Source organism: Mammaliicoccus sp. H-M34 (assembly GCF_022386495.1).
In the GTDB taxonomy this organism is placed as follows: Bacteria; Bacillota; Bacilli; order Staphylococcales; family Staphylococcaceae; genus Mammaliicoccus; species Mammaliicoccus fleurettii.
This window is the reverse complement of record NZ_JAJNIK010000004.1, coordinates 173,014-230,684: the sequence shown is the minus strand read 5'-3', so window position 1 is coordinate 230,684 and position 57,671 is coordinate 173,014. Positions and strand designations below refer to the sequence as shown.

Below are 57,671 nucleotides of genomic sequence, written 5' to 3'. Positions count from 1 at the left end.
TGCAAAACAATTTAAAACTGAAAATGTTGTCTATATCGGGTCATCATTTGTAAACAATGACTTACTTCGAAATATAGTCGTAGATTATACAATTTTACGTGGTTTAAATCCTTACTTCATTGATAACGGAGAATTCTCTGGAGCATTAGGTTCTATATATTGCTAAATAATAAGGAGGATCACTCATGAAAATGATCGAACCAAAATTACAGAAAGAATTTGAGTTTACAGAAGATCAAGAATATACATTATTACAATCTTCTTACGATTTATACTTTAATAAAACAACAATTCATTTTGATGACGAAACAAGTCAAATAGATACAATTTATTTCAACCAATGCACATTTGAATCAGTTGATTTCACAAAAATTCATGCACTAGATATTGTATTTAAAGGATGCGATTTATCAAATTGTGTCTTTAATGATGCGTCTATAAATAGAGTTCAATTTTTAGACTGCCGTATGATTGGTGCCACCTTTTCAGACCTTAAACTGAAGCATGTACAATTTTCAAACTGCCAATTGAAAATGAGTCAATTTTTAAACTGTAACTTGGACCATGTATTATTCAATGATAATCAAATGGCAGAAACGTATATTTCATTTTGTAAGCAAAAATCAATAGAAATCGTGCGATGTTCCCTTGATTCGCTAGAAGTTGTAGAAACATCATTTAACAACGTTGATTTATCTACGAATGAAATAGAACAGCTTATTATACAGCCAACTGATTTAAAAGGCGCAACCGTTTCTGAATTTCAGGCATATGATATACTTCCGTTATTCGGAGTTAGTGTAACATCAAACTAGAAGGTGATTATGATGAATCAAATGATAACGATATTAAAGCGTTTTGGATTAAGTGAATATGGATCTAAAGCATACATTTCATTAGTACAAAACCCTGGAATAACAGCTTATAAATTAAGTGAAATATCCAATGTTCCAAGATCAAAAATTTATGAAGCGCTTAATAAACTCGAAGAACAAGGATTAGCATACTTTAACTTAAAAGATCAAAAAAAATATTACTATGCATTATCGCCCGAACAAACAATTCAATTATTTGAAAGAAAACAAAACGAAGAGCTCATTCAGCTTGAAACAGAAATCAATAAATTAAATACAGTAACAGAAAATGCACAAATCCAAATAGAAGTACTTACGAATAAATCAACGATAATTGACAATGTTGAATACGCTATCCAAAAAGCTGAAAAACAAATGACCGTTTCAATATGGCCAGACATATATGAAATCATAACTAAAAATATCAATGAAAATATACATGTACAAGGCATTACCTTCCAAGTCGATCAACCAAAGTACGATTTAATCAATCATCGATATACAAATTACGTAAAAAGTTCATTAACACTAAAACCATTCGTCGTAATTGTAGATAATGAATATATGATATATGGACAAACCGATGAAACAGATATGCGTGCATATATAAGTCGGGACCGCACCCAGATAAAAATGATGAAAGACTATATTTGGCATGACGTATTAGTAAATAAATATATAAGTAAATTTGAAGAAGATATAGAAGACGAAATAACCCTTAAGAGAAAAGCCTTTTTCTCTTAAGGGTTATTTTATGGGATAAATAATTTTACTACGTTGGGATGTAGTAACTACTTTAGTAGTCACTAATAATGTATCAAACTATTTTACCACCGTCAACTTTTATTGGAAAATATAATTTTTTTAATTTATGGCCATTGCGATCAAGGTAAGAAAGTTCTAAATCATTGTCTCCATCAGGATCTAATGGCATATACCTAAATGTTACGCGTCCCTCATAAACATTATGCTTATCAAAATAAGATCGATCCGGCATTAGCCTTTTGCCATTTTTCAATTTAAATTCATCGGATTGTTGCAATATTTCATTATTAACACGTAAAAATAAGTTTGCATCAATATTATTATAATATTGATCTGGATAGTCTTTCTTTTTAACTATTTTGATATCTGCACTTACCAATATTTCTTTTTCTTTAATCTTATAACTTAAATTACTAAATTGCATCGTTCCGACAGATATATCATGCGATTGATTGAGTTTAATTTTCACTTCCTTAAGTTCATAATCTTGAAATTCTGCGTTTACTTTATGATACTGGATGCATCCTAGTATAACGAGAACTACAAATACGATAATAACAGATAATAGGATTACTTTATTCTTCATTCTAATGCACCTGCTTCTATATGGACCACCTCATCAACAACTCTTTCTATATCTTCAAATTGATGTGAAGCTATCAATATTGTACATCCTTGCTGTTTTAATATTTCAAGGATTTCAACAAGTTTCTCAATACTCTTTTTATCCAAAGCATTGGTAGGTTCATCTAATACAATTAACTCTGGGTCTCCCATTAACGTTTGAGCGATACCCACTTTCTGTTTCATACCTAATGAATATTTCCTTACTTTCCTTTTATCTTTATAATCAAGTCCAAGTTCTACTAAATATTTAGTCATTACATTGATATCTGTTATGCCTTTTAATGCAGCTACTAATTTAAGATTTTTTAAAGCTGTAAATTCAGGTATGATGCTAGGTTTCTCAATAAACACGCCAACTTCAAGTGGATATTTTCCTCCAAATTTAAGCGGTTCATTATTAATAATGACTTGCCCATCAACTTTAATTAATCCTAAAATTGCTCTTAAAAGCATCGTCTTTCCAGACCCATTACGCCCTTTAAATCCATAGACTTTTCCACATTCAATTTCTAAATTTATATTATTCAACAATTGATTGCCTTGGTGTTCTTTTGAAACATTTACTAATTTAATCATTCTTCATCATCACCTCTTTGAAATTTCATGTGATGATCACGTCCTAATTCAATAAACAACAACATATTCACCACAACAATAGATAGTGCACAATAGAATAAATTCGTGTAAGATATACCCTGTATTCTTGAAAGCAAAGATTCATTTAATATATTAATATCCAAATCAAACCTTGTTGTAGCAATTACCCACAATAACGATATCATAAAGCTTATATAAAATTTATAAGCTATGTAAGTCCAAATAAATACAATCATTAAGAAATAAATACTCACTATTAAATACGATAAATGTATAGCGTTAATCCTAAATTCGCAATCAATAAGAGAAATGATCAACCATATACTTGTAATATAAATTACACTTAAAATAAACGGTATTATTAGAAGAATCATCCATTTTCCAGTAACATTTATTAGCATTTGCCACTCTACAATGTAATATTGATAAATAACATGTATAAATCGATAAATGAAAATCATGCCAAGTAACATAATCAATATATATAAACCAGGTATTCTATATAAATGCATACTCAATTCATTGTCATTATTACCTTGAAAGATAAACTCCCATAAACTAACTCTTATATATGGTCTAAATAACATTAATACCAAAAGAAAAATTCCATTTATAATTATGAATATTTTCCATAAACTTTGAATGATGCCACCTGTAAATTTTAAAATATTCATGTCCTTATTTCCTTTTTATTAATAATCCACTCTACAACTAAATATAGAAATATTATGAGGAGCAATTGGTACATAGTCCATGACCAAGAAAGTGAAAATAACCTCTTTGAATCAATAATCAAATAGTTCCACTTTCCACCTTGCATTAATACAAAATCTATAAATACCATTAAATTTACAAACACTAATGAAATAGCACGATTCAAAAAACTTATATACAGAGTAAGAGCTATTAATGATATCGTAAAATTACCTGCTATCAACATACAAGCTGTTACAAGAAATATCATATTGAATCGAACTTGAAAATTCAGCGCTATCATACTAGCAATCAACATTTCAATACTAACAAGTAATGAGATGACAACTGCATATAATAGGACCTCTATCTTTAAACACTTTCTAAATTCAATAAATACTTTATGAACAAACTCATCACGATAAAATACAATCGTCATAGTTGTTAAAATAGGTAATACAACATAAGTAAGCGTAAATTTGCTTAATAATAAATTTGTGAATTGAAAGTCATCAGAAGAAAAGTAACCAACACTTCCCTTCTGATATAAAATCATTAAAACAAAGAACACAATATTCCACAGTAGAAATTTTGTATTTATTAAGGAAATTAATCTGTATTTAATTAAGTTCATTTTTGTACATACCTCTTACATAGAAATATATTGAAAGGCCGATGAATAGTCCCAAAGTTAATAGAATCGGCAAAACTTCAAAATACATAAATTCTGTTCTTCCCATTAAGAAATATATTGGTGGTACGATAAAAGGTTCATAAGTCAAATTTGATAATATAATTAATAAAATTTGAAAGATAAATGGACCAATCATAGCTAAAATTCTTTTATTCGTATATAGAGAAAGTGTTATCGCAAACACATTCATAATAGCACCCCAAATACCCGTCAATGAAATATACAACAATATATATAGTAACGGCATTGTATAATATAAATGAACACTTAAAGTGTTCCAGCTAAATATACCAATTGGGTTAATAGTCATTCTTTCTGGCAAAATATCAGGTAGTATTAAAAATTCACCAACAAAATTTATTAATAGTGGAATTATTACTAGTAGTAAAGCAACAATACTTGAGTATAAAATCACTTGAATGTCTACGGACTTATTCTCATGAGACATATAGGCATGATGTAATAAATGTTGTTTACGATCTTGTATAAAAATATCACTCACACCAATAGATACAGCTAGAGGCATCATTAATAGAAATACGGTTTGAAAGCCACTATACCCATCAAATAATAAAGATTGAGTATATGGTGTATTTTCTAACAACTTATTAATACCATAAGTTTGATAAGCGTCAAATAAATGTAATACTGCAATAATTATTAAAATGCTAAAAACTATATATAATTGAAACCTCATTATACGTAGTTTCATATAATTTAAAATTGTTACCACCTACTTTTAAAGCTATATTATGGAGCAAATTGTTAACTATCAGGACTCCATACACCGTCTAGAAAACCGTTTGAATATGATTTAGCGTCAATTCTAACAGCAACACCTGGTCCATATCTCTCAACTGCTAGATTATATAGTTTTGTTATTTGACCTCGAGTAACCCAATATCTATGACCATTTGATACATCACGACCATCATATAAAGACGCCCAAATATACATTCCAGTTACTCTTCTAGAACGCTCTGTGACTCTGCCATAATTTCTATTATAGTATGCAGACTTGTTCAATTTTTTCCTAGCTGGCGTATGATCATATGGACTCCACATTCTAAACTCGTTATGCCAATATGTGTCTCCAGTATTTCCAGCTCCATCTGCAAATTTTTGACTCGATAATAAAAGCAAACATACTACTATAAAAATCCCCCGTTTCAACTCCACCACTTCCTGTTCCATTATTTTACATTTCTAAATGTTAGATATATTTTATATTAATGTAAACGCTTTTACAATGACGTTTAAATATATTTATTTTAAATTTTCACAACTTATTCAAGACATAAAAAAAGACTTTTGCTATTTAGCAAAAGTCTTTATAAATTACTATTTACTTGTTTGTTTATCTAACAAGGCATTGCTTTTAATACTGCTTTTGGATCTGTAATTGTACCGATCATACCTGACTTTAAGTTAATACCTAAAGCAATATTTTCTTGTTTTAAGTCTTCTAACCATTCTTCAAAGACACCTGTTTCTACTTCTATAACATCGTATTCTTCAAAATCATCACGACGTACTTTTTCAGCAAGTTTACGTGTGCTCCAAACTGTCATCATATTTGGTAAACTAGCGTCTTCTTCTTCTGAAACGATGATAAATTGTTTTTGTCCTTTAACTGTTAACCCGTATACATAAGTCTCATTACAAATATCTTCTGCAAATTCTTCAATTCGGATATCATCTAGTTCACTCATAATTTCTTCAATAAATGATATTGCTTCTAATTCTATTCCCTTGTTATTTTCGTACTTATCTATGATGAACTTGTCCCCTTCATCAAGAATGTCATCCATTTCATATGTTACAAATCTATCTAAATCTAAGTCCATTATTTTATCATATAGAGTAATATTATTCTCTTCTAAATATGATTCAGCAAATTCTTTTTTTGACCAGATTAAACGAATATCTGATGCTTCATCTCTTAGAATTTTGCGATCAATTAAAACAACGTAAAATTTTTCCTTAGCTAATATTTGTTTGAACATAGACATATCCTGGATAGCCATTGTCATACCACCCTTTTCATTATATTTAATCCCAATAAAATATAGTATAGTTAAAAGGTATAAGTCAATAAAAATTACATTAAATGAAGAAAATTTTTTATTTGTTGGTGCTACTCAATTCTTCAAGAAATGATTGTTCTTGTTCTAAAGCTTTAGATTCAGTTTCTGCATGCCATATTCCTGCAAATCTCGATTTCACTGCATCTTTACCAAAATAGTCTCCATCATAGTAAGAAAGTGGATATAAGTATCCAGCTACAATGTATTTTTTGATAGTTTGTATGAAATGCGTGTTATCGCCTTTTGAGTGATAACTCAAAAACTTTTGATAAGCGTCATTCATTCGGTCTTTAAGTAATAGCATACTTGTCGATCCATTTTGTCTAAAGTTTAAATCAATCGCAAATACTTGCCCATCTTTATCGATTAATAAATCAAAACCTGATACACCTTTATACCCATATTCTACACCTTTTTTCATTATTTCATACCCTGCATCAATTACCTTTTGAGGTACTTCTGTAGAATTAGTATTACCATTGTAAAATCCATATTCATCTGTAAGTTGTTTCACAGCGCCAATATATTGTATACCCGTTTTCTCACTATATACATATTGCACACAATAATTATCAACTTCTTCAATAAATTGCTCAATGATAATGCTTTTCGTATCACTAGCTTCTTTAATACGTGCTATTGCCTTATTTAAATCATCTTCATTGTAACATATCATCACACCGTATCCACCAGCAGTAGGCAACTCATCTCCTGGCTTAATCACAAGTGGCAGTTTCCAATGTTTTATTTTTTCGTCAAATTCATTACGCTTTACTATTTCACGCTTTGGTAAATATTTTCCACTTGTCCATTGCGCTATTTTAGCTTTGTTATTTAAATCGATAAATCTTGGTTTATACACTGCATAATCTTCATCTTTACATAACTGTTCACCATGTATGTATTGGAAGAAGATTTTCTTATTATCATGAGTTATTTGGTTAATTAAATGTTCGTAACTTTCTCTATCATTGAATGTATATAAATTTTCTGGAATTTCAACATTAACTAATTTTAGCAAATCTTGAACATTGTTGGTTAAACAAGCTTCATGTACAATCATAGGCATCTTACTAATAATCATTTCTCTTGCTGTTAAAAAATTAGATTGATCTTCTTCAGCTTTTAACCAAGGATTATCCTCATATGATGGTCTTGAATTGTATACTATATAGTCTTCATATAAATCTTGAAGTGTTAATGTTAGTGGTTTCCTGTACTCATTTTTCATAATAAGTTCTCCCTTAATGTTTGATGATGCTCGATAATTTCATTTCTAAGGGACACGTTCTCTATAAGTTCTAAACCCATTGAGGCTAATATTTTCGCACCACTTATCAATGCTTTATCACCTTTAGTACTTGCAGCTGCTTGGCAAAATTCTTTTGTATGACCGACTAAATTAGATGGTCCAATCTTTATATGTGGATGTATAGTCGGTACGATATGACTTACATTCCCCGTATCTGTAGAACCAAAACCAAAATCGTCATCAATAACTTCTTCACCAATTTCTTCGGCATGTCTTCTAAACAATTCATCTAGTGGATTGTTTATAACAAATTCATTCACACCATTTTGTATTGGTCGTAGCTCGTATGTTCCACCTGTTTGTATAGCTGCACCTTCAGCTATTTTACGCACTTTATCTGTAAGTTCATCTAAATGTTTACGAGATGTTGCGCGTGTATAGAAACGTGCATGTGTAAAGTCTGGAATAATATTCGCTGCTTCTCCACCATTTAAAATCACACCATGCACTTTGTCAGTTTTCTTAATTTGCTGTCTTAACATACTTACTCCATTAAAAAATGACAGCATAGCATCAAGCGCATTTACAGCTTCATAAGCATTTTCTGATGCGTGCGCGCTTTTACCGTAGAACTTAACATCAAATACATCAACAGCTAAAGAAGGAACCGTCACGTAAGTTTCATGTCCTGGATGTACCATTAAAGCAACATCTATATTATCTATAATTCCCGCTTTTACATAACTTGCCTTAGCACTTCCATTAATGCCACCTTCTTCTGCAGGACAACCTAATACTACGACTTTTCCGCCAACTTGATCTACCACTTTTGACAAGCTGATACCTGCTAACACACTAGAAGTCCCAATAATATTATGTCCACATGCATGACCAAGTCCAGGTAATGCGTCATACTCAGCTAAATAAGCAATCGTCGGTCCTTCCTTTTTAGAATCATATGTAGCAATGAAACCAGTTGGATGATTCGCAATATTCTTCTCTATTGTAAAGTGATGACTTTTCAATTGATCACTTAATAATCTAGACGCAAATATTTCTTCATTTCCTAATTCAGGACGCTCATGAATTTGATGACTCATTGATAAATATAAGTGCTTATTCTGTTCTATATAGTTTATAATATTTTGTGATAAATTACTCATTAACCATTCACCTTTCCAATATAAAGGCGCACTTCTTTATAAGGAGTGCGCCAATCGATCATTTATCTTCCAGTAAAAACTGTAGGAATTGGCACCTTTCCATAATGGGAGGTTGCTGGACTTCATCGGGCCCATCCCTCAGTCACTCTTGATAATTCGTATGAAATTTGACTTTAATTCTAACTTTATCACTCGGATATGTCAATGATTTGTAGCAATATCATTTGCTTTTACATACCACTTCTCCGCTTTTTTCTCGAACTCTTTAATCATACTATCTTTACCTTTATAGTATTGTTCACTATCTGCAGGATAATCGACGACTAAATCATGTTTTAAACGGCTATATCTTTCTCTTTCTCCATTAAAAGTTCTTAAGTAATCTCTGAAGGATAATAGTCTTAAAATATGCGGACTTCCTTCATCATATATATGTAAATGGTGCGAAACTGCTCCAAAATCATCATATTTTTTAAAGTATCTATTGCCTATGACTCCACGTTCACCTTTAGACTCATATCCTAAAGCTGATAATTCATGTGTAAAAGAATCGATTGTGTTGCTATCTTTCACTACGATTAATATATCTATAATCGGCTTTGCAGATAATCCAGGAATAGCAGTTGATCCAATATGTTCTATGCTTATACTATGTTCTTTCAATAACGACTGTAAGTACTTTTTCTCTTCAAGAAAAAGATGTTGCCATATACTGTCGTAAGGGACTACTTCTAACCTCTTCATTTCATCACCTAATTTCAGAATAATTTATTATATTATCTTATAAAGTAACATATAAAGAAAGTAAAAGAAATCTGAATTGATTGTTTTTTCAAAATTTACTTGATATAATTATGCCGAAATCAAAGGAGGAATCTTCATGACAAAAATGAATGTCGAAAGTTTTAATTTAGATCATACAAAAGTAGATGCACCTTTTGTTAGACTTGCTGGAATTAAAGAAGGACAAAAAGGTGACGTTATTCATAAATATGATATTCGTTTCAAACAACCAAACAAAGAACATATGGAAATGCCTGCATTGCACTCATTAGAACATTTAATGGCTGAAAATATTAGAAACCATACTGATAAAGTGGTTGATGTAAGTCCAATGGGTTGCCAAACAGGTTTTTATGCTTCATTTATTAACCATGATGATTATGATGATGTATTATCTATCCTAGAAGCGACTTTAAAAGATGTTGAAAAAGCAACAGAAGTACCAGCATGTAATGAAGTACAATGTGGTTGGGCAGCAAGCCATTCATTAGAAGGCGCTCAACAATTAGCAACTGAATTTTTAGCTGAAAGAGAAAGCTGGAAAAATATCTTTAAAGAAGATTAATATATAAATTATAGAGGCTGAGACAAATTAATTGTCTCAGCCTCTATTTTGTAATCAAGTCTAGTTTTACTGTACTTTATATCAGCAATTTTGCTTAGAAGTGCTTTTAACACACGTCTTATCAGCAATTTTGCATGGAACTGCTTTTAACGTACCTCTTATCAGCAATTTTGCTTAGAATTGCTTTTAACGCACCTCTTATCAGCAATTTTGCATGGAATTGCTTTTAACGTACCTCTTATCAGCAATTTTGCATGGAACTGCTTTTACTGTTCCTCTTATTAGTATAATCTCAGTAAGAATGTGTATAAAAATGAAAATTACAACGATTTTGTAAGTGCGAACGCCTGAGGGAATAGTATGTGTGAGAGACTATAGGCTCGAGCCATACCCCTAGGCAAGCATGCACGTACAAAATCGTAAGATTTTATATAAATAGATATTGTTAACGATTTTGTAAAGTGCGGACGCCTGAGGGAATAGTATGCGTGAGAGACTACAGGCTCGAGCCATACCCCTAGGCAAGCATGCACGTACAAAATCGTAAGATTGTATAAATGGCAGACAAGCATGAACTTTACAAAATCGTAAGATAAAAAATAAGCATATCACTGTAAACTTTAAAAAATCAGTTTAGTGATATGCTTATTTATTTCGAGTTAGAATATATGCTCCAAGCTCCATTTTATAATAAAATCTACTTTTAATATTACATTTTTCTTACTAATTTAATTAATACATATTGTAAAGGTAATCTGCCCCACAATGCCCATTTTGGTAATGTCTTACCGTTTAATGGAATATTTTTTTGTGCCATATAAACATTTGCTGGGAATACTGCTACTAAAAACCATTCGATTAGTTTTTTAGTAAGTTCACTTGGCTTTTTCAATATTAATTGTAACCCAAATACTATTTCTATTACGCCTGACACCCAAACAATCAATCTTTTTAATGGCAAGAAATTAGGTACAATTGCTTCAAAACCTTTTGATCTTACAAAGTGCATAACACCAGCAAAAGTAAATACTACCCCAAATAATCGTCTAAACAAGGACATTATTCAATACCCATCTCTTTTAAATAACTTTTGCCAAATTTAGGTAAAGTTACTTTAAAGTTATCAGCAATTGTTGCTCCGATTGAACTGAATGTTGTGTCTCCTGATAATTCACGATAATCGTTTATACTTGGGCTAAACATTAATAATGGAACATATTCACGTGTATGATCTGTACCAGGTGCAGTTGGATCATTACCATGGTCTGCAGTGATGATTACTAAATCATCTTCATTTAATACAGATTGTAATTCTTCAAGTCGGTTATCAAAATCTTTAATTGCTTGAGCATAACCTTCTTTATTTCTTCTATGACCATATAATGCATCAAAATCAACTAAGTTTAAGAAACTGATTCCAGTGAAATCACTTTTAACTACTTCAATTAATTTATCCATGCCATCCATGTTATCTTTTGTTCTAATAGCTTTAGTAACACCTTCACCATCATATATATCATTGATTTTACCAATAGCTATAACATCATAATTAGCATCTTTTAAAGTGTTCATAACTGTTTCTCCGAATGGTTTCAATGCATAGTCATGTCTATTAGATGTTCTTGTGAAATTACCTGGCTCTCCTACATATGGTCGAGCTATAATTCTACCTATTAAATATTTAGGATCTTTTGTTAATTCTCTAACTTTTTCACAAATATCGTATAACTCTTCTAATGGAATAATATCTTCATGAGCTGCAATTTGTAATACTGGGTCTGCTGAAGTATAAACAATTAAGTCTCCTGTTTCCATTTGATGTTTACCATATTCATCAATAATTTCTGTACCTGATGCAGGTTTATTAGCAACAACTTTTCTACCTGTCATTGATTCAATTTCTTTTACTAATTCTTCTGGAAAACCTTCTGGATAAACTTTAAATGGTTTATCGATATTTAGCCCCATGATTTCCCAATGTCCTGTCATTGTGTCTTTACCAACAGAAGCTTCACTTAATTTAGTATAAAAAGCCTCTGGATGATCTACTTTATTAACAACTGGTAATTTAGCGATATTACCTAGTCCTAATTTTTCTAAGTTTGGTAAAGTTTCATTAAAACCTTCTAGTGTATGTTTTAATGTATGTGAACCTTCATCACCAAATGCTTTAGCATCTGGTGCTTCACCTATTCCTACTGAATCCATTACAATTAAATGAATACGTTTAAAACGGTTTGTCATTTGACTCACTCCTAGTCTGTAATCACTTTATGGATTAAAGTTGGTTGAACTTGTTCATCAGAAATTGTGATGTTTTCTAAAATTTTAGACTCTACAGCTTTAACATCTTTATTATTTGCATAAATAGTTACTAATGATTCACCTTTTTCAACTTTATCTCCAACTTTTTTATTTAATACTAAACCGACTGCCAAGTCAATTATATCATCCTTTGTTGCTCTTCCTGCACCTAAAAGCATTGAAGCAACTCCAATTTCATCAGCTACAATATGAGATACATAACCCGCTTCTTTAGCTTCAACTTCAAATTTGTATTGAGCTTGTGGTAATTTAGTTAAGTCATCAACAACTGAACCGTCTCCACCTTGGTTTTCAAGGAATACTTTAAACTTCTCTAAAGCTTTACCATTTTTAATTACTTCTAAAAGCTTTTCTCTCGCTTCTTCTAAAGTTTCTGCTTTATTACCTAATACAACCATTTGTGAACCTAAAGTTAATACAAGTTCAGTTAAGTCTTCTGGACCTTCGCCTTTTAATGTTTCAATTGCTTCTTTCACTTCTAATCCATTACCAATTGCTCTTCCTAACGGTTGACTCATATCTGAAATAATTGCCATTGTATTTCTGCCTACGTTATTTCCGATTTTGACCATTGCATGCGCAAGTAATTCTGAATCTTCAATTGTCTTCATAAAAGCACCAGCACCAGTTTTAACATCTAGTACAATAGCATCTGCTCCTGCAGCAATTTTTTTACTCATTATTGATGAAGCGATTAGTGGAATAGAGTTAACTGTTCCAGTTACGTCTCTTAATCCGTAAAGTTTTTTATCTGCTGGTGTTAAATTACCTGATTGTCCGATAACTGCAACTTTATCTTTATTTACTAAATTGATAAACTCTTGTTCAGTTATTTCTACATGGAAACCTTCAACAGCTTCTAACTTATCGATTGTACCACCAGTGTGTCCTAAACCGCGTCCACTCATTTTAGCTACTGGTACATCAAGTGCTGCTACTAATGGTGCTAACACAAGTGTAGTTGTATCACCTACACCGCCTGTAGAATGCTTATCAACTTTGATACCTTCAATTTCTGATAAATCAATTTGATCGCCTGATTCAACCATTTCCATCGTTAAATTAGCACGTTCATCATCTGTCATATCTTGAAAATAAATTGCCATTGCTAAACTTGATGCTTGATAATCAGGTATTTCTCCCGAAGTATACCCTTTAATAAAAAACTTGATTTCTTCTTTAGATAATTCTTTCCCGTCACGTTTCTTTGCAATTATGTCTACCATTCTCATAGTTATTACCCTCCTGTTTATAAATGAATACGCTTACGTATGTTTCAAAATATAAAAGGTACTATATAGTACCCTTTATATTAATAGTCTGAATCTGATGTTTCACCTTTTAAAATTTTCACACCAGCTGAAGCGCCTATACGTGTTGCACCATTATCAATCATAGTTTTCACATCTTCGTATGAACGGATACCACCTGAAGCTTTAACACCTAAATCTGGACCTACTGTTTCTCTCATCAATTTAATATCTTCTGCAGTTGCACCGCCAGTAGAGAAACCAGTTGATGTTTTTACAAAGTCAGCACCTGCTGCTACTGCTAATTCACAAGCTCTAACTTTTTCTGCGTCTGTTAATAAAGACGTTTCAATAATAACTTTAGTTGTTACACCATTAGCTGCTGAAACTACACTTTCAATATCTTTTTTAACATCTTCATCTCTGCCATCTTTCAATGCACCAATGTTAATAACCATATCTACTTCGTTAGCACCTTTTTTAATTGCATCTTCTGTTTCGAAAGCTTTCACTTCACTAGTAGTAGCACCAAGTGGGAATCCAATTACTGTACAAACGAGTACATCTGAACCTTCTAGTACTTCTTTGGCATGTGCAACATGAGTTGGATTAACACATACTGATTTGAAACCATGTTCCTTTGCTTCTTCTAATAAAGCATCAATTTGTTCCATAGTTGTATCTGGTTTTAAAGCTGTGTGATCGATATATTTAGCTAATGACATATTAAGTCCTCCTAATATTTTTATATTAATTTCATTATAAATGACATGTGAACATTTGTAAAACGATAAGAGAAAATTTGTTCATCAATCTATTAATGCTTGTGCCGTGTATTGATCAGTAATCAAAATATTGCTTAATTGACCTTCAAGTGCACCTCTAATTGATTCTATTTTATGCTCACCTCCAGCAACCAATACAGTATTTTCAATTTCTTTCAATGCATCTAGACCTATACCAATTGTTCTATTGTTAATTGCTTCATCAGCAACTTCACCTGTGTTGTTATAAAACCTTGAGCATATATCTCCTACTGCTGACTTCTTGAGTCTTGTTTTCTCTTCTTCATTTAAAAATCCAAGTTTAAATAATAGGGATGAATCTCTCACAGTTCCAACTGTGAAAATAGCTATATCAACTTGTCTACCTTGTTCTAAAATTGATTTGATGTGTCTATCTTTTTCAACCATATCTTTCACTTCTTTGACATCAAATATTACAGGTAATGGTAAATCTCGTGGAGTCGCATTATAAGCTTGTGCAAATCTTTCAAGTATTTGATGACTTCGCGTATCTACGTGTGAAAAGCTGATTCCCCCTTTCAACTGTATGATGCCTATATCTTTCAAATGACTTTGTTCTAAATATTGAGATACTTGATACATCGTTTTACCCCAACTAATGCCAATTTTATCTCCACTTTTCACAATTTGAGTTAAATATTCTGCAGTTCTTTTACCAATTGCACTTTGTATATTTAAATAATCATTGTATGATGCATGTTGAACGATACAATCCTTTAAATTATATTTTGACTTTATGAGTGAGGCTAAACTTTCAGCATCTTCATATGGGTCATCTATCTTAACCGTTACAAATCCATGATCTTTCGCATGATTTAATAATCTTGATACTGTAGGTCTTGAAATATTCATCTTTTTAGCTATTGCTTCTTGACTCATTCCTTCTTGATAATAGAGCTTTGCAATTTTGATACTATCTTTATTCTTTTGTAAATCCATCCCTATTCACCACTTTCTTTCACTCTTATCGTACAAAAATTCGCAAAAAATTGAAACAAATGTTATCTTTAAAATGAAAAAACTTTTATATTTGAAGGAGAAGATAGTTATGACTCAAGGGACACCACATATTCAACCAAATGGTGCGAAAATTGCAAAAACAGTACTAATGCCAGGGGATCCATTACGTGCTAAATTTATCGCTGAAAATTTCTTAGAAAATGTTGAACAATTTAATGATGTAAGAAACATGTTAGGTTACACAGGAACTTATAAAGGAAAAGAAGTATCTGTAATGGGTTCAGGTATGGGAATTGCTTCAATTGGTATTTATTCATACGAACTATATAATTTCTTTGATGTAGATACAATTATTAGAATAGGTTCATGTGGTGCGATGCAAGAAGATATCAACTTATATGATATTATTATTGCTCAAGGCGCTTCTACTAATTCACACTATGTTGATCAATTCAACATTCCTGGTTATTTCGCTCCAATTGCAGATTTCGGATTAGTTGCAAATGCTAAAAACAAAGCAGACGAAATCGGTGCAACAACTCATGTTGGAAATATTTTATCAAGTGACATATTCTACAATGCTGATACAGAAGTAACGAGCAAATGGTCTAGATTAGGTATCCTAGGTGTAGAAATGGAATCTGCTGGATTATATGTAAACGCAGCAGCAGCAGGTAAAAAAGCTTTAGGTATCTTTACAGTAAGTGATCATTTACTAAGAGACGAAGCTACAACTGCAGAAGAAAGACAAAACTCTTTCACACAAATGATGGAAGTTGCTTTAGAAATAGCTGAATAATAAATAAAAGTGGCTAGACAAATTAATTGTCTCAGCCACTTTTATTTTATGCCGCATGCTTCTGCTACGACTTCTACGATATGTTTTACTTTAATTTTTTCTTCTAATCCTTCATTTTTTACACCTAACAACATTTGTAAGTGACATCCTGGATTAGATGTAATAATTAATTGCGGTTCTACTTCTGTAACATGCGTCATTTTTCTATTTAATATTTCCATTGATGCTTTATAATTTACAATATTATATATACCTGCAGAGCCACAACAAATATCTTTTTCTGGTAAAACTTTATATTCTAGTCCTTTAATTTGCTGAATAATTTTCTCTGGTTCATTAAATACATGTTGAACGTTTTGTAAGTGACATGATGGTTGATAAGTTGCTCTAGTATGGATTGGTACATCTAAATTCAACTCAATATCATCTAAAATGACAGATATATCTCTTACTTTATTAACAAATTCTTCTGCTCTATCTTTCCACTTTTCATCATTTCTCAATAAATGATCATATTCTATTAAGGAAGCCCCACAACCTCCAATAGCATTTACATAATAGTCTACATCATATTTTTCCAGTGCTTCTATATTTAGTTTAGCTAATTTTTTTGATTTTTCCATTTCACCTGCATGATGTTGAAGTGCGCCACAGCATGTTTGCTGTTTAATTTCTACAACTTGAATATCATGTGCTTCTAATATTTTTATGGCTAAATCATTAATATTTGAGAAAAATGCATCCATCATACAACCTCTAAAGAATCCAACTGTCGTTTTCTTAGTTCTAAATGGATTTTGTATATTAGTCTTTTCTTTTTTGACGGGTGGTAATATCGATGCCATTTTCCCTAGTCTTTCAGGCAATACATCCAATGCTTTTGTCTTACTTATAATTGTAGATATTAATGGTGAATGATACAATTTCAAACCTTTATACATGGCGTCTAACATATAATTACGTTCTAAAAATATAGACATTAATTGAGTGTCTAATTTTTTATTTCTGTTTTCTCTTAATACTTCAACCGCAGATTCATAAATATCACCATACTGTACATTAGTTGGACAAACCGTTTCACATTGTCTACATCCTAAACATAAATCTATAGCTTCTTCTAAATCTTTTAACTCTGCTTTTCCTTCTACAGCATACTTAACTAAATTAATTCTGCCGCGTGGCGAATGTTTTTCTTCTTTCATCGTTAAATATGTAGGACAAGATGGTAAACAAAATCCACACTGAACACAATCAAAAGTCGCATCATATTCCAATTTATCAATTAAATTAATCGTCATGGACTAACACAAACCTTTCATTCTCGTCTGGGAATATTTTACCTGGGTTCAAACGATTATTTGGATCTAAAGCTTCTTTTACATCTTTCATAAATTTCATACCCGCTTCATCAAATTCATTGTACATAAACGGTTTTTTAAATAATCCAATGCCATGTTCTCCACTTAATGTGCCACCTAATTTTAATGCAGCTTTAAATATTTCAGCAACTGCTTCTTCAGCACGCTTCATTTCTTCAGGTTTGCGTTTATCAGTAATAATATTTGGGTGTAAGTTACCATCACCGGCATGACCAAATACTACTAAATTCAAATCATAAGTTTGTCTTATTCTTTCTATTTCTTCAAAAAATGCAGGTATTTGGCTAACTGGTACGCTCGTATCTTCGCTAATTTTAGTAGGACCAAATTTTACAATCGCAGGTGATACAAGCTTTCTCACTTCCCATAATTCTGATGCTTGTTTCTCATTTTGCGCAATGAGCACCTTACATCCTGGTAATTCTGCACACGTTTCTTCAATTATTCTCATCTCTGCTTCTAAAGCTAAAGGATGTCCATCCAATTCTACTAATAATACTGATTCAGAATCAGCAGTTACATTCTCAATTGGATGTGTTGATAAAACTGCATCAACACAATATTTGTCCATTATCTCAATTTTAGAAGGTAATATACCAGACCTTAAAATTTTAGAAACAGCTTTTCCAGATGTAATAAAATCATCAAACTGCAACATAGCTGTTTTAGTATCTATCGGTTTAGGAATTAGTTGTAAAGTAGCTTTAGTAATAATACCTAGTGTTCCTTCTGAACCTACAATTAATTTAGTCATATCATAGCCTGTTACATTTTTTACAGTACGACCCCCACAATGAATCACATCTCCATTTGCAGTTACGACTTCTAATCCTACAACATAATCTTTCGTTACACCGTATTTTAAACATCTCGGTCCACCAGCATTTTCAGCTAAATTTCCACCGATTGTAGATACTCTAGAACTTGAAGGATCAGGTGGATACATTAGCCCATACGATTCAGCTACTTTATGAATCTTTTCAGTTATAACACCTGGTGAAACTTCCATCATTAAGTCATTCTCATAAACCGTTATTTCATTGTCCCATCTTGAGAAATCGAGCACAATACCACCATATACAGCAAGCGGACCCCCACTCAAGCTCGTACCACTTCCTCTTGGATAAATTGGGACATCATATCGATTACACAGTTTAACAATATGAACAACTTCCTCCGTAGACATAGGCTGACAAATAATATCAGGCATAAACTCTCCGAAAGAAGCATCAAAACTATAACTTGAAAGATCAGCAACTTTTTTAGAAACACGACCATCATCCATATGTTTCTTTAAAGCTTCATAGAGCTCCTCCATGTTATCCCCCCCTGTGTAATAAGTTATTATTCTATTAATGATATCACTGTTTTTTATAATTTTCATTTCAAGTGAATGCGGTTACAAAATATGTAATGAAAAAGAGTGGACCAAGAATGTCTTATATAAGACATTCACATTTCTTTCGACTTGTGTGAATATGGATAGCCATGCTTACACTTCTTCCGGCTTTTGTGAATATATATGATCTAAAAAAAGCTGAGACAATTAATTTGTCTCAGCTTTTTGAATACACTCTTTAAACTAATATACGATTTTATTTATGATTAACCTAAGAATGATTTTAACATCCAGTTATGTTTTTCAAGACTTGTTACCATAGCTAATAACATATCACCTGTCATGTCATCGTCTAATTTTTCTGCTAATTGGATGCCTTCTTCTAGTTGTGAAATTACGGTTGTAAAGTCTTTAGATAATTGTTCAACCATTTGATTAGCTGTTAAGTTTTTCTCAGCTTCTTCAATTACTGACCATTCTAATGCTTCTTTCAATGTTGCTATTGGGTTACCTTCTATTGCTAATATACGCTCAGCTAAGTCGTCTATATATACACTTGCTTCATTATATAATTCTTCAAATTTTGCATGTAGTGAGAAGAAGTTTGGTCCTTTAACATACCAATGATAATTGTGGAGTTTAGTATATAATACTGTCCACTCTGCTACTTGTTTGTTTAATACTTCGATTACTTCTTTATTGTTTGTCATTAATTTCCACTCCTCTAAAATTAATATCCTTGATTACAATAATTATTATATTATAATCATTCTAATCTGTCAACGCTTTATACCTAGTTATTTATAATTATTATAAATAAGGAAAAGAGAGAGAAAAAAGAAGGTATAACCTTTATTAGGCTAATACCTTCTTTCCAAATGGATAAACATTTATTTAGCTTTTTCAAGTGTAAGTGGTACTTTAATTTCTTTGTCGACTTTCTTACCATCCATCAGTTTGATGATAGAGTCTACAGAAGCTTTACCCATTTTATCTGGTTGTTGTGCGACTGTAGCATCAAGTTTACCACTTTTAATTGATTTCATTGCATCTTCATTACCATCAAATCCAACGACAATGATATCTTTATCTCCAATAGCTTCTATTGCACCAAGCGCCATTTCATCATTATGTGAGAAAATTGCTTCTACATCTGGATGTGCTTGTAAAATATTTTGAGTTACATTCAATCCTTCTGCACGATCAAATTTAGCACTTTGCTTAGCAATAACATCAAGTGATTTGTCTGCTACATCATGGAAACCTTTACCTCTTTCTCTTGTTGCACTAGCTCCTGGTACACCTTCTAATTCAGCTACTTTAGCCTTTTTACCAAGTTCATCTAGAATAAATTGACCACCCATTTTACCACCTTCTACATTATCAGAAGCGATAAATGTAGCGACATCTCCTTTATCAACAGATCTGTCTAAAGTAATTACTGGAATACCTTCATTGTTAGCTGATTGCACTGAACTTGAAATGGCACTTGAATCAGTTGGATTTACAACTAAATAGTCAACTTGTTGCTGAACTAAATCTTCTATATCATTAGTTTGCTTAGCAGAATCATCTCTAGCATCTACTACTTTAACTTTCATACCTTGTTTCTTCGCTTCCTTTTCAATACCATCTTTAATAGAAACAAAGAATGGATTATTCAATGTTGAAACACTTACCCCAATTGTAACTTCTGATTTCTTTTTATTTGTCTTTCCTTGATTATCTTTTTTCAATGGTGATTCAAGTGAACATGCTGATAAAAATAACATGGTAGTCATTAACAGGATTAAAATTTTCTTCATTTGTTTCTCCTCACTTTAATTGATTATTTTTTTCTATCGATTAAGACTGCTATTAAAATAACAATACCTTTTACAACTTGTTGATAGAACGATGATACGCCTAGTAAATTTAATCCATTATTAAGTACACCAATAATAAGCACACCAATTAGTGTTCCTACGATACGACCTTTACCTCCAGTTAAAGAAGTTCCGCCTAATACCACTGCAGCAATAGCATCTAATTCGTATGATGTACCTGCAGTTGGTTGAGCTGAATTTAAACGTGAAGTTAAAATTGCACCAGCTAATGCTGACATTAAACCTGAAATACCATAGATTAAAATTTTCACTCTATTTACTTTAATTCCAGAAATTTTTGAAGCTACTTCATTTCCCCCGATAGCATATGTATGTCTACCGAATGTTGTCTTTTGTAAAATAATTGCTAATACAATAAATACAATGATCATTGTGACTGCTGGTACGGGAATTCCGAAAAAGTAACCTTTACCAAACAGTTGGAACATATAACTGTCGCCTAAATTTGTTATTGGATTACCATCTGTTACAACGAGCGTTAAGCCTCTAAATATAGTCATAGTAGCAAGTGTTGCAATAAATGGTGCCATGCTACCGAATGTTACTAAGATTCCATTAAATACACCTAATAAGAATCCACCTAGTACACCAACTATGAGTGCAACTATTGGATCTAAACCGCTCGTAATTAAAATGGCTGTGAAAGCACTTGATAAAGCAAGTATAGAACCGACAGATAAGTCAATACCACCAGTTAGAATAACAAATGTCATACCAAATGCTATTAACCCGTTAATAGAAACTTGTCGTAATAAGTTCAATAGGTTAGATAAATCTAAAAATGCTGAGTTCATAATACTAATTACTACTATTAATAAGATAAGTCCTATAAATGGAATGATTTTTTCGACAAAAGATGTCTTAGCTGTGATTTGTTGCATGTAATTCCCCTCCTGTAGCTAACGTCATAATATTTTCTTCTGTAATATATTCGTGTTCAACTTCACCTTTGATGCTACCCTCTTGAACAACAATCACGCGATCACTCATACCGATTACTTCAGGAAGTTCTGAAGATATCATAATAATTGAAACACCACGTTCAGTTAATTCATTCATCAGTTGATAAATTTCTCTTTTCGCACCAACATCAATACCTCTAGTCGGTTCATCTAAAATCAATATTTGAGCTCCTGTGCCAATCCATTTCGCTAACACGACTTTTTGTTGATTACCACCTGACAGTGATGAAACAAGTGCTTTGCGATCAGTCTTAATATTTAGTCTTTTACTAATTTGGTCTGCAAATACATGTGTTGATTGCTCTTTAATAAATCCTTTATTTGAAAAACTTTTCAGTGACGGTAATACCATATTATGTTCAATTGAGAAATCTAGAATTAATCCTTCGTCTTTTCTATTTTCTGTAATTAAACCTAAACCGTGTTTCATTGCATCTTCCGGTGTTTTTATGGAAACGGATTTGCCTTTAATTTCAATATCTTTATGGCCTTTATCTATTCCGAATAGACTTCTCATAATTTCTGTTCTTCCAGCACCCATTAAACCACTAAACCCAAGTATTTCACCTTGTTTCAATGAAAATGATATATCTTTAATACCTTGTACATCATTACTGAGTGACTTCACTTCCATAACAGTTTCACCTGGTGTCACAGTTCTTTTTGGAAATTGTTCAGTTAAATCTCTGCCCACCATTGACTTAACAATTTCATCATAATTTGTATCTTTAGTCTCTTTATACAATACGGTTTTACCATCTCTCATCACTGTTATTTCATCTGAAATCTCAAATATTTCTGCCATTCTATGAGAAATATATACAAATGAAACACCTTGCTTTTGTAATGTCTTAATGAGTTTAAATAATTGTGTGATTTCTTTATCCGTCAAGGCGGCTGTTGGTTCATCCATGATAATTATTTTTGCATTTGTCATTAAAGCTTTAGCAATTTCAATCATTTGTTGTTCACCAATAGAACATTTGCCAGCAACTTTCTTTAATGAAATGTTGAAATTCAATTTTTCAAATACTTTTAAAGCTTCTTTTTTCATCTTTTTCTCATTTAAAATGCCAAACTTATTTTTCATTTCCTTACCGATAAATAAGTTTTCAAGTACAGTTAATTCTGGCCAAATATTTAACTCTTGGTGAATAAATGTAATGCCTGCATCTTCTGACATTTGCGCATCTTTATATTCTACGTTCTTATTTTGAAATTTAATTTCACCTTTATCTTTTGCATGAATACCTACAAGAATTTTCATCAATGTAGATTTTCCAGCACCATTTTCTCCCATAAGTGCATGGACAGAAGCTTCTTTAAGATTAAAGTCTACACCAGTTAATACTTTATTTTGGCCAAACGCTTTATGTATTCCAGCCATTTCTAACATAGAACCCCTCCTTTAAAATAAAACATCACTTTCTAAAATGACATTTGCAAATGGTGTTGCTTCTCCTGTTCGAATAATAGCAACTGTATTTCGTGTCATTTCTTTAAACTTCTCATGTGATATATATTCTTTTTCTACATCACTTTGATTAACTTTTTTAAAAAGCTCTGGATTATCAGATTTAATTTCTTCTGCAAAAATCATTTTTTGTACTGCCATATGTTCTAATACCAGTTCGTAAACGCTTTCAAAACTTGGTACACCAAAAGACAGTGCTAAATCTATTTTACGTACGCCTTTTGGTATAGGTAATCCACAATCTGCTATTACAATTCGATCAGTATGTCCAAGATCACTTAATACTTTTGATATTTCGCTGTTTAATATCCCTGTTTTATACATTCCATTCTCCTTTAATATCTTCTAACGTTGGCATTCCACCTTGAGCACCCATTCCCGTAACTGAATAACTTGCTGCTAAATTAGCAAATGCTAAAGCTTTTTCTAAGTTGTATGCTTTCTGTAATGCAACAGCAAACGCACCGTTAAATGTATCACCAGCACCTGTTGTATCTTTTACATCACGTTTAAATCCATCTACTTGAACTTTTTCTTTACCATTATGATAAACTGCACCTTTATCACCTAAAGTTACAATCAATTTCATAGGATAAGCTGAAAGTGCATCATCTAAATCACCTTTGAACATTTCATCACTTTCTGTTTCATTTGGAGTTAAATAATCAACTTTTTCGATAATTGATTTATTGATTTCTCTATAAGGGGCTGGATTTAATATTGAAACTAAACCATTTTCTGAACAAAACTCTACGACATATTCAACCGTTTCACTCGGTATCTCTTGTTGTAGCAATACAATATCTCCTTCAGATAAAGCTTCTAAATGTTTCTTCACAAAATCAGGCGTTACTTCATTATTTGCTGAAGGAACAACTATAATACTATTGTCTTGCTCTGATAAAGTGATATGTGCAGTACCAGACGGAATATGTGTAACGGGTTCCACACCATCCACAATAACATGATTATTTTTTAAATTTTCATATATTTCTTTACCAAAATCATCTTCACCAATTCTACCTACCATTTGTACTTTTTCACCTAATCTTGCTGCTGCAACGGCTTGATTAGCGCCTTTTCCTCCTGGTGTTGTAAAGAAATCGTCTCCTAAGATTGTTTCACCTTTACCTGGTCTTTTAGAAGCTGAAACGACTAAATCTATAGACATACTACCAATTACTGTTATCTTCTTCATATTAATCTCTCCTTGTTGATTGTCTTTCTACTAAAGTTACATCTAATACTTGATGATGTTCTCTTTTTTTACCTTCTAATTGCTTTATCAATTGCTGACATGCCTTTTTACCAATTAAATATGCAGGTTGATGTATCGTAGTTAAACTTGGCGAATACGTAATTGATAAAGGTATATCGTCATAACCTACAACTTGTATATCATTTGGTACATTGTAATTATAGTTATACAGTATGCTCATTACTTTAAATGCACCAACATCATTACTACAAATTATACTATCTATACTATATTCTTTAATCATATTAATTAATTCATCCTCAGATAGTTCTAGCTCATTTGCAGATATGTAATTTACTTTAGCATGATCCAATACTGATTTAGCTCCATTAAATCTTTCTCTAAATGATTTATAATTTAAATTTTGTTCTAAAATGAGAACTGATTTAGCTTTTCCTTTAATTATCACTTCAGCCTGAAGCTGTCCGCCTTTAAGATGGTTCGTTTCTACAAATTCGTGATCTTCATATACACGATCCAATAATACAAATGGCATATTATAAGATTTAAAAGAATCAAATGTTTCCTTGCTTGAAAGTTGTGATGCTATAATGCCACTACAATTATGCACATTAAAAGTGTTTAAGTACGCAAGCTCTTTCTCATCATTACTATCACCATTGCCTAAAATAATGTGATAGCCCTTAGCCATTGCTTCGTCTTCAACACCTCTTGCAACTACTGTAAAAAATGGATTACTAATATCAGGAAGTAATAAACCAATCATTTTAGACTTGCGCTTGTATAATGTCCTTGCTGTTTCATTTGGACTATAATTTAAATCTTGAATTGCTTTATCAATTTTATCTTGAGTTTCTTTTTTAACATAACCACTTTTGTTTAATGCTCTAGATACAGTTGCAACCGATACTCCTGCATATTGAGCAACTTGTTTAATTGTTGCCATACTTCAACTTCCTTTTGTGTAACCGTTTACACAAAAGGATACCACGCTCTAATTATTTATGCAATATCAATCTAAAAAATATTTTCTTTCTTCAATTGTTGGCAACTTACATTCATTTTTAAATTGTAAACTATGTCGAATTTTAGCAAATAAGTCATACCCTGCATTTCTAATAAATCTCGGAACAAATTTTAACGACCATCCAAGTAATTGATAATTTTTAATATTTTTTAATAAATGTATAACTGCATCTGATTTAATATATACAACTTTACCATCAACAACTACAATAGAATCTATATTTTTCAAATCTGGTCTTACATTAGCTAAATTCTTTCCATATTCTCCTTCTAATTGAGCAAACTGAAATCTAGAAGAAATCCTATGACCAATTAACCACATAACCGCTCTGTTACAATATCCACAATCACCATCATAATAAACAATAGCCATTTCATTCACTCCTATATCTATTTCTTTAAAAGTAACACTTCATTATTACAAATAAAACCGAGACGAATTGTATCGTCTCGGTTTCTATTTATGCAGCTTTACTAAATTCTTTATATTCTTCTTCGTTAATAGAAATAACCTTAAATCCTATGTATCCAAATATTATCGATATAACTGGAACTGTATAATTGAACACTGCATACAAACCATATTCTAATACATTTACATTCAATGTTTGTGCGATAAATACACCACATGTATTCCATAAGAAGAATACCGAAGTAACAGTACCACCATCTTCTAATGCTCTAGATAAGTTTTTAGGATGTAATCTTCTATCTAAGAATGTTTTGATATACATTCTTGATGGAACTACAATCGATATGTATTGTTCTGAACATGAAGCATTTGTTCCTATACACGAAACAATAACTGATGCAATAAGACCGCCAGTTCCTTTGGCTACTTTCAATATTTGCGTGATAATCGATTTCAACATACCTGAATATTCAAGAATGCCTCCGAATGTCATTGCAACAATCGTCATCGAAATGGTATAGAACATGGATTCTAATCCACCTCTATTAAATAATTCTTTTACTAAATCATTTTTAGAATCGAGTACATACCCTGTCTGTAGTGTTTGAACACTATCATGAAGACTTCCACCTTGTATAAAGATTTGTGATAAGAAACCTAATATAATACCTACTACAAGTGCAGGAATTGCGGGTACTTTTAATGCAACTAAAATTATAACGATAACTGGCACTATTAATAGCCAAGGTGAAATCGTGAAGTTGTCTAACATTTCAGAGTTAATACCATCAATTTTTCCTTGATCCATATTAGAAACTGAAAATTGTTGTCCTAAAATAAAAAATACAATTAATGAAATGATTACTGCAGGTACGGTTGTATAAAACATATGTTTTATATGCTCAAATAAATCTGTACCCGTTAAACCAGCTGCTAAGTTTGTAGTATCTGATAGAGGACTCATTTTATCGCCAAAGTAAGACCCTGAAATAATTGCACCAGCTATCATGCCAGCAGGTATATCCATACTCAAACCTATACCCATTCCAGCTACACCTACTGTTGCCATTGTTGACCAACTACTACCTATTGCTAATGAAACAATTGCACATATAACAGTTATCGTTACTAAAAATAAAGAAGGTGTTATTAATTTTAAGCCATAATAAATCATTGTGGCTACTATACCCCCGCCTATCCATGCTCCGATAATTAATCCTACTAAAATTATAATGACAATAGCAGGTAAAGCTAATCTTATGCCTTTATACATCATTTCTTCTATTTCTTTCCAACTATAGCCATGATAAAAAGCTACGATTGCTGCTATTGCAGTACCTATCATAAGTGGAATATGTGGTGCTTGTTCTAATACAACTACTGTAAACAACATACTAATAATCATAAATAAAAAAGGAACAACTGCCCAAATGAAACTTATATTATTCTTAGATAAAGACTCATTTTTCATCGAGAAACCTCCTTGATAATTAAAGCGCTTACATTCACAATTGTATTATTTTATTTCTATTTATTCAACACTATATTTACATGGACCTACAATAAATTTATAGGTCCATGTAAGTACATCATTATTAATCTTCTTTAAGCATTAACAATACTTCTTTCATTATTATATTAAACTCTTCTTTATATTCATCATTAAAACGTATTATAACGGCTCTTTCATCAGATTTTAATCGATTTTTTAATATATATTTTTTCTCAAATAGTCTCTTTATAGCACGAGCCGATTTATTTTGTTTTATATAACCTTTTTCGATTGCATCTTTAAGATGTACCTCTTCCACTTCATTCAACTTCATTAAGAAGAAAAATTCGTGTTTCTTTAGACCATACTTCTGTTCAATAACTAAAAAGATATTATCAATTTTATTTTGGTAGTCAAAGAATTCGGAACATGCTGTGATTGCCTCTGAATAAGATTGAGTCTTCATAGTCTGGACCTCCTAATTAATAGTTAATTAAATTATCTTAAAATAATTTTAACACAAAATTAAATAACATCAATATGGAATTTAATAAAATATTTGACATTTTATGTATTTTTTAGTGGTCAATTTGCCAACCGTTATGAGTTACTCACAAATTCTATATATGAACGTTTATTTTTAAAATAAAAAAAGATTATAACACTTTTGGTTATAATCTTTTTACTGTATTAAATTAAATGAATCATACTATTTACCTTTTTTATCTTTCAAATAAAATTCCTTACCTGTAAAGAATTCTTTAGTTAACTCTTTAACTTTAGGAGCTAATATGACAACTGCAATTATATTTGGAATTAGTATACATGCTAAAGCAATATCTAATAAGTTCCATAATTGTGTACCCGCACCAAATGCCCCAAGTGCAATTGATAATACATAAATGATTTTCATTATGAATCCAGCTGTTAGTCCAAATAAGTATTCTGCCATTCTAGATCCATAATATATAACAACTATTATTGTTGAGAAGACGAAGAATACCATTGAAATAGAAACTATCCAACTTCCAAAAGTACCAAAAGCATTATTAAACGCTCTTGCAGTTAACGCAGCAGATTGTTCTTTCGCATCATTATCTTTCCATACGTCTGTAACAAGTACAACAAATGCAGTTGTACTACAAATAATTAAAGTATCTACAACGATCTCACTTACACTCCAGAACGCTTGTCTTACAGGATGGTCTGTTTTTGCAGCTGCATGTGCAATTGGTGAAGTACCTAAACCTGCTTCATTAGAGTAAATACCTCTAGCAAAGCCCCAACGAACAGTAGTTGCAAGTGCTGCACCAAAACTACCACCTAAAGCAGCATCAGGATTAAATGCTTTTTCAACTACTAAAGCGATAACGCTCGGTACATGTTGAATATTAATGATAATGATAATGAAGCCCATAATACAATATAAGCCAACCATTAAAGGTACTATCATTTCTGTAAATGTTGCAATACGCTTAATACCTCCGAATACAACCATTGCTGCTACTACAGCTAAAAATATACCAGTAATACCCATATCAATATTGAATGTATCTTCAACCGCACTTGCTGCTGAATTCCCTTGTACCATAATACTTGGAATAAGTTCGATCATTAAAGCAAATGCGAATACGAAAGAGAATATGAGTCCAACTTTTTTATTTTTGAAACCTTTTTTCATGTAATGAGTTGGTCCACCAACATATTCTCCCTTATCATTCTTTTCACGATAATGAATACCTAATACGTTTTCACTATATTTTAAAGCCATACCTAAAAATGCAATAACCATCATCCAAAATACAGCACCAGGACCACCCATCATAATAGCAGTAGGAACACCGACAATATTCGCTGCACCAACCGTAGAAGACAATGCAGATGTTAAAGCTTGTCTTGGTGTGATTGTTCCCTCACCCTTTGGCTCTTTGTTAATACTTCCAAACGTTTGTTTCATCATATATCCGAAATGTCTAAATTGAATAAAGCCTAAATATAACGTTAAAAATAAACTAGATAATAATAAAAGTGTTACGATTGGATAACCCCATAACCAATCAGAAAATGCTACGATTTTCTCCATAAAATGACCCCTTCGCTATTTTATTGATAAAAATTTACGTAATCATATTCTTATCTTACAGAATATTCGGTAAATAATAAACCCAAATTGATAAATATTAAATAAATGGAGTGGTATAGTATCAGCAGATTTCAGCAAAAGTGCTGATAAGAGGTGCGTTATAAGCAGATTCTACCAAATTTGCTGATAAGAGATACAGTATCAGCAGATTTCAGCAAAAGTGCTAATAAGGAGTGCTTTATTTTTTGAATAAAAATGGATATTTCAACGATTTTGTAAGTGCGGACGCCTGAGGGAATAGTATGTGTGAGAGACTACAGGCTCGAACCATACCCTAGGCAAGCATGCACATACAAAATCGTATGATTGTATTAAAATAGATATTTCCAACGATTTTGTAGTGCGGACGCCTGAGGGAATAGTATGCGTGAGAGACTTCAGACTCGAGCCTTACCCTAGGCAAGCATGCATGTACAAAATCGCAAGATTATATAAAAAATAGATATTTCAACGATTTTGTAGTGCTGACGCCTGAGGGAATAGTATGTGTGAGAGACTACAGGCTCGAACCATACCCTAGGCAAGCATGCATGTACAAAATCGCAAGATTATATAAAAAATAGATATTTCAACGATTTTGTAGTGCTAACGCCTGAGGGAATAGTATGTGTGAGAGACTACAAGCTCGAACCATACTCCTAGGCAAGCATGCACATACAAAATCGTAAGGTTTTAAAAAATAAGCATATCACTGTAAACTTTAAAAAATCAGTTTAGTGATATGCTTATTTATTTTAAGTTAGGATTTATATCCATAGCTCTTCATACTTATTAACCTACATGTAATACTCTACAATGTTTTAAAAATTGATGTGAATATTGTTCTTTAATATCTTCTATTGAACCGTAGCACAATCCAATCATTCGCCACTTTGGATTATGATGGTAGAATGAATCTTTTTCTAAACTCCATTTCACCATTTTTCCTTCGTGATTATATCTAGGTATTGTCATTTCATTACCATCTAATACATTTAAGAATAATTGGAATATTTCTGGATCTATTCTTTCAAACTGGTCAATAACGAGCCATTCTCTTTCAGAACTTGTAATATGACCTGTGATGAATCCTTCTCTGTAATACAATGCACCACTTTCGTTTGGCAAGTACCTTCCATATAACATTTCTTCTGTAAAATCTGGGTGTCCTACAGTATAAATACCTTTAGCAAGTTCACGCTCAACATAATGCTTAGCTTTTTTCAAACCATCTTCTTTATTATCACAAAGCATAAGAATAATAGGCTTATCTTTTTTATGTTCATTTTCTTGCTCACGTGGTACTGACATTTCGTACTGTTGATTTGAACTTTGTTCATACGTCCCATTGCTCATATCTATCATTGCATCATATTGTGCTTTAGTTAAATTCGCAATTGATTGTTTGGAATTTTCTTGTAAGAAGTATAATTTTTTTAAGGCTTGATGTTTATTTAAATCTCCAACACTTACAGGGTTAATATCTTTATGATACTTAACTGTAATACAAGTAGAATCTGTTCTACCTGGCTGTGGTGGTAATTTATGTATACTATCAGATACTTCACCTATTCCAATTATTGAGTGATTAGCATTTCTATTTAAGAATACAATCTGATCACCTATTTCTAGCTGAGTGTAATAGATGTAGCCATTTCTTTTAATTCCATTTACAGTATGCGTAAATATTGTATAAGTTTCGTTTTCTTCAAATTGGATTTCTTCAGATAATAGGAAATATCTAGGAATCTTAATAGCACCTTGTCCTAGACCAATAATTAGTTCGAACTCTTCTTTAGAAATACGATTAAACAATTGATCTGTAATTTGTTTAATTCTTAGTTCTAATTGTTCACTTCTCTTTAAATATTCAATAGATAACATCGTTAAAGATTGTTCAAATTTAAAGTGGATGCTAACCTTTTGATTGCCACCTGATTGAACATGAACAATTTCTCCAAATCCTAACAATCCTACTTGATTTTGAACTTGATAGTAAATTACTTTATCTCCAGGTTTTGCAGTTTTAAAAGCATGATATCCTTGATTAGGATTAAAGCTTGCTCCTGATTCAAATACTGCTATTTGACCTTCTAATGGTTCTGTATGATTCCATCTATTATATCCACAATTTAACCAAAAGTAGTTTCTTTCTTCAGACATATGTATACTCCTTAATATCAATAATTATCGATTGTCATAATCAAAATTGTTATGATGTCATGATTTTATTTTCTATGAAAAAACGCACTTTGTATTTACTTTTTTAACAACATATTAATATTAACATTGTATAAGACATTCACACTCATGTCTATGTTTACACAAATAAAAACTGAGACATCAAAGTGTCCCAGTTTTGAGTATTTAATGTATAAAATTATAGTTAGATACTTGTGAAGCAGGTATTGTTCTATAAGTTGTTATACCTGGTGATGATGCAAAGTTCATTTCTGAAACTTGAATGCTACCATTTGAATTTAAACGCTCAACAAATGATACATGACCGTAATATCCAGCAGATGATTGTAAGATTGATCCTACAGCAGGTGTACGGTTTACTCTATAACCATCTTTTGCTGCAGCACTTGCCCAGTTATTAGCATTCCACCAGTAAGTACTAATTGGTTTACCAATAGCTTTACGACGGTTAAAGACATGCCAAGTACATTGACCCCAGTCATACAAATTTTGATGGTTAAACGTTGGTGGAACATAACCACTGTTATTATTAGAAGTTGTGTTACCACCTGAGTTTGATGCTGTACCACTTACTTTTAATTTTTGTCCTGGATAAATAATGAAGTTTGATAATCCATTTAAAGACATAATCTTTTGGTATGAAGTGCCATATCTAGCTGCAATAGCAGATAATGAATCTCCTGATTTAACTGTATAAGTAGATGTGCTACCTGAAGTATTTGACGATCCACTATTATTCGAACCACTTCCAGAAGTTGCTGTTCCATTAACTTTAATTCTTTGTCCTGGATAAATAATAGTATTTTTCATTCCATTCAATGACATAATCTTTTGGTATGATGTACCATATTTGCCTGCAATAATTGATAATGAATCTCCCGATTTGACTGTATAATATGTCGTTGATGTAGTTGAAGTAGATCCCGTGTTAGAATTCGATGTACTTGATGACCCAGGTACTTGTAATACTTGATTTGGGAAAATAATATTTGAGCTTAATTTATTTAAACTTTTAATTTTCGAAATTGAAGTATTATGTTTGTCAGCAATAAGCCACAAAGAATCTCCACTTTTAACTTTATAAGTTGCTGCCTCAGCCTGCTGTGAAGATACTGCTACTGCTACAGAAGCACCAACAAATGCCGCTATTGTCTTTTTCTTCAAAATAACTTACCCCCGTCTTGTTTCATTTTTTATATTGTATTAATTCTTTCTAATTATACACTTTAATATCAGCAGTTTGTATTACAGTTATATTTCATTTCCATTAACCCTATAATAGTATATTACTTTTAAAGTTTAATAATTTAAAAATTAAATAAGATATAACACTTATAATAAATAGCTCAATTTAAACATATTCATACAAAAGCAGCTGACAAATTTACGTTTGCCAACTGCTTTTTTTCCTATTAATTTAAAGAATTAATGATAGTCCTGCTAAAGTTGGCATCAAATTTACTAGGATGCCTCCTAACTTTAGACCAGCTGAAATCTCTTTATCTTTAACTGTAGAGATAGCTAAAATTAAGCCTATTAAAGCAATAATAAATGGTATTACTGGAGTAGGATATTTTGGCATTCCAAAGAATAATCCAAGTCCTGCTATTACAGCACAAGCTAATGATAAATATAAAAATTTCTTCATTTTAATTTCTCCATTCTAAACATAGCTAACGATAACTTCTAATTGTCCGTTAATATGGTTATCTAAGTCATCTGCAGTCAAAATTAAATGATCACCTTTAACAACTTCAAACACATTGCCATCTGTAATAATTTCTCCACTACCTTCAATGACACTAACTAAGCAATAATCTCTTGGTTTTCTAAAATTGAATGTCCCGTTAATTTGCCATTTAGCAACTGTAAAGAATTCGCTTTCCACTAGTAATATGCCTTTTTGTTCTTCATCATCGATTTTTTTAGGAGGTACATTCGGACTTTGAGATCCTACTGTAATAACGTCAATACTCTTATCTAAATGAAGTTCTCTTTTTTCACCATCTTGACCAATGCGATCATAGTCATAAATTCTATATGTTGTATCAGAATTTTGTTGTGTTTCCAAAATCATGATTCCGCTTCCTATAGCGTGTACAGTGCCACTTGGAACATAAAAGAAATCCCCTGTTTCAACTTTGACACGTTTAAATAGATGATTCCAATCCTCATTCTTTATAAATTCTTCTAATTGTTGCTTTGTATTAGCATATGTACCATATATGATTTCTGCATCTTCTTTTGCATCAATGATATACCAGCATTCAGTCTTTCCAAACTCACCATTTTCATGTTCTGAGGCATATGTATCATCAGGATGTACTTGAACTGACAATTTATCATTAGCATCTAAAATTTTAGTAAGTAATGGAAACTTTTCTTCAGAAGGATTTCCGAAAAGCTCTGGGTGTTCTGACCAGACTTGGTCCAAAGTTTTACCTTCATACAAACCATTCGCAATTACATTTGGCCCATTCTGATGCGCAGATATTCCCCAACATTCACCAATTTGTCCGTCTGGAAGGTTATATCCCATTTTTTCTAAATTTCTACCGCCCCATATGCGTTCTTTAAAGACAGGCTTTAACATTAACGGAGACATTCAATCATCCTTTTCTATTTGTTGTTATATATTATATAATGCTTATTTTTAATTTCAAATGATATAGATGTACCAATGAAGATTGTACCATACTGACAGTATTTTATGGAATACTCATCATACAAATATACATTAAATAGAATTATTATATCTAGCATTTAATTCTTTTGGAATAATCTTATTTATTAAAGTAAATATCTCCACCTGGTCCAAATGGTATACCTAATAAGTACCAAATAATCATAAATATCGGCCAAACAATTGCCAAGACAATTGAATAAGGCATTAAACTAGAGATTAGCGTTCCTAATTTCATGTTTTTATCATATTTTTGAGCATATGAAAGTAATAATGGTAGGTATGGCATCATAGGTGTTATTGGATTAGTAATAGAATCCCCTATTCGATATACCATCTGAGTGAATGCTGGATGGTACCCCAACAACATAAACATCGGTATAAAAATGGGTGCTAATATTGCCCATTTGGCGGAAGCACTGCCAATTAATAAATTAATTAAACTACTCAATATAATAAATCCGATAATTAATACAACGCCATTCTGACCTTGTAGTAATTCAGCTCCTTTTACCGATATAACAATACCTAAGTTACTCCATTCCAAGTATGCAAGTAATTGTGCAGCAAAGAAGACAATTACAATGAAACTTCCCATAGTCGACATTGAGTCAGATAACATTTTACCTAGATCTTTAGTGTTTCCAATTTTTCCTGAAACAATGCCATAAACAAATCCTGGAACAAAAAAGACAACAAGAATAACAATTCCTACGCCATCCATTAAAGGAGATTTTTCAATTAAACTACCAGTATCAGAATTTCTTAACCATCCATTCTCAGGTATAGATAAAGCTAGTAATACTCCTATCACAATTAGAAAACTGATATTAGCAAATTTTAAAGCCTTTCTTTCTCTTGTAGTAATTTCATTATTTGATTCATCCTCATTTGAATCATCATTTGGATGATATGTACCGAGTCTTGGAATAACAATTTTCATACTTACATAATAAATTGCAGGAAGTAAAACAATTGTTGAAGCTGCAATAAAGTACCAGTTCATCGCCACATTTAAATTAATATCTTTATCAATTAATTCAGCTGCAGGTTTAGTAAATGCATATACTAATGCATCACTCATTCCTAAAGTTAAATTCGCTGCAAATGCCCCAAGTGCTGAGGCGTATGCCATGGCAAGTCCAGCTATTGGATGGTAACCTAACTTTATAAATACTAGTGCTGTTAAAGGTGGTAAAACCACTGGTGCAGCGTCTCCTGCAGCATTACCTATAATACCTACAAATATAATAATAGGAACAATGATTTTTCTAGGTGCTTTTAGTACGACTTGAATCATTAACTTATCAAAATACCCTGACTTCTCAGCAACACCTATTCCTATCATTACAGCTAATACTAAGCCTAATGCTGGAAATTCAGAAAAATTTGTTATAGACTCGCTAATAATTTTCCCAAACCCTTCTCTAGAAATGAGACTTGTTACTTCTACAGTCTTTCCTGTTCCTGGATTTTCTACTTTGATATTAAATAATGAAATAAACCATGAAAGAAAAATTAATCCAGCACATAAAAAGAAGAAAAGAATACTTGGATCAGGTAATCTATTACCTGCTTTTTCTATTAAATTCAGAAATTTATTAACAATAGACGTTTTTTGTTTTGTTTGGCTCATAAATTATCCTCCCATAACTAAATTAGAAATAGTATATCATAAATGAAACATTGATTTTTGAAATTTCTGATAATTTTTATAAATGTTATACTACTGCTACTTACAAGACTCTATTTACAACTAAATTAAGTGTAAATTTGACGTATCTTTTTTTTGAATTTACGTTGATAATCTATACTGATGACTTTATACTATAAACAGATGATAAGTTGTAATAAATGTACTTCATATTTGAAAAAACATCATGCAATTTATTATTAACTGTAAGAAGTCTTTATATATGATTATGAAATGGAACGGATGGTGTTACACACCCTAAAGCGATAAGCCTCCTGAAGCTTATCGCTTTTATTATTTTTACAATTAAAAAGTTAAAGGCTTAGACATAAATGTCCTAGAATTCTTCATTAGGTATCGTTTCTACAATTTGATTTACAAAATGCGCAATATCAATTTTTGGAATTAAAACTTCAATATCAAGTGGTAGCGTTAATTGAGACATGTTATAATTTTTATACATAAAGCACCTCGTTAATTTATTTTTTGTGGTTATTAATTAAATTATATGAAAGTGCTTTATTTTTTTGTATAAGAATGGATATTTTTCACGATTTTGTAAAGTGCTGACGCCTGAGGGAATAGTATGCGTGAGAGACTACAGGCTCGAACCATACCCTAGGCAAGCATGCACGAACAAAATCGTAGATTTTATAAATAAAGAAAAAAGAGCTAATCCGAAAATATGGATTAGCTCTTTTTATTTAAGAATGGGTATTTATGTCCCAAGCTCTCCTACCATTAGTCAATTATCCGAGTGTCTAATGTTATTTAGTACAACTTTCTCCACTTCTTCTAAATGAAATGTCATTTTACTTTGTGCAAGTTTAGCATTTTTGCTTTTGATTGCTTCAAAGATTTCTTTATGTTCGTTATACAATTTTTCTATTGATTTACTTTTAGTATATAAGTAAATTTTTCTTGTTTCCTTCATTGTATGTCTCATAATATCGGAAACGTTTAATAACAATTGCTTTAAGATATCATTTTTTGCTGCATCAGCAATGGCAAGATGAAATTTCAAGTCAGATGCTTCACCTAATTCATTTTCGTTTATTGCTAATTGCATATCTTGCAATGCAGATTCTATAGCTAATAAATCTTCATCAGTTCTATTTTTAGCAGCTAATCTTGCAACGCCTACTTCGACTATATTTCTTACTTCTAATAAATTTTCAATGTCTTTAGCATTTCCACTTATTGCTTCAAAGTTAAATTGTGGTTCTTCTCTTTCTATAATAAATGTTCCTTGTCCATGCTTGATGTCTACAAAACCCATAGCTCTTAATGCATTTAAGGATTCTCTTATAGTTGCTTGACCTACTCCAAAGCTCTCAGATAAAGCTTTAATAGATGGTAAACGATCTCCTATATTTAAACGTCCTTCATTAATATCCAATATGATGACATCTGCAACTTTTTCGTATAATTTCTTGTTCGATATCTTCATTCCAATTTCTCCACCTTGTTAAAATCATTAGTAGAGCAATTATATCATTTAATATTTATTAATTCGTAAATAATTAAAGCGCTTTACGAAAATTCTCTCTTGATACTGTCAATCGCTTCTTCTAATGTCGCACCTGTTGATAAGGATACACTTGCTAAAAATGAACCTTCAACGATTGGACCATCAACTTTATATAACTTGTAAGGTCCATCATATAAATCTAATGCCATCTCAAGATTCATTTCAGATGAACCTATATCATAAAATATCATAGCATCTTCTGTTAGTTCATTAATAATTTCATTTACAGTGTCGATACTTGTCCCGATTTCTCCTTCATTCGTACCACCTCTTGCAATAACTGTTACGTTCGGAGACATTTGTTCTAATAAATCTTTAACACCTTGTGCAATATCTTTACTGTGACTAACAATTCCTATAGTAGCCATTTTTACACATCCTTACTTAAAGCTTTTAATACATAAACCATACTTTGTGCACCTGGATCCATATGACCAATTGAATCCTTTTTAAAATATGAAGCTCTACCTTTAGTTGCTTCTAAGTCTTTAGTATCTTCAGCAAATTGTTGTAAATTTTCTTCAGTTAATTTATTCCCATTGTCTAGATGTTCTGAAGATTTTAATAATACATCATACATTGTCTTTTCTCCGCCTGTTACTTTACCTCTTGTAGCAATAGCTTCTTTAAATGTATTGATATATTCTATTAAATTGTCTTGAGTCATTTCATCATGATCGAGTCCAGCCATTTTAACAAAGCTGAAGCCATAGAGTGGACCTGACGCACCTCCTACAGAACTCATTAGTGTCATGCCTGTAGATTTTAAAATATCACTGATTGTTTCTCCAGTCACTTTCTCATCTACCGCTTTAAAACCTCTTAACATATTAACGCCATGGTCTCCATCACCAATTGCTCTATCTAAATTAGTTAAATTTTGTTCTTCCGCTTCAAATGTATTTTTTAAATCCTTAAGATTCTTCAATAGTGTTTCTGCATTCATTAAAAATGCCTCCTATTTAAAATATTTACTTTCAGTTGGTGCATTAAATGCCTCTTCTAGTTCTTCTTGATAAGGAACAAGTGTAATAGAAAAGCCTTGCATATCAAGTGCTGTCATATAATTTCCAACAAAGTATTTTTTGATTTCAAGTTGATTATTTGATGCATATTCGTTGAAATAATGCGCAATTATCGCAAGTTCTGAATCTGGAGTCGCACCCATTCCATTAATCATAACGATTAACGACTTATCAGAAATTTCTTTTTCAAGTTCATGCATTAATCTATTTATAATTTCATCAACCGTTTCTATTTTTTCTTGATATATACCTCTTTCACCATGAATACCAATACCAATTTCCATCTGATTGTCATCTAAATCAAACCCATATTGACCAGTAGTTGGTACTAAACAAGGATATATGGCCATACCAATCGTTCTAATACTTTCAATAAATGCTTCTACTTTTTCTTTAATTTCAGTTAAATTATATCCATTATCAGATAAGTATCCAGCATATTTGTGGACTAAAACAGTACCTGCAACGCCTCTTCTATCTTGTTCATTATCTATAGAAATATCATCACGGACTATTACAGACTGACATGAAATACCTTCCATTTCGGCCATTTCTTGAGCCATTTCAAAATTCATGACATCTCCAGCATAATTTTTAATAATCAGTAGGACGCCATCATCTGTAGAAACATGTTTAATTGCATCTAGAATTTTATCTGGTGTTGGCGAAGTAAATACCTCACCGCAAACAGCAGCATCTAACATTCCTTCAGCAACAAAACCAGCATGTGCCGGTTCATGACCCGATCCACCACCAGAAACTAAAGCGACACCACTTGTTTTAACTTTTTTTCGAACAACGACATTATCACTTATAATTTCAACTGAGTTATCCATTACTTCAATACCTTTAAGCATATCAGCAACAAAATTCGTCTTTTCTTTCATTAACTTTTTCATAAAATAACCTCCCGTTGAGTTATCAATTCTACATTTCTATTATAAAACGAATATGGAAGTAAGCGTTAACAATATGAGTTAAATGTAAATGATAAATTAAGAATGTCCGTAAGGGGTGGTGTTAGGGACAGAATTCTGAGAAATGTACGTAAGAGGGTACCTTCTTATTACACTATTCGTAATTATGGTAGTTATATCTCCACATATAAAAAGCCGAGACAACGCGTGTCTCGGCTATCAACTCTTTATTTTTCTATTCGATATACTCTTATTTCAAATGGTTCTAATACATTTGTATTTTCTATCGTTGAATAATTGTGCAATAATAACGCACTTTTTTCTATATTGAGTGGATATGTGATATTGGCTTTTTCGCCTGTTAAATTACTCATGATAATGACTTCTTCGTTATCTAGTATGCGCTTATAAGTATAAATTTGCTTATGTGCTTTATCTACTAATTCGTATTTACCGTAATTAAAGACGTCATAATCTTTTTTCAATCGAATCAAGCGCTTATAATAATTTAATACGGAATGTTCATCTTCTAATTGATCAGCTACGTTGATAGTTTTGTAATTCGGATTAACGTGGAACCACGGTTTTGTTGTTGAAAATCCTGCATACGCTTGATTATCCCACTGCATCATTGTACGGGAGTTATCTCTATTTACTTTACTCAAATTATTTAATAAAGATGATGTATCTTCTCCGTGTTGTTCTTTTAATTTAATTTCATTTTTAACGGAAACATCGTTAAAATCTTCTAATGATTCAAATGGATAATTCGTCATGCCTATTTCTTGTCCTTGGTAAATAAATGGTGTACCTTTTTGTAAGAAATAATTTGTCGCATGACTTGTTGCACTTTCATACCAATAATGCTCATCATCTCCCCAAGTTGAAACGAGTCTTGGTTGATCATGATTTTCGATAAATAGCGCATTCCATCCAATTCCTTCAAGTTGGTCTTGCCATTTTGACATGATATTTTTATATTTTATAACATCAAATCCGCTATCTTCAGTATTCCATAATCCTAAATGTTCGAACTGAAAAATCATATTAAAAATGCCATTATCAAAGCCTACCCAATCATTCGCATCATCGGGACTGACACCATTTGCTTCTCCTACTGTCATAATGTCATATTTATTGAATGTTTCATCTCTCAATTCACGTAAATGATTTAATATGCCTGGTCTATTGGTATAACGTTCAAATGCTGCTTTATACTGTTCATCACCTGGTTCAACTGGTATATCTCCATCTTCAAATGACTTCTGAATATGCGTAATAGCATCAACACGGAATCCATCTATACCTTTATCAAACCACCAGTTAATCATATTGTATAATTCAGTACGTACCGCTTCTTTCTCCCAATTTAAATCTGGTTGTTTTTTACTGAAAATATGCAAGTAATATTCATCTGTTTCATCAGTTCTCTCCCAAGCTGAACCATTGAATATACTTCCCCAATTATTAGGTTCTTTGCCGTCTTTTCCTTCTTGCCATATGTACCAATCTCTTTTAGGATTGTCTTTACTAGATTTAGACTCGATAAACCACGGATGTTCATCTGATGTATGATTGATTACTAAATCCAATATTAGTTTCATACCTTTATCATGTGTCTCTTTTAATAGTAATTCGAAGTCTTCCATCGTACCAAACTCATCCATAATATCTTGATAATCACTAATATCATAGCCATTATCATCGTTAGGTGATTTGAATATTGGCGAAACCCAAATCACATCTATACCTAGATTTTTCAGATAATCTAACTTTTCTCTAATACCATTTATATCACCAATACCATCATTATTAGAATCATTAAAACTCCTAGGATAAACTTGATAACAAACCGCTTCTTTCCACCAAATTCGTTCCTCCATTATTTAGTCACCTCTTATTTTATCGTTGATTTTCTCTCTATTATTTCTGTTGGAATGACCGTATTTTTTCTTAAAATATTAGGATTCTCAATCAGTTTAATTAAAGCTATACCTGCTTCCTCACCTAAATGTTCTGGATAAATATTAACTACAGTTTGAGGTGGTGAAGCAAAAGTATTGATAAATGAATCATTAAAAGTTGCTGTCATCACTTCATCTGGCACTCTTATATTAAGTTCATATAATGCGCTTAATAAATTAATGTTGATCATGCTATCTGATGTAATAATCGCTGTAGGAAATGTAGTGGTTTCTTTCATTTCTTTAATGATTGCTAATATTTCATCTCTATTAGGGTTTGCATGGTAAATTTCATATTGGTTAATGCTATGTTTATCGCACGCTTTCTTAAAGCCCTCTACCCTATCTAATGCAACAGCATAAGAATCCGGTTCAGCTATAAAAGCTATATGATCATGTCCTTTATGAATCATAAATTCAGTTATCATTTGACTCGCTTCTACATTATCATTGTCGATATGAATGATTTCTCTTTCTCCTAATTGTTTACCTACAACAACAAAAGGAAATTGATATTTTTTGAGCAATTGTGTAACTGGATCATTTTCTTTTGAATAAAGCATAATAAAGCCATCTATTGATTTAGATTTAATGAGATTTTCAACTTCAACTAATAAATCAGCTTGTTCAATTGACGTTGTCATAATTGTTGAGTATTCCCTTTGTTTACAAGCTATTGATATCCCCATCAGAACATCTGTAAAGAATGGGTTTTGCGTCATTTCTTTAGAGGCTGATTTTAAAATCAAACCAATCGTTTTAGATTTTTGTGTTACAAGTGTTCTCGCGGCAATATTAGGTTGATAGCCCAATTGCTTCATCACAGCTTTAACTTTTTTTGATGTCTTATCACTTATACTTTTATGCCCACTAATCACTCTTGATACTGTTGATGGTGCAACGTTTGCTTCTTTCGCAACATCTTTTATTGTAACCACGAGACCACTCCTTTATTATCCTTTTGTAGCACCTGCTGTTAAACCAGTTACTAAGTATCTTTGTAATAATAAGAATACAATAGAAATTGGTATTGCAATCATCATTGCTCCAGCAGCAAATACTGTAAAGTTGTTACCAAATTTATCATTTATAAAATTAAATAACCCGACTGCTAATGTATATTTTTCAGGACTTCTTAATAAGATTCTTGGCAGAATAAAGTCCATAAATGGTCCCATAAAATTAAATAATGCCACAACTGCTAGAATCGGTTTAGCTAAGGGTAACATAATTGTGAAAAATATCCTCATATGTCCTGCACCATCTATTTTAGCAGATTCATCTAATTCTTTAGGAATTGTATCAAAATACCCTTTTACTAAAAAGGCATTCATCGGTATGGAACCACCAATATAAATTAAAGTGAGACCGAATAATGAGTCTAATAAGCCTATTGTATTTAATAATATATATATAGCAACCATTGCCATCAATACAGGGAACATTTGTAAAATCAAAAATGCTACCAGTCCATATTTTCTACCTACAAAGCGATACCTTGAAAATGCATACGACGTTAAACCAACAAAAATCACTGAAAATAATGCATTAGCCGTCGCAACGATTAAAGTATTTTTATACCAAGTAATGTAATCACTTGATGAATCCGTTAGTAAATATATATAATTTTTCAAAGATGCATCTTTCGGTATCATAGAAGAACCATAAAGATTAGAACCAGAGTTGAGTGATAACCCTAAAGTCCATAGTAATGGGTAAATAATGATGATAAACATAATAATCAAAATGCCATACATGATAATCGCTCTTAATATATTTTTATTCTTCTTATTCATTAAATATCCCCCTCATCTTTAAAAGTACTAGTCTTTCTAAATTGTAAGAATGCAATAATAGCAATAAATACACCAATAATTAATGAAATGGTCGCTGCCATATTATAATTTTGCATATCAAATGTTAATCTATATACCCAAGAAATTAAGATATCCGTACTACCTGCATTCTGCCCCGAAACAGGTGGACCACCTTTATTAAATAAGTAAATTAAATTAAAGTTATTAAAGTTTCCTGCGTATTGCATAATTAATAATGGTGCAGTCGCAAATAATATATGTGGAAACGTAATATTTCTAAATTTTTGCCAACTTGATGCACCGTCCATATCTGCCGCTTCATACCAATCTGAAGAAATACTTTGTAGAACACCTGTAAACAAAGCAAATACGAATGGAAACCCAAGCCATACTTGAATTAAAATTATAGCAATCTTTGCCCAGAATGGATCATTTAACCATGCTGGTGCAAAACCGAATAACGGTTGTAAGATATCATTATTAATCGAACCAAAATCATCATTAAAAATGGCTGCAAAGATTAATATTGTCACAAACGATGGGACTGCCCAAGGTAAGATTAATACTGTTCTAATAAGCTTTTTAAATCTAATAAGTGGGTGATTGACAATTATAGCGAGCAATAACGCTAGCGCGATTTGTAAAGTTGTCGCAACTAAAGTCCAAACAATCGTCCATGTTAATACGCTAAAGAATGTCGTCTTCCAAATAGGTACTGTAACTAATGATTTAAAGTTATCAAACCCTACCCATTCTAATAAATGTCTAGGTGGTGCATTATATAAATTGTAATTTGTAAAAGCTAAAAAACACATAAATAAAAGTGGAAATACGACAACAAAAATCAATAAAAATATACCCGGTGATATCAATAAGTATGGGAAAGTCTTATCCCATGTTGCCGTCATTCGACCTTTACTATTCTTAATTTCAAATCCTTTATTATATTGATCTGCATTACGATAAGCATCTATTAAATTAACGACATATAAAGTGGTTGCAAATGCAATTAATAATAACGAAATGATACCTTGTGCTAATAGAACCCTTGAATCATCTAATTTAGGCACTGTACCTAAAGTGAATAATCCCCAGAATCCAATATTCATAAATTGATAAAATACTGACATAAAACTAATAAAAAATACGATAAATATACTGCCTTTTATATATCTTTTATTATAGAATTGGCCAATACCCGGAATAATCGATAGTATAGCTGCTAATTTTGGATTTCTCATTTTCACAATTTCACCTTCCTTTATTTTTTAGATGCATTCATAATCTCTACTTGTTCATCTATGCCATTCTTCGCTTCATCAAGCGCTTCTTTAGGATCTTTACCGTTGGACATAAATACTGCTGCATTTCCCATTGGGTCCCATACTTGACTCATCTCAGGAATATTTGGCATCGGAATAGCATTTTGAGCTTGTTCTTCATATGGCTTTAATAATTCATTTTTAGAAGAAACATCTGTACGGCCAGTAATTTCTTGCATTTCATCTGTGTATTTCTGCATATTATCTTTATTTGTTAAATACAGCATTAAATTTTTAGCCCAGTATTTCTCTTCACTATATTCGGATATAAACCAACCTCTTACCCCTAGGAATGGTTTCATTTCTTTACCATTATCAGTTGGGAATGTCGCTGTTCCGAAATCATCGCCTAGCGCTTCTTTAAATTCATTCGTTTGCCATGGACCTGTCACAAACATGCCTACTTTCCCTTCTTTAAACAGCCCTACAATAACATCTTGATTAGCCGACTTCGTAATATAACCTTTGTCGTACCATGATTGTAATCTCTCGCCATTTTTAATAACAGAAGGATCATTTACTGCAACATCGTTTGTATTAAATCCATCTTTTTCTTCTTTAAAAATGTATCCCCCTTGTGAAAATAAAAATGGATAATTAAAGTAGAAGTTCTTTGCATCAAACATAAATCCATATTGTTTTTTATCTTTGTGAGTAACATCTTTCGCAATTTTTTCAACCTCATCCATTGTCTTTGGTGGTGTCTTAACAAGCTTTTTGTTATAGACAACAGCAGTTGATTCTACTATAACGGGTAATGCTAATTGTTTACCTTCATAATTTAAAGCTTGCAGTGCTTCATTGGAATAACCTTTTAATTCTTCATCCGTAAAATCAATCTCTGCCGCTAACCCTTGCAAATATGCATCACCTGCACGATCATGCGGTTGAAAGAATAAGTCAGGTCCATTACCTGATGGTCCATCAAGTGATAAGTTATCTACTTGATCATCTTGTGCTGTATTTTTAAGAATCACTTTAATACCAGTCTTTTTTGTATAATCTTTCGTTACTTTCTTGTAAAAAGCCATTTGTTTATCACCGTCTACCCACATCGTAAGTGATTTAGGTTTGGCTGTTTTTTCATCTTCGTTAAGTGCTTTATCAATATCTTCTTGTGTTCGATTAGGACCACAACTTGCAAGTAATAATATCACGAGTAGTATTGAGCCAATTTTTATTAAATGTTTCATCTAATCCCCTTCTTTCATTAATTATTTATTCACTAAATAAATTAATTTTTTATTTTTTTCCCAGTTTCTTTATCAAAGAAGTGACATTTATTTAAATCTAAAGCGAGCTCAATTTCATCATTTGGATGAATGACTGTTCTTGCATCTAACTTGGCACAAATTTCTTCATCATTAAATAATCCATGAATCATGATTTCAGAACCTAATAATTCACTGACAAGTACTTTAGTCTTAAAAGTTACATCCTTATTAGCATTGATAAATACAGGCTCATCATGAATATCTTCTGGCCTAATACCGAAACGTATCGTCTTACCATCATAGCCATTATGATTCAGCATGCGCGCTTTACTTTCATTTAATTTAATCACTTGTTCACCAATCACTAATTCATCATTATTAACCATTGCGTCAAAGATATTCATTGCGGGTGATCCAATAAATTGTGCAACAAACTCATTCTCTGGTGCATCATATACTTCACGTGGCGTGCCTATTTGCATAATATCGCCATCTTTAAGTACAACAATACGTGTTGCCATCGTTAATGCTTCTGTTTGATCATGTGTTACATAAATCGTTGTTGTTTCTAATCGTTTATGCAACTTTAATATTTCCGTTCTCATTTGAACTCTTAATTTCGCGTCTAAATTAGATAAAGGCTCATCCATTAAGAATACTTTCGCATCTCTTACAATTGCTCGACCTAATGCAACCCTTTGTCTTTGTCCACCTGATAAAGCTTTAGGCTTTCTTGGCAAATATTCCTTTAATCCAAGAATTTCAGCTGCGTATTGAACTCTTTTATCGATTTCTTTTTTATTCATTTTTCGAAGTTTAAGACCAAATGCCATATTGTCATAGACTGTCATATGTGGGTATAAAGCATAATTTTGAAAGACCATTGCGATATCTCTATCTTTCGGTGCAATATCATTCATTCTTTGATCATCGATTAAAAAATTTCCTGATGTAATGTCTTCCAATCCTGCGATCATTCTCAAAGTTGTAGACTTTCCACACCCTGATGGACCGACGAAAACAATAAACTCTTTATCTTTAATATGTAAGTTAAAATCATGTACCACTGTATTACCTTTGTCGTAAGTCTTCTTTATATTCTCTAATTTCATTTCAGCCATAGATAATCCCTCCATAATTGTAATCGCTTACAAAATTTAATATAGATTTATAATATGTGTAAAAAGTTAAAATGTCAACATTTTTATGCAAACGATTGCATTAGTTTTATTCAATAAAATTAGCTTTTTAATTTTAAATATCAATATTTAAATGCAAACGATTGTTTCTTTTTTAATTAAAACTCTTGCTTTTATAGTACATAGGGTGTACTATATTCTTTGTATTAAGTACAGGAGGTGTACTAAAATGGAACACGAATTAAAAAAGGCATTTAACTTATTTCAAGAATCTATTATTAATATTCATAGTGAAGTAGGTAAAATTTTAAATAATACTGGATTAGATGAAGTTATTTCTAAAGAACAATATCAAACTTTAAAAATAATTAAAGATTTTCCTAAATGTACTTATGGTTTTATCGCTTCTAAACAAGGTGTTTTTAAAACAGCTATATCAAATAGAATAAACAAATTAAAAAACCTCGAACTTATTTCAATTGAACAAGGTGAAGATAAAAGAGAGAAGTCCGTTCTGTTAACTGAAAAAGGAATGAAGCTTGTTAACCGTACCGAAGATATTATTTACGAAACATTTAATCGTAAACTTTCTTCTCATTTCTCAGATCAAGAAATCATCACATTTGTTAAACAACTTGAGAAAGCTAATAATCTTATAACAGGAAAGGACGATGCTAAACATGTTTGATGACATAAAAAATCTGTGGACACATAAATTCTTACTCGTATCCTTAATTGCAATCATGTTAATACCACTTATTTATAGTTCTGTTTTCGTAGGCTCTTTATGGGATCCTTATGGCAAGACAGATCAGTTAAAAATATCTGTCGTTAATAACGATAATGGCGGAGAAGTAAATGGTAAGAAAACAAATATAGGTAACGATGTAGAAGATAATTTAAAAGACAACGATAAATTCAAATGGGAATTTGTTAACCAAGAAACTGCAGATAAACATTTAGAAGAAGGCAATTCATTCGCAGTTATTTCAATTCCTTCTGATACTACTAAACATGCTGGTTCAATGTTAGACAAGAATCCTAAAAAAATCGACTTTAATGTAAAGACTAATCCAGGATATAGTTACACAGGCTCTCAAATTGCCTCTAAAGCTGTAACAGCAGTTGAAGACAATTTAAGTTCTTCTGTTCGTGAAAAATATATTTCCGAATCATTTAAAGGTATGAACAAGCTTACAAATGGTTATAAAGATACTTCTAAAGCGCTTGGCCAAATGTCAGATGCAGAGTCACAACTTATCGATGGAAATAAACAAGTTGAATCTGGCTTAGAACAGTTAGCACCAATGGCTGGAGCAGAAGGACAACAACTTTTACAAGGAAGTATGCAAGTATCTCAAGGTTTAAATGATTTACAACAAAATAATGATAAATTAAAACAAAATATTGATAAAGCAATCAAACAATCAGAAGACCAAAACTTTAACGAGAAAAATGTTAAAGCGATAAACAGTCCTGTTGTTTCAAACGAAGATGATTTAACCGAAGTAGACAACTATGGTCAAAGTTTCGCACCATATATCCTTTCATTGAGTTTATATGTTGGAGCAGTTGCTTTCTCAGCAGTATACCCTATCGACAAACGAATTGGAGAATCAACTGGATTTAAATGGTGGTTAAGTAAGTTTACTATATTTATGATGCAAGCTATTGGATCCGCTTTAGTATTAACTATATTGTGCTTATACGGATTTGAAATTGAAATAGCTAATCCGGGTTACTTTACTTTAACATTACTATTATGGAGTATCGCAGCATATATGATTGTAACGTTCTTAACTGTAGTACTTGGTAATATTGGTAAATTCTTAGCAATCATTTTACTGATACTACAATTAGGTTCTAGTGAAGGAACTTTCCCAATACAATTATCAGGTAAGATCTTCCAAGACTTACATCCATTCTCGCCAATGAGTTATGTCATTAAAGCTTTAAGAGAAAATATCTTTAACTTCACAAGTGATGTATCGTATGGACAATCAATGCTAATAATAGGACTTATTGCGATTGTTTTCGCAGCTCTTACACTTCTAGTATATGTAGTACGTTCTAAGTATCCACACTTGAGACGTCTAGCAAACGAAAATGACTATTAATATGTATTAAAAAAAGTTAGGACATGAATCCTAACTCAAAATAAATAAGCATATCACTAAACTGATTTTTTAAAGTTTACGGTGATATGCTTATTTTTTATCTTACGATTTTGTAAAGTGCATGCTTGCCTAGGGGTATGGCTCGAGCCTGTAGTCTCTCACGCATACCATTCCCTCAGGCGTCCGCACTTTACAAAATCGTTGCAAATAGCTATTTTTCAAACATATATAGATAAAAGATAAAACGTACATATTTCTAATATTCTATTACAATTTTTCCAATACTTTTGCCTTCTTCAATTAATCTATGCGCTTCTGTTATACTTTCTACGCTTAGTCCTTTTAATTTAGTGTGGAAGGTTGTTTTGATTGTTCCTCTATCAAGTAAATATGTCAGTTTTCTTAAATATTCATGATGTGCTTTCATATCTTCTGTTTCGTATTTTGCTCTTGTAAACATAAATTCAAATGAGAATGTTACACTTTTATCTTTTAATAAGTTTAAATTAACATTGTTCATAAAGTTAACAAGCGCAACGATTCTACCTCTAGGCTTAATCATTTCTGCCATTACATTAAAGTAAGCATCACTACTATGCGTATTAAATATATAATCTACTTCATTGATTTTATGTGCTTTTAATTCGTCTGGTAAATGGTGTTTATGATTTAATACAATGTCAGCTCCCATTTTTTCAGACCATCTTCTCGTTTCTTTTCTAGATGCTGTCGTTATAACAGTTAATCCAAGGTCTTTAGCAATTTGAGTAGCAATTGACCCTACTCCTCCAGCACCATTTATTATGAGTAACTTTTTATCTTTATTATCTTCTGGATTAGTCGATATACTTAATCCTTCAATAAGTGCTTCAAATGATGTAATTGCTGTTAAAGGTAATGCTGCTGTTTCGGCGTAAGATAAATATTCAGGTTTAATACCTACAAGCCTCTCATCAACTAATTGATATTCTGCATTAGATCCTTGACGCATGTTTGAACCTGAATAATATACTTCATCACCTACATGAAACAATTCAACTTTATCTCCTACCGCTTCAACAACACCTACAGCATCATAACCCAATATTTTAAATTCACCTTCATTGGTAACTCTTGATTTTGTATCTACTGGATTAATACTAACTGCTTTCACGTTTACTAATATATCTCGCCCGTTAGCTTTGGGAATAGGTAAATCAAGCTCTTCAAATTCATTTGATTCTTTCAAATCAAAAGTTCTTTTAAATCCAATTGCTTTCATTTAAAATTCACCTCTCACCTTAATTTTATAATTCTTTACTATAATAATTGTGCTCATCGTCGACTTGCATACCAAGTTTCGTATATAACCGATTACCACCGATGTTAGATTTTTCAGTTTCTAAATATATTGTCTCATAGCCACTATCTTTACCATATTTAAATGCTTGATGCATTAACTGCTCTCCTATGTGTTTACCTCTAGCTGCATCTGTTAAATATAAATCATTTATTATCAACATTTCTGACATTTTCATCGAAGACAGCATCGAATATAATTGTAAAAATCCAATTACACCTTCATCATCTTCAGCTACAAAAATAACAGCATCATTATTAGATAAGTTATTATATAAAAAATTATAAGCAGCATCTACATTAGATTGTTGGTCAAAATAAACGCGATATTCATCAAATATTGGAACTATTTTATTTACATCCTCTACATTTAAAATAGAAATATTCAATACATCACCTCATCTATATATTATCTATCTCTAATTATTTTATTTTCATCAGCTTGAACTTTAGGACGAACAACAAGTTCACCATTACAATCAGGACATACGTAAAATAAATTTTCCGCACATTCTCTACAAAATGTATGTTCCTTCACACAGATAAATGCGTTACTCTTACTATGAAATTCATAACCACATTTTTCGCAATTCGGTTTCATTTCTAAAGCCATTTCAATCACTCCAATAAAAAATATGTTAGTCTATATATAATTATCATATCATTTTTAAGAACGAAAATAGAATTTTAAGGTGTGATTAAATGGAAAAAGAATTTGTCGGAAAATGTAAAGCATGCAATTCAAATATTTATTGTAATAGTGGCTTTATTGAAGGCGTCGTACAAGAAGATAAAACACTCTTATGTTTTGAATGTTCAAATAAAAATGAGAAAGAGCCTAAAACAAATTAGTGTTTAAGGCTCTTTCTTTTTTAGTGTAACAATCATATCAAAAGCTACAATTCAATCAAGTTATGTGCATATGGACTGATTTATAAGCAAGTTTGCTGAGAACTGCTATTTACGCATCCCTTATAAGCAATTTTGCTGAAAACTGCTTTTACCCACCTCTTATCAACAATTTTGCTAGGAACTGATTTTAATACACCGTCTTTTTATCCCAACTTCTTTAAAAAGCATGCCTAAAATAGAAGTTAAACAGAAATCTACTGCCTATAATATAACAAGAGGCTGCGACAATAAATGTCACAGCCTCTTTTCTATTTTTTATACGCCTTGATCTAATTTAGTTAACATTGTTTTCATTAAATTAATTTGACCGATATGATAATTTGTATGCGTAATTGCAAATGAAATTGTTTCACCAAATGTAGTCATATTTGCTAATGGTTCTTTTCTTGATTTATCCATTTGAACATCTAAAGCATTTAATATTCTTTCTAACTGTTGATTTAAAATACCTTTCAATTCTTGGAAAGTTGGTTCAACACCCGTGAAACTTTCTGGTGAAGTGCCAGGTGAGAATGATTTACCTAATTTTTCACTAAGTAAATTTCCTTCTTCTTTACTACCAAATACGAATGACTCATTCGCCATAATTAAATGACCAAGTTGCCATTTAATATTATTTTTAGCCAATTCTAATTGAAAATCTGCTTGTTTCTCATCAACGTCTTTAATAATATTTGATAGCATATTATATGAAATTTGGAACTGTTGTTCTAACATTTAAATTCCCTCCAGCTTATTCTGTTATAGCAAAGTAATTGCCTTGCTTGTCATGAAAGTTGAATACTCTACCCTCAGGCATTTCAATGATATCATGACCTGTTAATCCTTGTTCGTTTAACGACTTGTACAACTCATCAAAGTTTGATGCTTTGAACATTAATGACGGAGTCTCCATACTTACCTCAGGACTGTACTTTTTAATAAATGCTTTATCAAATAATACAAACGAAGTCTCAGCATGTTCATTAGGTGCAATCTCAACAGACTTGAATCCTTCAGGCAACTCATCTTCAGACTTAACTACAAAGTTTAATACATCTTTCCAAAATTCTATAGCTTTTTCTTGATTATCAACATATAACATAACTTGATGTAACTTTTCTATCATAAACATCACCTACATTCATTTAATACCTTAAGAATACGCTATATATAAATGAAGTGCAAAAAATACAAATAAAAATTTCATTCAGAATCTTTCTCATAAATTATAATATCACCAGGTTGGCAATCCAAATATTCACAAATCGCCTCTAGCGTACTAAATCTCACAGCCTTTGCTTTACCAGTCTTCAGAATAGATAAGTTAGCAATCGTAATATCAACAGATTGGGCGAGTTCAGTCAAAGATACATTTCTTTGTTTCAAAATTTCATCTAATTTGATTTTTATCATTTTTTCACCCTCAAATAGTTAAATCATTTTCCTTTTTAATGGATTCTGATTCATTGTATATAGATAGAAAGTTTAGCATCATTGACGCAATATTCAATAACAAAATAGTCGTAAAAGGCGCTGTATTTAATAACGCTTTATATGTTACATCAATATCTATAATTCCTTTCATAGAATTCAAAGTAGCATATACAATAATTAATATCGAAGAAAAGAATATCTTATTATAATTCCTTGAATTAAAGAAATCCTTTTTATTTATAACCTTTAAAAATCTTAAAACTATAATAAAAAATGTAATAACTAATAATGTTTGAATAATAAAGCATATCAAATAGAAAAATACACCATTTTTCATATCAAAAACTGTATCTAAAGGTACTTTTTTAAAAAAGGCAACTAGATTCACAACTAAAATTGCAATACTTAATATCATTGTAACTAGTATAAACCAGTAATTTCTTTTTTCATATTTATTGATCGTATTCATATTTCCCTCTCCTTTTATCGTTATTCAATAAAATTGTAACATCTTATTTATTGTTTATCAATAAAAGTTATTGTTTTTCGATAAATTCATTATTATTCATCACTTACCCTACCTGATAACCGCTTGTCCAACTACGCTGTTAGTATTACCATTTGGAACTACTAATATTTTGCTTGGTCTGTTCATCGCAAATCCTTGGTAAATAGTAATTTCATCATATTTATGATTAAGTACTTGTTCTATATATATCCCTAGTGCTGAGGCTGCAACACCAGTTGCTGGATCTTCGTTATATCCATTATTGTTAGGAAATTGCCTTGCATGATATATGCATTCATCTACTCGAACAAATGGATAAAATCCTGTTGATCCAATTTGATCACATACTTCCCATAAATAATCAAATTGAGGATTTAAATTATTTAATGTTTCAAGTTCATTTAATTCAATAATCGTTTTATATCTAGATGTTGAAATATTTTTTATTGGATTGTTTGAGACTTCATTTTCTGAAATATTTAATGCTTTTGCTATTGCTGACTTATCAATAATTTGACTATTAACTTTCGCTTCCCCTTGTTTTGCTTGTACTTTAAAGTTAGAGTCGTCTCCGATAACATCAATACTCAACGTTCCAGATAAAGTTTCGACTAATAAATGGTCTTTATTTAATAGTCCTTCTTCTTTTAGAACCGTGACACATGCTATCGTGGCATGCACACACATTTCCATTTCTCTTTTAGGTACAAAGTATTTAAATTGGTAATCGCATGATGCATCATTACTTTTCAGCACAAAACCAACTTCAACATTATACTCTTTAGCGACATTTATCATTGCATCAAAAGACATATCATCTGCATCTAAAATGACCGGACAAGGATTACCACCTTCATTGTTGTATAAGAAAACATCTGTATGATAAATATTCATTTATAGCCTCCTATGTATATCTCACTTGTATTATACTTCGCTTTTAATTCATTAAACACTTCATAAATTCACCCAGCTATTATTACCTTTTAACAAAACTTCATAATTCTCATTCATAGCAATAGTATAATCTGGTCCTGCACTTACACATATGATATTTTCCCATTTTGATATATCGCATTGTCCAAAATCATTATTTCCCGTTGCAACTACTTTACCCGATTCAGTTAATCCTACTGAATGATAACTGCCAGCTGATATATAACAAATATTCTTCCATTCCTCAGTGTCACATGTATAATATTTGTTATTCCCTGTAGATAAAACCGTCCCATCTCGCTTTAATCCTAAAGAATGTAGATATCCTGCTGAAATTTGTTTTATATCATTCCATTCTGAAACGTCCAGTTGTCTCTTCGTATTATTACCTGCTCCAATAACTGTACCATTTTTTGTTAATCCTAAAGTATGCCAATCACCTGCTGATACTTGCTCAATATTTTTCCATTTTGATACTTCACATTGACCTTCAGAATTTCTACCTATTGCATTAACACTACCATTCTCAAAGACACCTACTGTATGCATCCAACCACAATCAATATCTATTACATTATTCCATTCAGAAACATCCAGTTGTCCATGTTGATTATTACCACTTCCAAGTACCGTACCGTTATTATTCAAGCAAACAGAATGAGTATTACCAGTATTTTTTGCTTTATGAACATTTCCAGCACTCACCATTTTTATATTATTCCATAGTTCTACATTGCATTGCCCGTTTTTATTGCTACCTTTTGCAATAACTTTTCCATTTTCATTCAGAATGAGAAGATGTTTAGAACCCGCTGAAATACGTTTATATTTATTCATCAAAATTTTAATAATACCTCCATTATTATTTAGATGGGACCATAATAAATCATAATACTCACCCATTCTTTTATCTCAATTATACTATTTTCACACTTATACATGTAAATTCTGAAGAAATAGCCGATCATTTCATATAGTGTCATACAGTTGTATAAATAAGATTTTAAAAAAGAAAAAGTCTACCTTTCATTAAGTCATAACAACAATATTATTCTGACTTTTCAGAAAACTCATTGATTTAATTTGTTAAGTTACATATAATGAAATAGACAAAATTCTTGTTAATAAGATATAGGAGGATTTCTAAAATGCCAGTAAACAATAATAAATTAACGGTAACTTCAGCCAACGAGGTCGTTTACCTATAAAACTTAATACTGCTTTTAGGTTTATTGGTAAACGACACCAATAAAACTTAAGGAGTAATTTAATTGAAACTACAAAAATTTATTTCTTATTACAAACCATACAAAAAAATATTTAGCTTAACATTATTATGTTCACTCTTTGTAACGGTTAGCACACTATGTATACCTTTAATTATCAAGTATATTACCGAGAACTTAATTAGTAATTTTAATGATCAAAATGTTAAATATGTTTATCTTCTCGGTGGTTTAATGCTGCTACTCATCTTCATTCAGTTTTGTTGTCATGTCTTTATCGATTACTATGGACATGTAATGGGTGCCAAAATGGAAAAAGATATGAGTGAAGAATTATATGAACATATACAAAAACAACCACATAGTTATTTTGATAACACTAGTACTGGTAGTTTAATGTCTCGATTAACAAAAGATTTAGAGAATTTATCAGAGTTGTATCATCATGGACCAGAAGATTTATTAATGTATATGGTAAGGTTTGTTGGTGCCATTATTATCTTATCTTTTATAGATATTAAATTAACAATAATCCTAATATTTTTCGTTCCTTTATGCATAATAATCTATTTTTATTTTCTAAAAAAATTATCTGCAATATATGAACAAGATAAAGAAAAGACTGGTCAGATACACGGTGAGTTAGAGAATTCTTTATCAGGTATAAAAGTTACAAAGTCATTTACAAGTGAACAATATGAACATGAAAAGTATATGACATTAAATGAAGAATCTATAAATATTAAAAAGAAAGTTCACAAATTAGAAGCTTACTACAGTGAAATTGTGGGTTCCTTAATGCAGGCAATGCCTGTTGTCATTATTATTGCAGGTTCTCTATTAATCATAAAAGATGAATTAACTATACCCGCGTTACTTACTTTTATATTATACGTAGGTAATATTACAGCCCCCATCGATGTGTTTGTGCGATTATCAGTACAATATAATGAAGGAATTTCTGGTTTCAATCGATTTCATTCATTAATGGGATTAGAACCGAAGATTCAAAACAATAGTGAATTGAAATTAAATTCTATTGAACAAATTGAGTTTAAAAATATTAATTTTAAATATGATGATGCACATGTACTCAATAATTTTAATTTATCTCTACCAAAAGGACAATTTGTTGCATTGGTTGGACCTTCTGGATCTGGAAAATCAACTATTGCTAACTTACTTCCAAGATTTTATGACGTTGATAGCGGTCAAATCTTACTTAATGGTCTTGATATTAGAGACATAAATTTAAATTATTTGAGAAATGCAATTGGTCTAGTACAGCAAGACGTGTTTATATTTTCAACTTCAGCTTATGAAAATATTAAATACGGTAATCCAGATGCTTCGATGGAAGACATTATTCAAGCTGCTAAACTCGCAAATGCTCATGAATTTATTTCTGATTTACCAGATGGTTATCATACTTTACTTGGTGAAAAAGGTGCTAAATTATCTGGAGGGCAAAAACAACGTATCAGTATCGCTCGTATGTTTCTAAAGAATCCAGAAATCGTTATTTTCGATGAAGCTACGAGTGCTCTAGATAATTTCAGTGAGCAATTAGTGCAGCAGTCCCTTGAACAATTATCCCAAAATAGAACAACCATTGTTATTGCGCATAGATTAACAACAATACAAAACGCTGATATTATCTATGTAATCACTAAAAATGGTATCGTTGAAAGTGGTACTCACAGTGAGCTCATGAATAAAGATGGATTATATAAAAAAATGTATTTACAAAATACAAGCAAGTAAATATTAAAGCACATCTTGGATACATCCCAGATGTGCTTTATACATATATTCAATTAATTATTTTATGATATTACTATTCTTTTCATAAGTTTATCTATTTTCATTCAGAATGAAAAGATGTCGAGAAGCCGCTGAAATACGTTTATATTTATTCATTAAAATTTCAAACAAAAAAAGCACTCCTCGAATAAATCGAGAAGTGCCTTTAAACGTATTTTCAATTGAACACAAATTGCTTGTGCAATTTGCGGACTCCATCTGTAAGCAAGTAAACTTGCAACAGCTGCAGCCTAACGTTTTGAGAATTGTGGTGAACGACGAGCACCTTTAAGACCAGGTTTCTTACGTTCTTTCATACGTGGGTCACGAGTAAGTAATCCAGCGCGTTTTAAAGAACCACGGTATTCTGGATCTGCTTC

Annotated in this window: 63 protein-coding genes and 1 riboswitch (2 of these 64 only partly in view); of the genes, 9 read left to right on the top strand and 54 right to left on the bottom strand. The window is 31.5% G+C overall.

Annotation, left to right across the window (positions count from 1 at the left end):
- The 3 genes in view from coaW to LQ608_RS07510 are tightly spaced (at most 19 nt apart) and all read left to right on the top strand, a layout consistent with a single transcriptional unit that may run on beyond the window.
- Positions 1–166: the 3' end of a type II pantothenate kinase gene (coaW, locus tag LQ608_RS07520; RefSeq protein ID WP_239751051.1), read on the top strand. 632 nt of this gene lie to the left of the window's left edge; only the last 166 of its 798 coding nucleotides appear in the window; the start codon falls outside the window, past its left edge; its stop codon occupies positions 164–166.
- Positions 167–185: 19 nt separating this feature from the next.
- On the top strand, positions 186–815 hold the full coding sequence (locus LQ608_RS07515; protein WP_239751049.1) for a pentapeptide repeat-containing protein: 630 nt from the start codon (positions 186–188) through the stop codon (positions 813–815).
- Positions 816–824: 9 nt separating this feature from the next.
- Entirely contained in the window at positions 825–1,598 is a 774-nt protein-coding gene (locus tag LQ608_RS07510; RefSeq protein WP_239751047.1) for a TrmB family transcriptional regulator, read from the top strand.
- Positions 1,599–1,671: 73 nt separating this feature from the next.
- On the opposite strand, the gene LQ608_RS07505 is transcribed toward LQ608_RS07510, so the two are convergent.
- From LQ608_RS07505 to LQ608_RS07460, 10 genes are all read right to left on the bottom strand, one after another.
- Positions 1,672–2,205 carry a hypothetical protein gene (locus LQ608_RS07505; protein ID WP_239751045.1) on the bottom strand — a complete coding sequence of 178 codons (534 nt, stop codon included), beginning with the start codon at positions 2,203–2,205 and terminating at the stop codon, positions 1,672–1,674.
- Positions 2,202–2,822, bottom strand: a complete 621-nt coding sequence (locus LQ608_RS07500) for an ATP-binding cassette domain-containing protein (protein WP_239751043.1) — start codon at positions 2,820–2,822, stop codon at positions 2,202–2,204. The genes LQ608_RS07505 and LQ608_RS07500 overlap by 4 nt, the downstream gene beginning before the upstream one ends.
- Positions 2,819–3,517 (bottom strand): hypothetical protein, encoded by a 699-nt coding sequence (locus tag LQ608_RS07495; protein WP_239751042.1) that lies wholly within the window; start codon positions 3,515–3,517, stop codon positions 2,819–2,821. Before LQ608_RS07495 ends, LQ608_RS07500 begins: the two co-directional genes overlap by 4 nt.
- Positions 3,514–4,107: a hypothetical protein gene (locus LQ608_RS07490; RefSeq protein ID WP_239751040.1), complete on the bottom strand. Its 594-nt coding sequence runs from the start codon at positions 4,105–4,107 to the stop codon at positions 3,514–3,516. Before LQ608_RS07490 ends, LQ608_RS07495 begins: the two co-directional genes overlap by 4 nt.
- Before the next feature lie 49 nt (positions 4,108–4,156).
- Positions 4,157–4,927 (bottom strand): hypothetical protein, encoded by a 771-nt coding sequence (locus LQ608_RS07485; RefSeq protein ID WP_239751038.1) that lies wholly within the window; start codon positions 4,925–4,927, stop codon positions 4,157–4,159.
- Between the two features lie 68 nt (positions 4,928–4,995).
- Positions 4,996–5,403, bottom strand: a complete 408-nt coding sequence (locus LQ608_RS07480) for a hypothetical protein (protein ID WP_239751036.1) — start codon at positions 5,401–5,403, stop codon at positions 4,996–4,998.
- Positions 5,404–5,591: 188 nt separating this feature from the next.
- Complete coding sequence (locus LQ608_RS07475) at positions 5,592–6,257, bottom strand: DUF2750 domain-containing protein (protein ID WP_239751035.1); 666 nt, start codon at positions 6,255–6,257, stop codon at positions 5,592–5,594.
- Positions 6,258–6,354: 97 nt separating this feature from the next.
- Positions 6,355–7,548, bottom strand: coding sequence for an L-aspartate--L-methionine ligase LdmS (ldmS, locus tag LQ608_RS07470; protein WP_239751033.1), 1,194 nt, complete (start codon positions 7,546–7,548; stop codon positions 6,355–6,357).
- Positions 7,545–8,732, bottom strand: a complete 1,188-nt coding sequence (locus LQ608_RS07465; RefSeq protein WP_078358050.1) for a M20 family metallopeptidase — start codon at positions 8,730–8,732, stop codon at positions 7,545–7,547. Before LQ608_RS07465 ends, ldmS begins: the two co-directional genes overlap by 4 nt.
- Positions 8,733–8,791: 59 nt before the next feature.
- Positions 8,792–8,890: riboswitch (SAM riboswitch) on the bottom strand.
- A 43-nt stretch (positions 8,891–8,933) separates the two neighbouring features.
- Positions 8,934–9,476: a GrpB family protein gene (locus LQ608_RS07460; protein WP_239751031.1), complete on the bottom strand. Its 543-nt coding sequence runs from the start codon at positions 9,474–9,476 to the stop codon at positions 8,934–8,936.
- 136 nt (positions 9,477–9,612) lie between these two features.
- Between LQ608_RS07460 and LQ608_RS07455 the strand changes: the two genes are divergently transcribed.
- Positions 9,613–10,080, top strand: coding sequence for an S-ribosylhomocysteine lyase (locus LQ608_RS07455; RefSeq protein WP_078358052.1), 468 nt, complete (start codon positions 9,613–9,615; stop codon positions 10,078–10,080).
- Between the two features lie 709 nt (positions 10,081–10,789).
- Here the strand turns inward: LQ608_RS07455 and LQ608_RS07450 are convergent.
- The 5 genes from LQ608_RS07450 to LQ608_RS07430 all read right to left on the bottom strand — a co-directional run bounded on the left by LQ608_RS07450 (position 10,790) and on the right by LQ608_RS07430 (position 15,400).
- Positions 10,790–11,140 carry a DoxX family protein gene (locus tag LQ608_RS07450; protein ID WP_239751029.1) on the bottom strand — a complete coding sequence of 117 codons (351 nt, stop codon included), beginning with the start codon at positions 11,138–11,140 and terminating at the stop codon, positions 10,790–10,792.
- Complete coding sequence (gene deoB / locus LQ608_RS07445) at positions 11,140–12,324, bottom strand: phosphopentomutase (protein ID WP_239751027.1); 1,185 nt, start codon at positions 12,322–12,324, stop codon at positions 11,140–11,142. Before deoB ends, LQ608_RS07450 begins: the two co-directional genes overlap by 1 nt.
- Before the next feature lie 11 nt (positions 12,325–12,335).
- A complete protein-coding gene (locus LQ608_RS07440; RefSeq protein ID WP_239751026.1) occupies positions 12,336–13,637 on the bottom strand; it encodes a pyrimidine-nucleoside phosphorylase in 1,302 nt (433 codons plus the stop codon).
- Positions 13,638–13,717: 80 nt separating this feature from the next.
- Positions 13,718–14,380, bottom strand: coding sequence for a deoxyribose-phosphate aldolase (deoC, locus tag LQ608_RS07435; RefSeq protein ID WP_208143634.1), 663 nt, complete (start codon positions 14,378–14,380; stop codon positions 13,718–13,720).
- 84 nt (positions 14,381–14,464) lie between these two features.
- Positions 14,465–15,400, bottom strand: a complete 936-nt coding sequence (locus LQ608_RS07430; protein WP_239751025.1) for a sugar-binding transcriptional regulator — start codon at positions 15,398–15,400, stop codon at positions 14,465–14,467.
- A gap of 109 nt (positions 15,401–15,509) precedes the next feature.
- On the opposite strand from LQ608_RS07430, the gene deoD reads away from it, so the two are divergent.
- Entirely contained in the window at positions 15,510–16,220 is a 711-nt protein-coding gene (gene deoD, locus LQ608_RS07425) for a purine-nucleoside phosphorylase (protein WP_239751024.1), read from the top strand.
- 41 nt (positions 16,221–16,261) lie between these two features.
- Here the strand turns inward: deoD and LQ608_RS07420 are convergent, their stop codons facing one another.
- The 29 genes from LQ608_RS07420 to LQ608_RS07285 all read right to left on the bottom strand — a co-directional run bounded on the left by LQ608_RS07420 (position 16,262) and on the right by LQ608_RS07285 (position 47,020).
- On the bottom strand, positions 16,262–17,518 hold the full coding sequence (locus LQ608_RS07420) for a (Fe-S)-binding protein (protein ID WP_239751023.1): 1,257 nt from the start codon (positions 17,516–17,518) through the stop codon (positions 16,262–16,264).
- A complete protein-coding gene (locus tag LQ608_RS07415) occupies positions 17,508–18,917 on the bottom strand; it encodes an FAD-binding oxidoreductase (protein WP_239751022.1) in 1,410 nt (469 codons plus the stop codon). The genes LQ608_RS07420 and LQ608_RS07415 overlap by 11 nt, the downstream gene beginning before the upstream one ends.
- A gap of 287 nt (positions 18,918–19,204) precedes the next feature.
- Complete coding sequence (locus LQ608_RS07410) at positions 19,205–19,648, bottom strand: Dps family protein (RefSeq protein WP_239751021.1); 444 nt, start codon at positions 19,646–19,648, stop codon at positions 19,205–19,207.
- 180 nt (positions 19,649–19,828) lie between these two features.
- On the bottom strand, positions 19,829–20,743 hold the full coding sequence (locus LQ608_RS07405; RefSeq protein ID WP_239751020.1) for a D-ribose ABC transporter substrate-binding protein: 915 nt from the start codon (positions 20,741–20,743) through the stop codon (positions 19,829–19,831).
- Positions 20,744–20,766: 23 nt separating this feature from the next.
- Positions 20,767–21,705 carry an ABC transporter permease gene (locus LQ608_RS07400; RefSeq protein WP_239751019.1) on the bottom strand — a complete coding sequence of 313 codons (939 nt, stop codon included), beginning with the start codon at positions 21,703–21,705 and terminating at the stop codon, positions 20,767–20,769.
- Positions 21,686–23,182, bottom strand: a complete 1,497-nt coding sequence (locus tag LQ608_RS07395) for a sugar ABC transporter ATP-binding protein (RefSeq protein WP_078356902.1) — start codon at positions 23,180–23,182, stop codon at positions 21,686–21,688. The genes LQ608_RS07400 and LQ608_RS07395 overlap by 20 nt, the downstream gene beginning before the upstream one ends.
- A 12-nt stretch (positions 23,183–23,194) precedes the next feature.
- Positions 23,195–23,584: a D-ribose pyranase gene (rbsD, locus tag LQ608_RS07390; RefSeq protein WP_239751018.1), complete on the bottom strand. Its 390-nt coding sequence runs from the start codon at positions 23,582–23,584 to the stop codon at positions 23,195–23,197.
- Entirely contained in the window at positions 23,577–24,458 is an 882-nt protein-coding gene (gene rbsK, locus LQ608_RS07385) for a ribokinase (protein WP_239751017.1), read from the bottom strand. Before rbsK ends, rbsD begins: the two co-directional genes overlap by 8 nt.
- Position 24,459: 1 nt before the next feature.
- On the bottom strand, positions 24,460–25,425 hold the full coding sequence (locus LQ608_RS07380) for a LacI family DNA-binding transcriptional regulator (protein WP_239751016.1): 966 nt from the start codon (positions 25,423–25,425) through the stop codon (positions 24,460–24,462).
- Between the two features lie 66 nt (positions 25,426–25,491).
- Positions 25,492–25,878 (bottom strand): thiol-disulfide oxidoreductase DCC family protein, encoded by a 387-nt coding sequence (locus LQ608_RS07375; RefSeq protein WP_239751015.1) that lies wholly within the window; start codon positions 25,876–25,878, stop codon positions 25,492–25,494.
- Positions 25,879–25,966: 88 nt separating this feature from the next.
- Positions 25,967–27,388, bottom strand: a complete 1,422-nt coding sequence (gene nhaC, locus LQ608_RS07370; RefSeq protein WP_239751014.1) for a Na+/H+ antiporter NhaC — start codon at positions 27,386–27,388, stop codon at positions 25,967–25,969.
- 124 nt (positions 27,389–27,512) lie between these two features.
- Positions 27,513–27,875 carry a transcriptional regulator, SarA/Rot family gene (locus LQ608_RS07365; protein ID WP_078356908.1) on the bottom strand — a complete coding sequence of 121 codons (363 nt, stop codon included), beginning with the start codon at positions 27,873–27,875 and terminating at the stop codon, positions 27,513–27,515.
- A gap of 243 nt (positions 27,876–28,118) precedes the next feature.
- Positions 28,119–29,492, bottom strand: coding sequence for an alanine/glycine:cation symporter family protein (locus LQ608_RS07360; RefSeq protein WP_239751013.1), 1,374 nt, complete (start codon positions 29,490–29,492; stop codon positions 28,119–28,121).
- Positions 29,493–30,323: 831 nt separating this feature from the next.
- Positions 30,324–31,694, bottom strand: coding sequence for an EVE domain-containing protein (locus LQ608_RS07355; RefSeq protein ID WP_078356910.1), 1,371 nt, complete (start codon positions 31,692–31,694; stop codon positions 30,324–30,326).
- Positions 31,695–31,898: 204 nt separating this feature from the next.
- Positions 31,899–32,897 (bottom strand): LysM peptidoglycan-binding domain-containing protein, encoded by a 999-nt coding sequence (locus tag LQ608_RS07350; RefSeq protein ID WP_239751012.1) that lies wholly within the window; start codon positions 32,895–32,897, stop codon positions 31,899–31,901.
- Between the two features lie 253 nt (positions 32,898–33,150).
- Positions 33,151–33,381 carry a hypothetical protein gene (locus LQ608_RS07345; protein WP_115337211.1) on the bottom strand — a complete coding sequence of 77 codons (231 nt, stop codon included), beginning with the start codon at positions 33,379–33,381 and terminating at the stop codon, positions 33,151–33,153.
- 15 nt (positions 33,382–33,396) lie between these two features.
- Positions 33,397–34,338, bottom strand: a complete 942-nt coding sequence (gene manA / locus LQ608_RS07340; RefSeq protein WP_115337210.1) for a mannose-6-phosphate isomerase, class I — start codon at positions 34,336–34,338, stop codon at positions 33,397–33,399.
- A gap of 178 nt (positions 34,339–34,516) precedes the next feature.
- The gene (locus LQ608_RS07335; protein ID WP_239751011.1) at positions 34,517–36,052 is read right to left on the bottom strand and encodes an AbgT family transporter; all 1,536 of its coding nucleotides are present in this window, start codon (positions 36,050–36,052) and stop codon (positions 34,517–34,519) included.
- A 394-nt stretch (positions 36,053–36,446) separates the two neighbouring features.
- Positions 36,447–36,572 carry a hypothetical protein gene (locus LQ608_RS12490; RefSeq protein WP_275583055.1) on the bottom strand — a complete coding sequence of 42 codons (126 nt, stop codon included), beginning with the start codon at positions 36,570–36,572 and terminating at the stop codon, positions 36,447–36,449.
- A 282-nt stretch (positions 36,573–36,854) separates the two neighbouring features.
- The gene (locus LQ608_RS07330) at positions 36,855–37,559 is read right to left on the bottom strand and encodes a FadR/GntR family transcriptional regulator (RefSeq protein ID WP_239751010.1); all 705 of its coding nucleotides are present in this window, start codon (positions 37,557–37,559) and stop codon (positions 36,855–36,857) included.
- A gap of 83 nt (positions 37,560–37,642) precedes the next feature.
- Positions 37,643–38,008 carry a dihydroxyacetone kinase phosphoryl donor subunit DhaM gene (gene dhaM / locus LQ608_RS07325; RefSeq protein WP_078356917.1) on the bottom strand — a complete coding sequence of 122 codons (366 nt, stop codon included), beginning with the start codon at positions 38,006–38,008 and terminating at the stop codon, positions 37,643–37,645.
- 2 nt (positions 38,009–38,010) lie between these two features.
- Positions 38,011–38,586, bottom strand: a complete 576-nt coding sequence (gene dhaL / locus LQ608_RS07320; protein ID WP_239751009.1) for a dihydroxyacetone kinase subunit DhaL — start codon at positions 38,584–38,586, stop codon at positions 38,011–38,013.
- A gap of 12 nt (positions 38,587–38,598) precedes the next feature.
- Complete coding sequence (gene dhaK / locus LQ608_RS07315) at positions 38,599–39,564, bottom strand: dihydroxyacetone kinase subunit DhaK (RefSeq protein WP_239751008.1); 966 nt, start codon at positions 39,562–39,564, stop codon at positions 38,599–38,601.
- Between the two features lie 245 nt (positions 39,565–39,809).
- The gene (locus LQ608_RS07310) at positions 39,810–41,465 is read right to left on the bottom strand and encodes an alpha-glucosidase (protein ID WP_239751007.1); all 1,656 of its coding nucleotides are present in this window, start codon (positions 41,463–41,465) and stop codon (positions 39,810–39,812) included.
- A gap of 14 nt (positions 41,466–41,479) precedes the next feature.
- Positions 41,480–42,484, bottom strand: coding sequence for a LacI family DNA-binding transcriptional regulator (locus LQ608_RS07305; RefSeq protein WP_115337205.1), 1,005 nt, complete (start codon positions 42,482–42,484; stop codon positions 41,480–41,482).
- 15 nt (positions 42,485–42,499) lie between these two features.
- The gene (locus LQ608_RS07300; protein WP_239751004.1) at positions 42,500–43,342 is read right to left on the bottom strand and encodes a sugar ABC transporter permease; all 843 of its coding nucleotides are present in this window, start codon (positions 43,340–43,342) and stop codon (positions 42,500–42,502) included.
- The gene (locus LQ608_RS07295) at positions 43,342–44,610 is read right to left on the bottom strand and encodes a sugar ABC transporter permease (protein ID WP_239751002.1); all 1,269 of its coding nucleotides are present in this window, start codon (positions 44,608–44,610) and stop codon (positions 43,342–43,344) included. The genes LQ608_RS07300 and LQ608_RS07295 overlap by 1 nt, the downstream gene beginning before the upstream one ends.
- Positions 44,611–44,624: 14 nt before the next feature.
- Positions 44,625–45,878 (bottom strand): extracellular solute-binding protein, encoded by a 1,254-nt coding sequence (locus LQ608_RS07290; RefSeq protein ID WP_239751000.1) that lies wholly within the window; start codon positions 45,876–45,878, stop codon positions 44,625–44,627.
- Positions 45,879–45,919: 41 nt separating this feature from the next.
- Positions 45,920–47,020 carry an ABC transporter ATP-binding protein gene (locus LQ608_RS07285; protein ID WP_239750999.1) on the bottom strand — a complete coding sequence of 367 codons (1,101 nt, stop codon included), beginning with the start codon at positions 47,018–47,020 and terminating at the stop codon, positions 45,920–45,922.
- Between the two features lie 247 nt (positions 47,021–47,267).
- On the opposite strand from LQ608_RS07285, the gene LQ608_RS07280 reads away from it, so the two are divergent.
- Positions 47,268–47,726 carry a MarR family winged helix-turn-helix transcriptional regulator gene (locus LQ608_RS07280; protein ID WP_239750997.1) on the top strand — a complete coding sequence of 153 codons (459 nt, stop codon included), beginning with the start codon at positions 47,268–47,270 and terminating at the stop codon, positions 47,724–47,726.
- Positions 47,719–49,155, top strand: coding sequence for a YhgE/Pip domain-containing protein (locus tag LQ608_RS07275; RefSeq protein WP_239750995.1), 1,437 nt, complete (start codon positions 47,719–47,721; stop codon positions 49,153–49,155). The genes LQ608_RS07280 and LQ608_RS07275 overlap by 8 nt, the downstream gene beginning before the upstream one ends.
- A gap of 256 nt (positions 49,156–49,411) precedes the next feature.
- On the opposite strand, the gene LQ608_RS07270 is transcribed toward LQ608_RS07275, so the two are convergent.
- From LQ608_RS07270 to LQ608_RS07260, 3 genes are read right to left on the bottom strand one after another with little or no spacing between them, the layout of a single operon-like run.
- Positions 49,412–50,416: a zinc-binding alcohol dehydrogenase family protein gene (locus tag LQ608_RS07270; RefSeq protein WP_239750993.1), complete on the bottom strand. Its 1,005-nt coding sequence runs from the start codon at positions 50,414–50,416 to the stop codon at positions 49,412–49,414.
- 25 nt (positions 50,417–50,441) lie between these two features.
- Positions 50,442–50,882: a GNAT family N-acetyltransferase gene (locus tag LQ608_RS07265; protein ID WP_239750991.1), complete on the bottom strand. Its 441-nt coding sequence runs from the start codon at positions 50,880–50,882 to the stop codon at positions 50,442–50,444.
- 20 nt (positions 50,883–50,902) lie between these two features.
- Positions 50,903–51,106, bottom strand: a complete 204-nt coding sequence (locus LQ608_RS07260; protein WP_239750990.1) for a DUF1272 domain-containing protein — start codon at positions 51,104–51,106, stop codon at positions 50,903–50,905.
- Positions 51,107–51,195: 89 nt separating this feature from the next.
- Here LQ608_RS07260 and LQ608_RS07255 point away from each other — a divergent pair, with 89 nt between their 5' ends.
- Positions 51,196–51,345 carry a hypothetical protein gene (locus LQ608_RS07255; RefSeq protein WP_170167708.1) on the top strand — a complete coding sequence of 50 codons (150 nt, stop codon included), beginning with the start codon at positions 51,196–51,198 and terminating at the stop codon, positions 51,343–51,345.
- Positions 51,346–51,660: 315 nt separating this feature from the next.
- On the opposite strand, the gene LQ608_RS07250 is transcribed toward LQ608_RS07255, so the two are convergent.
- The 6 genes from LQ608_RS07250 to LQ608_RS07225 all read right to left on the bottom strand — a co-directional run bounded on the left by LQ608_RS07250 (position 51,661) and on the right by LQ608_RS07225 (position 55,099).
- Complete coding sequence (locus tag LQ608_RS07250) at positions 51,661–52,122, bottom strand: DinB family protein (RefSeq protein WP_239750988.1); 462 nt, start codon at positions 52,120–52,122, stop codon at positions 51,661–51,663.
- Positions 52,123–52,138: 16 nt separating this feature from the next.
- Complete coding sequence (locus tag LQ608_RS07245; protein WP_115337928.1) at positions 52,139–52,510, bottom strand: VOC family protein; 372 nt, start codon at positions 52,508–52,510, stop codon at positions 52,139–52,141.
- A gap of 80 nt (positions 52,511–52,590) precedes the next feature.
- On the bottom strand, positions 52,591–52,800 hold the full coding sequence (locus tag LQ608_RS07240) for a helix-turn-helix domain-containing protein (RefSeq protein ID WP_078356926.1): 210 nt from the start codon (positions 52,798–52,800) through the stop codon (positions 52,591–52,593).
- 10 nt (positions 52,801–52,810) lie between these two features.
- Positions 52,811–53,290 (bottom strand): hypothetical protein, encoded by a 480-nt coding sequence (locus tag LQ608_RS07235; RefSeq protein ID WP_239734418.1) that lies wholly within the window; start codon positions 53,288–53,290, stop codon positions 52,811–52,813.
- Between the two features lie 108 nt (positions 53,291–53,398).
- The gene (locus LQ608_RS07230) at positions 53,399–54,223 is read right to left on the bottom strand and encodes a PhzF family phenazine biosynthesis protein (RefSeq protein WP_239750987.1); all 825 of its coding nucleotides are present in this window, start codon (positions 54,221–54,223) and stop codon (positions 53,399–53,401) included.
- Positions 54,224–54,283: 60 nt separating this feature from the next.
- Positions 54,284–55,099, bottom strand: coding sequence for an RCC1 domain-containing protein (locus tag LQ608_RS07225; protein ID WP_239751115.1), 816 nt, complete (start codon positions 55,097–55,099; stop codon positions 54,284–54,286).
- Between the two features lie 434 nt (positions 55,100–55,533).
- Here LQ608_RS07225 and LQ608_RS07220 point away from each other — a divergent pair, with 434 nt between their 5' ends.
- On the top strand, positions 55,534–57,252 hold the full coding sequence (locus tag LQ608_RS07220) for an ABC transporter ATP-binding protein (protein WP_239750985.1): 1,719 nt from the start codon (positions 55,534–55,536) through the stop codon (positions 57,250–57,252).
- Between the two features lie 290 nt (positions 57,253–57,542).
- On the opposite strand, the gene rpsI is transcribed toward LQ608_RS07220, so the two are convergent.
- On the bottom strand, positions 57,543–57,671 hold the final stretch of the coding sequence (gene rpsI / locus LQ608_RS07215) for a 30S ribosomal protein S9 (RefSeq protein ID WP_078356937.1). 264 nt of this gene lie beyond the right edge of the window; the window shows 129 of its 393 coding nt (coding positions 265–393); its start codon lies beyond the right edge, outside the window — the gene reads right to left on this strand; it ends in the stop codon at positions 57,543–57,545.

What these genes read in the sequence shown, in the direction of transcription:
- LQ608_RS07515 (WP_239751049.1), top strand. Translation starts at nt 186, where the DNA reads ATGAAAATGATCGAACCAAAATTACAGAAAGAATTTGAGTTTACAGAA.
- LQ608_RS07510 (WP_239751047.1), top strand. Translation starts at nt 825, where the DNA reads ATGATGAATCAAATGATAACGATATTAAAGCGTTTTGGATTAAGTGAA.
- LQ608_RS07505 (WP_239751045.1), bottom strand. Translation starts at nt 2,205, where the DNA reads ATGAAGAATAAAGTAATCCTATTATCTGTTATTATCGTATTTGTAGTT.
- LQ608_RS07500 (WP_239751043.1), bottom strand. Translation starts at nt 2,822, where the DNA reads ATGATTAAATTAGTAAATGTTTCAAAAGAACACCAAGGCAATCAATTG.
- LQ608_RS07495 (WP_239751042.1), bottom strand. Translation starts at nt 3,517, where the DNA reads ATGAATATTTTAAAATTTACAGGTGGCATCATTCAAAGTTTATGGAAA.
- LQ608_RS07485 (WP_239751038.1), bottom strand. Translation starts at nt 4,927, where the DNA reads ATGAGGTTTCAATTATATATAGTTTTTAGCATTTTAATAATTATTGCA.
- LQ608_RS07475 (WP_239751035.1), bottom strand. Translation starts at nt 6,257, where the DNA reads ATGGCTATCCAGGATATGTCTATGTTCAAACAAATATTAGCTAAGGAA.
- ldmS (WP_239751033.1), bottom strand. Translation starts at nt 7,548, where the DNA reads ATGAAAAATGAGTACAGGAAACCACTAACATTAACACTTCAAGATTTA.
- LQ608_RS07465 (WP_078358050.1), bottom strand. Translation starts at nt 8,732, where the DNA reads ATGAGTAATTTATCACAAAATATTATAAACTATATAGAACAGAATAAG.
- LQ608_RS07460 (WP_239751031.1), bottom strand. Translation starts at nt 9,476, where the DNA reads ATGAAGAGGTTAGAAGTAGTCCCTTACGACAGTATATGGCAACATCTT.
- LQ608_RS07455 (WP_078358052.1), top strand. Translation starts at nt 9,613, where the DNA reads ATGACAAAAATGAATGTCGAAAGTTTTAATTTAGATCATACAAAAGTA.
- LQ608_RS07450 (WP_239751029.1), bottom strand. Translation starts at nt 11,140, where the DNA reads ATGTCCTTGTTTAGACGATTATTTGGGGTAGTATTTACTTTTGCTGGT.
- deoB (WP_239751027.1), bottom strand. Translation starts at nt 12,324, where the DNA reads ATGACAAACCGTTTTAAACGTATTCATTTAATTGTAATGGATTCAGTA.
- LQ608_RS07440 (WP_239751026.1), bottom strand. Translation starts at nt 13,637, where the DNA reads ATGAGAATGGTAGACATAATTGCAAAGAAACGTGACGGGAAAGAATTA.
- deoC (WP_208143634.1), bottom strand. Translation starts at nt 14,380, where the DNA reads ATGTCATTAGCTAAATATATCGATCACACAGCTTTAAAACCAGATACA.
- LQ608_RS07430 (WP_239751025.1), bottom strand. Translation starts at nt 15,400, where the DNA reads ATGGATTTACAAAAGAATAAAGATAGTATCAAAATTGCAAAGCTCTAT.
- deoD (WP_239751024.1), top strand. Translation starts at nt 15,510, where the DNA reads ATGACTCAAGGGACACCACATATTCAACCAAATGGTGCGAAAATTGCA.
- LQ608_RS07420 (WP_239751023.1), bottom strand. Translation starts at nt 17,518, where the DNA reads ATGACGATTAATTTAATTGATAAATTGGAATATGATGCGACTTTTGAT.
- LQ608_RS07415 (WP_239751022.1), bottom strand. Translation starts at nt 18,917, where the DNA reads ATGGAGGAGCTCTATGAAGCTTTAAAGAAACATATGGATGATGGTCGT.
- LQ608_RS07410 (WP_239751021.1), bottom strand. Translation starts at nt 19,648, where the DNA reads ATGACAAACAATAAAGAAGTAATCGAAGTATTAAACAAACAAGTAGCA.
- LQ608_RS07405 (WP_239751020.1), bottom strand. Translation starts at nt 20,743, where the DNA reads ATGAAGAAAATTTTAATCCTGTTAATGACTACCATGTTATTTTTATCA.
- LQ608_RS07400 (WP_239751019.1), bottom strand. Translation starts at nt 21,705, where the DNA reads ATGCAACAAATCACAGCTAAGACATCTTTTGTCGAAAAAATCATTCCA.
- LQ608_RS07395 (WP_078356902.1), bottom strand. Translation starts at nt 23,182, where the DNA reads ATGTTAGAAATGGCTGGAATACATAAAGCGTTTGGCCAAAATAAAGTA.
- rbsD (WP_239751018.1), bottom strand. Translation starts at nt 23,584, where the DNA reads ATGTATAAAACAGGGATATTAAACAGCGAAATATCAAAAGTATTAAGT.
- rbsK (WP_239751017.1), bottom strand. Translation starts at nt 24,458, where the DNA reads ATGAAGAAGATAACAGTAATTGGTAGTATGTCTATAGATTTAGTCGTT.
- LQ608_RS07380 (WP_239751016.1), bottom strand. Translation starts at nt 25,425, where the DNA reads ATGGCAACAATTAAACAAGTTGCTCAATATGCAGGAGTATCGGTTGCA.
- LQ608_RS07375 (WP_239751015.1), bottom strand. Translation starts at nt 25,878, where the DNA reads ATGGCTATTGTTTATTATGATGGTGATTGTGGATATTGTAACAGAGCG.
- nhaC (WP_239751014.1), bottom strand. Translation starts at nt 27,388, where the DNA reads ATGAAAAATGAGTCTTTATCTAAGAATAATATAAGTTTCATTTGGGCA.
- LQ608_RS07365 (WP_078356908.1), bottom strand. Translation starts at nt 27,875, where the DNA reads ATGAAGACTCAATCTTATTCAGAGGCAATCACAGCATGTTCCGAATTC.
- LQ608_RS07360 (WP_239751013.1), bottom strand. Translation starts at nt 29,492, where the DNA reads ATGGAGAAAATCGTAGCATTTTCTGATTGGTTATGGGGTTATCCAATC.
- LQ608_RS07355 (WP_078356910.1), bottom strand. Translation starts at nt 31,694, where the DNA reads ATGTCTGAAGAAAGAAACTACTTTTGGTTAAATTGTGGATATAATAGA.
- LQ608_RS07345 (WP_115337211.1), bottom strand. Translation starts at nt 33,381, where the DNA reads ATGAAGAAATTTTTATATTTATCATTAGCTTGTGCTGTAATAGCAGGA.
- manA (WP_115337210.1), bottom strand. Translation starts at nt 34,338, where the DNA reads ATGTCTCCGTTAATGTTAAAGCCTGTCTTTAAAGAACGCATATGGGGC.
- LQ608_RS07335 (WP_239751011.1), bottom strand. Translation starts at nt 36,052, where the DNA reads ATGAGCCAAACAAAACAAAAAACGTCTATTGTTAATAAATTTCTGAAT.
- LQ608_RS12490 (WP_275583055.1), bottom strand. Translation starts at nt 36,572, where the DNA reads ATGTATAAAAATTATAACATGTCTCAATTAACGCTACCACTTGATATT.
- LQ608_RS07330 (WP_239751010.1), bottom strand. Translation starts at nt 37,559, where the DNA reads ATGAAGATATCGAACAAGAAATTATACGAAAAAGTTGCAGATGTCATC.
- dhaM (WP_078356917.1), bottom strand. Translation starts at nt 38,008, where the DNA reads ATGGCTACTATAGGAATTGTTAGTCACAGTAAAGATATTGCACAAGGT.
- dhaL (WP_239751009.1), bottom strand. Translation starts at nt 38,586, where the DNA reads ATGAATGCAGAAACACTATTGAAGAATCTTAAGGATTTAAAAAATACA.
- dhaK (WP_239751008.1), bottom strand. Translation starts at nt 39,564, where the DNA reads ATGAAAAAGTTAATGAAAGAAAAGACGAATTTTGTTGCTGATATGCTT.
- LQ608_RS07310 (WP_239751007.1), bottom strand. Translation starts at nt 41,465, where the DNA reads ATGGAGGAACGAATTTGGTGGAAAGAAGCGGTTTGTTATCAAGTTTAT.
- LQ608_RS07300 (WP_239751004.1), bottom strand. Translation starts at nt 43,342, where the DNA reads ATGAATAAGAAGAATAAAAATATATTAAGAGCGATTATCATGTATGGC.
- LQ608_RS07290 (WP_239751000.1), bottom strand. Translation starts at nt 45,878, where the DNA reads ATGAAACATTTAATAAAAATTGGCTCAATACTACTCGTGATATTATTA.
- LQ608_RS07285 (WP_239750999.1), bottom strand. Translation starts at nt 47,020, where the DNA reads ATGGCTGAAATGAAATTAGAGAATATAAAGAAGACTTACGACAAAGGT.
- LQ608_RS07280 (WP_239750997.1), top strand. Translation starts at nt 47,268, where the DNA reads ATGGAACACGAATTAAAAAAGGCATTTAACTTATTTCAAGAATCTATT.
- LQ608_RS07275 (WP_239750995.1), top strand. Translation starts at nt 47,719, where the DNA reads ATGTTTGATGACATAAAAAATCTGTGGACACATAAATTCTTACTCGTA.
- LQ608_RS07270 (WP_239750993.1), bottom strand. Translation starts at nt 50,416, where the DNA reads ATGAAAGCAATTGGATTTAAAAGAACTTTTGATTTGAAAGAATCAAAT.
- LQ608_RS07260 (WP_239750990.1), bottom strand. Translation starts at nt 51,106, where the DNA reads ATGGCTTTAGAAATGAAACCGAATTGCGAAAAATGTGGTTATGAATTT.
- LQ608_RS07255 (WP_170167708.1), top strand. Translation starts at nt 51,196, where the DNA reads ATGGAAAAAGAATTTGTCGGAAAATGTAAAGCATGCAATTCAAATATT.
- LQ608_RS07250 (WP_239750988.1), bottom strand. Translation starts at nt 52,122, where the DNA reads ATGTTAGAACAACAGTTCCAAATTTCATATAATATGCTATCAAATATT.
- LQ608_RS07240 (WP_078356926.1), bottom strand. Translation starts at nt 52,800, where the DNA reads ATGATAAAAATCAAATTAGATGAAATTTTGAAACAAAGAAATGTATCT.
- LQ608_RS07235 (WP_239734418.1), bottom strand. Translation starts at nt 53,290, where the DNA reads ATGAATACGATCAATAAATATGAAAAAAGAAATTACTGGTTTATACTA.
- LQ608_RS07230 (WP_239750987.1), bottom strand. Translation starts at nt 54,223, where the DNA reads ATGAATATTTATCATACAGATGTTTTCTTATACAACAATGAAGGTGGT.
- LQ608_RS07225 (WP_239751115.1), bottom strand. Translation starts at nt 55,099, where the DNA reads ATGAATAAATATAAACGTATTTCAGCGGGTTCTAAACATCTTCTCATT.